Annotated in this window: 43 protein-coding genes, 1 tRNA gene and 1 pseudogene (1 of these 45 running past the window's edge); 22 read left to right on the top strand and 23 right to left on the bottom strand. The window is 45.2% G+C overall.

The window, feature by feature from the left end; genetic code table 11:
- Positions 1 to 39: 39 nt before the first annotated feature.
- From LRP50_RS12425 to folB, 3 genes are read right to left on the bottom strand one after another with little or no spacing between them, the layout of a single operon-like run.
- Positions 40 to 843, bottom strand: a complete 804-nt coding sequence (locus tag LRP50_RS12425) for an undecaprenyl-diphosphate phosphatase (RefSeq protein WP_274164784.1) — start codon at positions 841 to 843, stop codon at positions 40 to 42.
- A 39-nt stretch (positions 844 to 882) separates the two neighbouring features.
- On the bottom strand, positions 883 to 1,368 hold the full coding sequence (gene folK / locus LRP50_RS12420; RefSeq protein WP_274164783.1) for a 2-amino-4-hydroxy-6-hydroxymethyldihydropteridine diphosphokinase: 486 nt from the start codon (positions 1,366 to 1,368) through the stop codon (positions 883 to 885).
- Positions 1,365 to 1,724 (bottom strand): dihydroneopterin aldolase, encoded by a 360-nt coding sequence (gene folB, locus LRP50_RS12415; protein WP_274164782.1) that lies wholly within the window; start codon positions 1,722 to 1,724, stop codon positions 1,365 to 1,367. The genes folK and folB overlap by 4 nt, the downstream gene beginning before the upstream one ends.
- Positions 1,725 to 1,903: 179 nt before the next feature.
- On the opposite strand from folB, the gene plsY reads away from it, so the two are divergent.
- Positions 1,904 to 2,536, top strand: a complete 633-nt coding sequence (gene plsY, locus LRP50_RS12410) for a glycerol-3-phosphate 1-O-acyltransferase PlsY (RefSeq protein ID WP_274164781.1) — start codon at positions 1,904 to 1,906, stop codon at positions 2,534 to 2,536.
- A 145-nt stretch (positions 2,537 to 2,681) separates the two neighbouring features.
- Here the strand turns inward: plsY and tsaD are convergent, their stop codons facing one another.
- Positions 2,682 to 3,701 (bottom strand): tRNA (adenosine(37)-N6)-threonylcarbamoyltransferase complex transferase subunit TsaD, encoded by a 1,020-nt coding sequence (gene tsaD, locus LRP50_RS12405; RefSeq protein WP_274164780.1) that lies wholly within the window; start codon positions 3,699 to 3,701, stop codon positions 2,682 to 2,684.
- 195 nt (positions 3,702 to 3,896) lie between these two features.
- Here tsaD and rpsU point away from each other — a divergent pair, with 195 nt between their 5' ends.
- The 5 genes and pseudogenes from rpsU (at position 3,897) to LRP50_RS12380 (ending at position 8,643) form a co-directional block, all read left to right on the top strand.
- Positions 3,897 to 4,112, top strand: coding sequence for a 30S ribosomal protein S21 (rpsU, locus tag LRP50_RS12400; RefSeq protein WP_002537656.1), 216 nt, complete (start codon positions 3,897 to 3,899; stop codon positions 4,110 to 4,112).
- Positions 4,113 to 4,137: 25 nt separating this feature from the next.
- Positions 4,138 to 4,581 carry a GatB/YqeY domain-containing protein gene (locus LRP50_RS12395; RefSeq protein WP_274164779.1) on the top strand — a complete coding sequence of 148 codons (444 nt, stop codon included), beginning with the start codon at positions 4,138 to 4,140 and terminating at the stop codon, positions 4,579 to 4,581.
- Positions 4,582 to 4,733: 152 nt separating this feature from the next.
- The gene (gene dnaG / locus LRP50_RS12390; RefSeq protein ID WP_274164778.1) at positions 4,734 to 6,488 is read left to right on the top strand and encodes a DNA primase; all 1,755 of its coding nucleotides are present in this window, start codon (positions 4,734 to 4,736) and stop codon (positions 6,486 to 6,488) included.
- A gap of 81 nt (positions 6,489 to 6,569) precedes the next feature.
- A pseudogene (gene rpoD / locus LRP50_RS12385) lies at positions 6,570 to 8,414 on the top strand (RNA polymerase sigma factor RpoD); the annotation flags it as partial.
- Between the two features lie 153 nt (positions 8,415 to 8,567).
- Positions 8,568 to 8,643: transfer RNA gene (locus LRP50_RS12380), tRNA-Ile, on the top strand.
- A 226-nt stretch (positions 8,644 to 8,869) separates the two neighbouring features.
- On the opposite strand, the gene LRP50_RS12375 is transcribed toward LRP50_RS12380, so the two are convergent.
- The 6 genes from LRP50_RS12375 to LRP50_RS12350 form a co-directional block, all read right to left on the bottom strand.
- Positions 8,870 to 9,958: a phospholipase D-like domain-containing protein gene (locus LRP50_RS12375; protein WP_274164777.1), complete on the bottom strand. Its 1,089-nt coding sequence runs from the start codon at positions 9,956 to 9,958 to the stop codon at positions 8,870 to 8,872.
- A gap of 319 nt (positions 9,959 to 10,277) precedes the next feature.
- Complete coding sequence (locus LRP50_RS12370) at positions 10,278 to 10,487, bottom strand: hypothetical protein (RefSeq protein WP_274164776.1); 210 nt, start codon at positions 10,485 to 10,487, stop codon at positions 10,278 to 10,280.
- A 114-nt stretch (positions 10,488 to 10,601) separates the two neighbouring features.
- Complete coding sequence (locus tag LRP50_RS12365) at positions 10,602 to 12,140, bottom strand: replication endonuclease (RefSeq protein ID WP_274164775.1); 1,539 nt, start codon at positions 12,138 to 12,140, stop codon at positions 10,602 to 10,604.
- Positions 12,124 to 12,387, bottom strand: a complete 264-nt coding sequence (locus LRP50_RS12360) for a hypothetical protein (protein ID WP_274164774.1) — start codon at positions 12,385 to 12,387, stop codon at positions 12,124 to 12,126. The genes LRP50_RS12365 and LRP50_RS12360 overlap by 17 nt, the downstream gene beginning before the upstream one ends.
- Positions 12,380 to 12,622, bottom strand: a complete 243-nt coding sequence (locus tag LRP50_RS12355) for a helix-turn-helix transcriptional regulator (protein ID WP_274164773.1) — start codon at positions 12,620 to 12,622, stop codon at positions 12,380 to 12,382. The genes LRP50_RS12360 and LRP50_RS12355 overlap by 8 nt, the downstream gene beginning before the upstream one ends.
- 87 nt (positions 12,623 to 12,709) lie before the next feature.
- Positions 12,710 to 13,618 carry a hypothetical protein gene (locus tag LRP50_RS12350; protein ID WP_274164772.1) on the bottom strand — a complete coding sequence of 303 codons (909 nt, stop codon included), beginning with the start codon at positions 13,616 to 13,618 and terminating at the stop codon, positions 12,710 to 12,712.
- A gap of 320 nt (positions 13,619 to 13,938) precedes the next feature.
- Here LRP50_RS12350 and LRP50_RS12345 point away from each other — a divergent pair, with 320 nt between their 5' ends.
- From LRP50_RS12345 to LRP50_RS12335, 3 genes are all read left to right on the top strand, one after another.
- Positions 13,939 to 14,664, top strand: coding sequence for a hypothetical protein (locus tag LRP50_RS12345; protein ID WP_274164771.1), 726 nt, complete (start codon positions 13,939 to 13,941; stop codon positions 14,662 to 14,664).
- A gap of 95 nt (positions 14,665 to 14,759) precedes the next feature.
- Entirely contained in the window at positions 14,760 to 15,644 is an 885-nt protein-coding gene (locus tag LRP50_RS12340; RefSeq protein WP_274164770.1) for a hypothetical protein, read from the top strand.
- Positions 15,644 to 16,129, top strand: a complete 486-nt coding sequence (locus LRP50_RS12335; RefSeq protein WP_274164769.1) for a Panacea domain-containing protein — start codon at positions 15,644 to 15,646, stop codon at positions 16,127 to 16,129. Before LRP50_RS12340 ends, LRP50_RS12335 begins: the two co-directional genes overlap by 1 nt.
- Before the next feature lie 2 nt (positions 16,130 to 16,131).
- Here LRP50_RS12335 and LRP50_RS12330 read toward each other — a convergent pair whose 3' ends face one another.
- Positions 16,132 to 17,367, bottom strand: a complete 1,236-nt coding sequence (locus LRP50_RS12330) for a site-specific integrase (protein ID WP_274164768.1) — start codon at positions 17,365 to 17,367, stop codon at positions 16,132 to 16,134.
- Between the two features lie 447 nt (positions 17,368 to 17,814).
- Between LRP50_RS12330 and LRP50_RS12325 the strand changes: the two genes are divergently transcribed.
- Genes LRP50_RS12325 through LRP50_RS12315 form a run of 3 tightly spaced genes read left to right on the top strand, consistent with a single transcriptional unit; the run spans position 17,815 to position 18,511 of the window.
- Entirely contained in the window at positions 17,815 to 18,072 is a 258-nt protein-coding gene (locus LRP50_RS12325) for a bacteriocin immunity protein (protein WP_274164767.1), read from the top strand.
- A 24-nt stretch (positions 18,073 to 18,096) separates the two neighbouring features.
- Positions 18,097 to 18,231, top strand: a complete 135-nt coding sequence (locus LRP50_RS12320) for a bacteriocin immunity protein (protein WP_274164766.1) — start codon at positions 18,097 to 18,099, stop codon at positions 18,229 to 18,231.
- Positions 18,232 to 18,289: 58 nt separating this feature from the next.
- Positions 18,290 to 18,511, top strand: a complete 222-nt coding sequence (locus LRP50_RS12315; RefSeq protein ID WP_274164765.1) for a DUF7683 domain-containing protein — start codon at positions 18,290 to 18,292, stop codon at positions 18,509 to 18,511.
- 134 nt (positions 18,512 to 18,645) lie between these two features.
- Here LRP50_RS12315 and LRP50_RS12310 read toward each other — a convergent pair whose 3' ends face one another.
- On the bottom strand, positions 18,646 to 18,969 hold the full coding sequence (locus LRP50_RS12310; RefSeq protein ID WP_274164764.1) for a hypothetical protein: 324 nt from the start codon (positions 18,967 to 18,969) through the stop codon (positions 18,646 to 18,648).
- Positions 18,970 to 18,984: 15 nt separating this feature from the next.
- Complete coding sequence (locus LRP50_RS12305) at positions 18,985 to 19,419, bottom strand: hypothetical protein (RefSeq protein WP_274164763.1); 435 nt, start codon at positions 19,417 to 19,419, stop codon at positions 18,985 to 18,987.
- A 347-nt stretch (positions 19,420 to 19,766) separates the two neighbouring features.
- Between LRP50_RS12305 and LRP50_RS12300 the strand changes: the two genes are divergently transcribed.
- A complete protein-coding gene (locus LRP50_RS12300) occupies positions 19,767 to 20,909 on the top strand; it encodes a hypothetical protein (RefSeq protein WP_274164762.1) in 1,143 nt (380 codons plus the stop codon).
- Between the two features lie 186 nt (positions 20,910 to 21,095).
- Here the strand turns inward: LRP50_RS12300 and LRP50_RS12295 are convergent, their stop codons facing one another.
- Complete coding sequence (locus LRP50_RS12295; RefSeq protein WP_274164761.1) at positions 21,096 to 22,244, bottom strand: Acg family FMN-binding oxidoreductase; 1,149 nt, start codon at positions 22,242 to 22,244, stop codon at positions 21,096 to 21,098.
- 83 nt (positions 22,245 to 22,327) lie between these two features.
- Here LRP50_RS12295 and LRP50_RS12290 point away from each other — a divergent pair, with 83 nt between their 5' ends.
- From LRP50_RS12290 to LRP50_RS12275, 4 genes are all read left to right on the top strand, one after another.
- Entirely contained in the window at positions 22,328 to 22,792 is a 465-nt protein-coding gene (locus LRP50_RS12290; RefSeq protein WP_274164760.1) for a MarR family winged helix-turn-helix transcriptional regulator, read from the top strand.
- A gap of 248 nt (positions 22,793 to 23,040) precedes the next feature.
- Positions 23,041 to 23,925 (top strand): LysR family transcriptional regulator, encoded by an 885-nt coding sequence (locus LRP50_RS12285; protein ID WP_274164759.1) that lies wholly within the window; start codon positions 23,041 to 23,043, stop codon positions 23,923 to 23,925.
- A gap of 260 nt (positions 23,926 to 24,185) precedes the next feature.
- Positions 24,186 to 24,395, top strand: a complete 210-nt coding sequence (locus tag LRP50_RS12280; RefSeq protein ID WP_274164758.1) for a hypothetical protein — start codon at positions 24,186 to 24,188, stop codon at positions 24,393 to 24,395.
- Between the two features lie 58 nt (positions 24,396 to 24,453).
- Positions 24,454 to 24,663 (top strand): hypothetical protein, encoded by a 210-nt coding sequence (locus LRP50_RS12275; RefSeq protein ID WP_274164757.1) that lies wholly within the window; start codon positions 24,454 to 24,456, stop codon positions 24,661 to 24,663.
- 75 nt (positions 24,664 to 24,738) lie between these two features.
- On the opposite strand, the gene LRP50_RS12270 is transcribed toward LRP50_RS12275, so the two are convergent.
- Positions 24,739 to 25,032 carry a hypothetical protein gene (locus tag LRP50_RS12270; RefSeq protein ID WP_274164756.1) on the bottom strand — a complete coding sequence of 98 codons (294 nt, stop codon included), beginning with the start codon at positions 25,030 to 25,032 and terminating at the stop codon, positions 24,739 to 24,741.
- Positions 25,033 to 25,376: 344 nt separating this feature from the next.
- Here LRP50_RS12270 and LRP50_RS12265 point away from each other — a divergent pair, with 344 nt between their 5' ends.
- Complete coding sequence (locus LRP50_RS12265) at positions 25,377 to 25,733, top strand: hypothetical protein (RefSeq protein ID WP_274164755.1); 357 nt, start codon at positions 25,377 to 25,379, stop codon at positions 25,731 to 25,733.
- 62 nt (positions 25,734 to 25,795) lie between these two features.
- Here LRP50_RS12265 and LRP50_RS12260 read toward each other — a convergent pair whose 3' ends face one another.
- Positions 25,796 to 26,482, bottom strand: coding sequence for a hypothetical protein (locus LRP50_RS12260; protein WP_274164754.1), 687 nt, complete (start codon positions 26,480 to 26,482; stop codon positions 25,796 to 25,798).
- Between the two features lie 392 nt (positions 26,483 to 26,874).
- Here LRP50_RS12260 and LRP50_RS12255 point away from each other — a divergent pair, with 392 nt between their 5' ends.
- The gene (locus LRP50_RS12255) at positions 26,875 to 28,581 is read left to right on the top strand and encodes a glycoside hydrolase family 30 protein (protein WP_274164753.1); all 1,707 of its coding nucleotides are present in this window, start codon (positions 26,875 to 26,877) and stop codon (positions 28,579 to 28,581) included.
- Positions 28,582 to 28,749: 168 nt separating this feature from the next.
- Positions 28,750 to 29,385 carry a 3'-5' exonuclease gene (locus tag LRP50_RS12250; protein WP_274164752.1) on the top strand — a complete coding sequence of 212 codons (636 nt, stop codon included), beginning with the start codon at positions 28,750 to 28,752 and terminating at the stop codon, positions 29,383 to 29,385.
- 88 nt (positions 29,386 to 29,473) lie between these two features.
- Here LRP50_RS12250 and LRP50_RS12245 read toward each other — a convergent pair whose 3' ends face one another.
- On the bottom strand, positions 29,474 to 29,683 hold the full coding sequence (locus LRP50_RS12245; protein ID WP_274164751.1) for a hypothetical protein: 210 nt from the start codon (positions 29,681 to 29,683) through the stop codon (positions 29,474 to 29,476).
- 719 nt (positions 29,684 to 30,402) lie between these two features.
- On the opposite strand from LRP50_RS12245, the gene LRP50_RS12240 reads away from it, so the two are divergent.
- Entirely contained in the window at positions 30,403 to 31,305 is a 903-nt protein-coding gene (locus LRP50_RS12240) for a sensor domain-containing diguanylate cyclase (protein ID WP_274164750.1), read from the top strand.
- A 25-nt stretch (positions 31,306 to 31,330) separates the two neighbouring features.
- Here LRP50_RS12240 and LRP50_RS12235 read toward each other — a convergent pair whose 3' ends face one another.
- Positions 31,331 to 32,779, bottom strand: coding sequence for a sensor domain-containing diguanylate cyclase (locus tag LRP50_RS12235; protein ID WP_274164749.1), 1,449 nt, complete (start codon positions 32,777 to 32,779; stop codon positions 31,331 to 31,333).
- A 631-nt stretch (positions 32,780 to 33,410) separates the two neighbouring features.
- Between LRP50_RS12235 and pykF the strand changes: the two genes are divergently transcribed.
- Positions 33,411 to 34,823: a pyruvate kinase PykF gene (gene pykF, locus LRP50_RS12230; RefSeq protein WP_274164748.1), complete on the top strand. Its 1,413-nt coding sequence runs from the start codon at positions 33,411 to 33,413 to the stop codon at positions 34,821 to 34,823.
- Between the two features lie 176 nt (positions 34,824 to 34,999).
- On the opposite strand, the gene ilvN is transcribed toward pykF, so the two are convergent.
- The 5 genes from ilvN to LRP50_RS12205 form a co-directional block, all read right to left on the bottom strand.
- Positions 35,000 to 35,497, bottom strand: a complete 498-nt coding sequence (gene ilvN, locus LRP50_RS12225) for an acetolactate synthase small subunit (protein WP_274164747.1) — start codon at positions 35,495 to 35,497, stop codon at positions 35,000 to 35,002.
- Complete coding sequence (locus LRP50_RS12220; protein WP_274164746.1) at positions 35,497 to 37,215, bottom strand: acetolactate synthase 3 large subunit; 1,719 nt, start codon at positions 37,213 to 37,215, stop codon at positions 35,497 to 35,499. Before LRP50_RS12220 ends, ilvN begins: the two co-directional genes overlap by 1 nt.
- Before the next feature lie 617 nt (positions 37,216 to 37,832).
- Entirely contained in the window at positions 37,833 to 39,629 is a 1,797-nt protein-coding gene (locus LRP50_RS12215) for an AMP-dependent synthetase/ligase (protein WP_274164745.1), read from the bottom strand.
- Positions 39,630 to 39,950: 321 nt separating this feature from the next.
- The gene (gene leuO, locus LRP50_RS12210; RefSeq protein WP_274164744.1) at positions 39,951 to 40,898 is read right to left on the bottom strand and encodes a transcriptional regulator LeuO; all 948 of its coding nucleotides are present in this window, start codon (positions 40,896 to 40,898) and stop codon (positions 39,951 to 39,953) included.
- A 374-nt stretch (positions 40,899 to 41,272) separates the two neighbouring features.
- Positions 41,273 to 42,405 carry the 3' portion of an MJ1255/VC2487 family glycosyltransferase gene (locus LRP50_RS12205; RefSeq protein WP_274164743.1) on the bottom strand. It continues 7 nt past the right edge of the window, so the window shows 1,133 of its 1,140 coding nt (coding positions 8–1,140); the start codon falls outside the window, past its right edge — the gene reads right to left on this strand; the stop codon is at positions 41,273 to 41,275.

The raw sequence follows: 42,405 nt of genomic DNA, 5'->3' as shown, positions 1-42,405 counted from the left end.
ACTAGGCCCTTCTTTTCCTGCTCTATCTGCGCTTAACACTTAGCGCGTAGCAAGAAACGCCATCAAGCCTAGACCCAGCGCAATGCGGTAAATCACAAACGGCTTCATGCCCATGGTGGTCACCAGTTTCAAGAACCAGTGAATACAAATGTAAGCACTGACAAACGACACCGCCACACCCACCATGATAGGTGCCCACATCACAGGCACATCACTTTTCACAAGCCCTAGACCAAGGTAACTACCCGCCAGAACAATGATAGGAATCGACATCAGAAACGAGAAACGCGCCGCTGCTTCACGGGTGTAGCCCAAGTAAAGTGCCATGGTCATGGTTGCGCCAGAGCGTGAAGTGCCAGGAATCATTGCCAATGCTTGCGACAAGCCAATCAACAACGCTGATTTTGGTGTGGTTTTGTATTCATCAATTTCAGATTTTGCATTGTTGTCCACCCACCAAAGCAGAAGGCCAAACACAATACACGTCACCGCAATCACCCACGCCGAGCGCAGATAAATCTCAATGATGTCTTTCATGAACAAGCCAAAGATACAGGCAGGGATCGTCGCCAACGCGATCATCCACGCAAGGGTCGCATCAGATGAACGTTCACCTTTGAAGATCGAACGGAAAAATGCGCCCAGCAATTGAGTGACTTCTTTACGGAAGTAGCCGACAACAGCCAGCAATGTGCCAACGTGAACCGCCACATCAAAAGCAAGGCCTTGGTCTTGCCAGCCGAGAATTTCCGAAGGAAGGATAAGGTGCGCAGAGCTAGAGACAGGAAGGAATTCTGTCAGGCCCTGAATTAAAGCCAGCGCAAAGGCTTCAAACATGCTCATAATGGTTGATCACTTAAGTTATTTATAAATAGGAATTAATCACAAAGAGAAATCAGTTACAGGCCAGAGAGGTTGCTCGTCACTGAAGGTATCCCAAGCTTGCTGATAAGTTTGCGAATCACCGGGGATCACTTGGTCAGGGCAAAGCTCTGCCAACGGCCATAAGGTAAAGGCAAATTTATACACATCTTTTCTTGGTAGCACAGGGCCAGAAGGCTGAGAAAGATCGCCATATGTCAGCAGATCAATATCTAACGTACGATCACGGAACTTCACCGCATTACGCTCACGCCCCCAGCGAGACTCAATCTCTCGCAGCGCAGCCATTATACCTTCAAGGCTTAAATCCGTATGGAGTTCAACGACAAGGTTGTAGAAGTTCGGCCCATCAAAGCCAACCGGCACAGCTTCAAATATGCGAGAGCAACGGCAATTTGGATCGAGCTCCTTTAGCGCAGCGATCCCTTCCGTAATGTGGTGCTCACGTTCAATGTTTGAACCAACACTGACCAAAACCTGAATCACCGCGAGCCTCGCTCAATCACAACACCCACAGAGCGAGCTTGAGGCACAGCCCCCGGCTTAATGACTTTTACACGCACCCAAGGCACAGAGAATTGCGATTGAATCAGCGAGGCAATCTCTTCCGCGACACGCTCAACCAGCAGAAAACGTCCGTTTTCGACAAGGTCAAGAATCGCGCCGCTCACGGCTGAATAATCTAAGGCCAACGCAACGTCATCATTGATGGCTGCAGGTTGGTTGTCATGTGCCATTTCAATATCAAACACCAGTTTCTGTTTGATTTGCTGTTCCCAGTCATACACACCAATGGTGGTGATGACCTCTAGCTGGTCAATAAATACTAAATCCATGTTCACTCAAAAAATTCAGAGGTCGGATACCCATTATGCGCAAAAGCACGTAACATCGCTCCATCATCGCAAAAATTGCTGTGATGCATATACACAAAATTTCTATAAAATTGGATACTTTGTGTCTGGTGCGCGAACTATAGCAAGTTCTCACCGCCCTAGCGAATGTTCAACTGGATGAAAAAATGACCGCACTCGGAATGCTTATGATTGTTGCTGCTTACTTACTGGGTTCTATATCCAGCGCAGTACTGATCTGTCGGCTATACGGTCTTCCCGATCCACGAGAACAAGGCTCAGGAAACCCCGGCGCGACCAATGTGTTTCGTTTAGGCGGGCGATTAGCCGCCGCACTGGTCTTACTCTGTGACATGCTAAAAGGCACAATTCCGGTCTGGGCGAGTTACTTAATGGGCATCAACCCCTTTATGCTCGGTTTGATTGGTATCGCCGCCTGTCTTGGCCACATCTACCCCATATTCTTCCATTTTCGAGGCGGAAAAGGTGTCGCCACCGCCCTTGGTGCCATCGCACCTATCGGCTTAGACCTCACCGGCATGATGTTAGGCACATGGATAGCCACCCTATTGCTAACGGGCTACTCATCGCTTGGCGCACTCATGGCCTCCTTGTTTGCCCCACTCTTTACTTGGTTAGTGAAACCACAATTCACTATGCCAGTTGCCATGTTGTCTTGTCTTATCATCTTCCGTCATCAGGAAAACATTAAGCGACTCCTCAGCGGCTCAGAGCAAAAAGTGTGGAACAAAAAGAAAAGGTCTAACACAGAAGAAGAGCAGGAAGAACAAGAGGGATAGATCCTAGGAAGAGCAGTTCCTAGGGCCTAGAAAAAGAAAAAGCGGCTACTGATAACAGTGCCGCTTTCTACTACTTGGAGCGCCAGTATTGCTCTTGGCTTTTCCTAGGATCTTCTTTTCCTAGCGCCTGCTCTAGCTCTAGCTCTTAACCTTCAACCGGCTTTAGCTGATCAATCGGCCAACGTGGGAATGCTTTCACACCCAAGTCATTATGTTCGCCGTTTTTCAAACGCTGCATACCGGCATATGCGATCATCGCGCCGTTATCCGTACAAAACTCAGTGCGAGGGTAATACACCTCACCGCCGATAGACGCCGCCAACGCTTCCAGTTTCAAACGCAAGAAACGGTTAGCACTTACACCACCAGCAATCACAATACGCTTCATGCCCGTTTGTTTAAGGGCACGTTTCACTTTGATCAAAAGCGTATCTACCACGGCATCTTCAAATGCACGAGCAATGTCCGCGCGGGTCTGATCGTCATTATCGTTCGCAGCAATGGTGTTCGCCGTGAAAGTCTTCAGGCCTGAGAAACTCATGTCCAAGCCCGGCACCGTTGTCATCGGACGAGGGAAGGTAAAGCGCGAGCTATCGCCTTTCTCAGCCAGCTTAGACAGCAGAGGACCACCCGGGTAATCAAGCCCCATCAGTTTCGCTGTTTTATCGAACGCTTCACCAGCAGCATCGTCAATGGATTCACCAAGGATCTGATATTCACCGATCCCTTTCACTTCCACCAACAAAGTGTGTCCGCCAGACACCAACAAAGCGATAAACGGAAACGGAGGTGGGTTATCTTCCAGCATAGGCGCCAGCAAGTGCCCTTCCATATGGTGAACCGCAACCGCAGGCACATTCCACGCATACGCGAGGCTGCGACCAATCGTCGCGCCAACCAACAAAGCACCAACTAGGCCAGGGCCTGCCGTATATGCCACGCCGTCGAGATCTTCAGGGGTTAAACCCGCTTCTTCCAACGTCGCCTTGATCAGTGGAATCGTCTTCTTCACATGATCACGCGAAGCCAGTTCAGGCACTACGCCGCCGTAGTCAGCATGCACCGCTACTTGACTGTACAACTGATGCGCCAGCAGCCCTTTTTCATCATCATAAATCGCCACGCCAGTCTCGTCGCACGATGTCTCGATGCCTAGAATTCGCATAACACCTCAGCTCACTTCGTTGATATTCAATCTGTCGACTCAAAAACAGGCCGCAATATTACATGGGCACGATCAAATTCACCAGTTATGCTTTACAAGCACCCGCTTATCGGATTAGAATTCCGCACCATTTTTAATCAAAGCTGGTCATTTTGTCTCCAGCGATTAACGAACAACCCCTGAGGTGAAAGGCACATGCCAGTAGTTAAAGTACGTGAAAACGAACCATTCGACGTAGCACTGCGTCGCTTCAAGCGCTCTTGTGAAAAAGCAGGTATTCTTTCTGAAGTTCGCCGTCGTGAGCACTTCGAAAAGCCAACTACCGTTCGCAAACGCGCTAAGGCTGCCGCTGTTAAGCGTCACCTGAAGAAGCTGGCTCGCGAGAACGCTCGCCGCGTTCGCCTGTACTAATTACGATTAATACAGGAATTGTGATATGGAATTGATTGCTCGCATTAAGAGTGAACAAATTGTAGCGATGAAGGCGAAAGATAAACCTCGCCTTGGCACAATTCGCTTGATGATCTCTGCAATTAGACAGCAAGAAATCGACGGTCAGAAAACTCTGACTGACGAAGAATCGCTGGCAGTTATCGTTAAGATGGTTAAGCAACGTCGTGACTCTGTATCGCAATACCAGTCAGCGGGTCGTGATGACCTTGCTGATGTGGAACTGGCTGAAATCTCCGTTTTAGAAGAATTCATGCCGCAACCACTCAGCGACGACGAAGTGGACGCAATGGTAAAAGATGCCATTGCAGCCTCTGGTGCGAGCTCCATGCAAGACATGGGCAAAATCATGGCCATCCTGAAACCTCAAGTTCAGGGCCGTGCTGACATGGGTAAGATCAGCCAATTGGTTAAATCCAATCTGGCATAAGGTTTTTACCTAACCCTGCAAACAAGCCGTGCTATCCCGTAGGGAGTGCGCGGCTTGTTCGTATCTTTCCGTTAGTCATTCTTGTTCCTGTCTTCTAATTAGAAGATACTGAATACATTCACGTTTTTTCATTCAAAACACGCACGTAGGTTATGGCAGGAAAAATCCCACGCTCATTCATTGACGATCTGCTTGCCCGACTGGACATTGTCGAGCTCATAGATGCGCGGGTAAAACTTAAAAAGCAAGGCAAGAACTACGGTGCCTGCTGCCCTTTCCATAACGAAAAAACCCCCTCATTCACAGTGAGTCAGGAAAAACAGTTCTACCATTGCTTCGGCTGTGGCGTACACGGCAATGCCATCGATTTTGTGATGGAATTTGACCGGTTAGAATTTGTTGAAGCCATTGAAGAGCTAGCCTCACAGCTAGGTTTAGATGTACCTCGTGAACAGAGTGACGGTGGCGCCCCAAAAGGCCCCTATGCGCGGAGTGACCAAAAACGCGACCTGTACCAGATGATGGGACAGATAGCCCAGTTCTACCAAGGTGGACTGCGCAGCGAAGCGGGAGCAACCGCTATCGATTACCTCAAAGGCCGCGGCCTATCAGGGGAAATCGTGCAAAAATTTGGTATTGGCTTTGTCGCCGACGAATGGGACCAAGTTCGCACACGTTTTGGCAAAGACAATACAAGTCAGCAAGCACTGGTATCAACAGGCATGCTGATCGAAAACGACAATGGGCGTCGCTATGACCGTTTCCGCGGTCGCGTCATGTTCCCCATTCGTGATCGACGAGGCCGAGTGATTGGCTTCGGTGGACGAGTATTAGGTGATGGCACTCCCAAATACCTCAACTCCCCAGAAACGCCTATTTTCCATAAAGGGCGAGAGTTATACGGACTTTACGAAGTGCTTCAAGCACACCGTGAACCCAAACAACTCCTGGTGGTCGAAGGATATATGGACGTGGTGGCGTTGGCACAATTTGATGTCGACTACGCCGTAGCTTCACTAGGTACAGCCACCACCGCAGAGCACATGCAAACCCTGTTTCGACAAACATCGAGCGTGGTTTGTTGCTATGACGGAGACCGTGCAGGGCGAGATGCCGCATGGCGCGCCATGGAACAAGCTCTGCCACATTTAGTTGACGGTCGCCAATTGAAATTCATGTTCTTGCCTGATGGCGAAGACCCGGATTCCATGGTGAGACAAGAAGGCAAAGAAGGGTTCGAACAACGTTTGGCTAGCGCCATGTCCTTGTCAGAATTTCTCTTTTCCACCCTAATGGGACAAGTAGACACCAGCAGTCAAGAAGGCAAAGCCAAATTGACCACGCTAGCGGTCCCCTTGATAGACAAAGTTCCCGGCGGCACATTGCGCCTATATTTACGGAACACCCTAGGGCAAAAGCTTGGCTTACCGGACGAACAGCAACTTGAAAAACTGATCAGCAGACAAGGGCAAGCACAAACACGCAAGCCTCTACCAGAAATGAAACGCACGCCTATGCGTGAAGTCATTACACTGTTATTACAGAATCCTGGGTTTGTTGAATCTGTCCCGCCGCTAGACGGCGTGGAAGAGCTGGGAATGCCCGGTTTAAATTTATTCACTACCATGCTTGAACTTTGCCGTCATCGTCCCAATATTACGACAGGACAGCTGCTCGAACATTGGCGTGGCTCAGATCAAGAAGCATTGTTAGCCAAATTGGCCAGTTGGGAACTTCCCATCAATGAAGACAATGCGTTAGATGTATTTTTAGACTCACTGGACAAAATATTGGCTCAGTGTGTCGCGCAACAAATAGACAAATTACAGGCTCGAGACAGAAGCATCGGCTTATCAGCCGAAGAGAGACGGGAACTATGGCAGTTACTTCAAAGCCGCCCCGACTAGAAAGTAGTCAAAACCTTAGTAATTTGCTAGAATTGGCGGTTTGCGTTTCCGCATACTAAATTCTTCACTCAGACCCGAAGTTGGATATCGTCTATGGATCAAAATCCGCAGTCACAGCTAAAGTTGCTTGTCGCAAAAGGTAAGGAACAAGGCTATCTAACCTATGCAGAAGTTAATGACCACCTACCAGAAGACATTGTCGATTCTGATCAGATAGAAGATATTATTCAGATGATCAACGACATGGGTATTCAGGTAGTGGAAACTGCTCCTGATGCCGATGAGCTGATGATGTCTGAAACTGTAGCTGACGAAGATGCCGTCGAAGCCGCAGCAGCAGCACTGTCTAGCGTTGAATCAGAAATCGGCCGTACAACTGACCCAGTGCGCATGTACATGCGTGAAATGGGTACGGTAGAACTGCTTACCCGTGAAGGCGAAATCGACATCGCCAAACGCATCGAAGATGGTATCAACCAAGTACAGGTTTCGGTTGCCGAATATCCTGGCTCAATTGCATCCCTTCTCGATCAATTCGACAAAGTTGAAGCTGAAGAGCTTCGTCTTACCGACATCATCTCAGGCTTTGTAGACCCAAGCCAAGAAGACATCGCACCAACAGCAACTCATATCGGCTCAGAGCTGACCAATGAGCAGCTAGAGGATGAAGACGATAAAAGCGATGATGACGACGACGAAGAAGAAGAAGACACCGGCATTGACCCGGAGCTAGCGCGTGAGAAGTTCAATGAACTTCGCGTGGCTTACGACACAATGCAAACGGCTATCAACAAAAACGGACGTTTCCACAAAGACACCGCAGAATCAGTTGCAGAACTGTCTGAAGTGTTCAAGCAATTCCGCTTGATACCGAAACAGTTCGATCGTCTGGTTAACGAAATGCGCTCCACCATGGACCGTGTTCGTACACAAGAGCGCCTTGTTATGCGCCTGTGTGTTGACCAAGCAAAAATGCCTAAGAAAACCTTCGTCCAACTCTTTGGCGGAAACGAATCTTCTGACAACTGGCTGGATGCCGCACTAGCGTCAGAAAAACCATTCGTTGACCGTCTAAAACTATACGAAGAAGATCTGCGTCGCTGCGTACAGAAGCTGAAAATCATCGAAGATGAAACCGGCCTGAACGTAGAACGCATCAAAGACATCAGCCGTCGCATGTCAATCGGTGAAGCGAAAGCACGCCGTGCGAAGAAAGAGATGGTTGAAGCGAACTTGCGTCTGGTTATTTCTATCGCGAAGAAATACACCAACCGTGGCCTGCAATTCTTGGATCTAATCCAAGAAGGTAACATCGGCCTAATGAAAGCGGTAGACAAGTTCGAATACCGTCGTGGTTACAAGTTCTCCACGTACGCAACATGGTGGATCCGTCAGGCAATCACCCGTTCAATCGCAGACCAGGCGCGTACAATTCGTATCCCTGTTCACATGATTGAAACCATCAACAAACTGAACCGTATCTCACGTCAGATGCTTCAGGAGATGGGCCGTGAGCCACTGCCAGAAGAATTGGCAGAGCGCATGCAAATGCCAGAAGACAAGATCCGCAAAGTGCTGAAGATCGCCAAAGAGCCAATCTCCATGGAAACACCGATCGGTGATGATGAAGATTCGCATCTAGGTGACTTTATCGAGGATACCACCCTCGAGCTGCCAATGGACTCAGCGACAATGAACAACCTCCGCATGGCAACCAGCGAAGTACTTGCTGGCCTAACGCCACGTGAAGCGAAAGTTCTGCGTATGCGCTTCGGTATCGACATGAATACCGACCACACGCTGGAAGAAGTCGGCAAACAGTTTGACGTAACGCGTGAGCGTATTCGTCAGATTGAAGCGAAAGCACTGCGTAAGTTGCGTCACCCAAGCCGCTCAGAAGTTCTGCGCAGCTTCTTGGACGAATAATCCACACGGGTTAAGCAACAAAAATGAGAAGGCGAGCACAGCTCGCCTTTTTCATATCCAAGAAATGGTTTAAGTGGCTAAAATCCATACTGATTAGGGTATGGTTGCGTCTAGACACCTCGCCCACCATCCCCTATAATCATTCGCCTACATGGCCCCTTAGCTCAGTGGTTAGAGCACTCGACTCATAATCGATTGGTCCCCAGTTCAAGTCTGGGAGGGGCCACCATATACAGCAAGGCCTGAGCGGTTAGTAGCCACTCAGGCCTTTCGCGTTTTTTAGCTCTGTGTAGCACCTGTGTAGCAGATTTTTGCTATAACAGACGCTCGTTATAGCAGGATTGTAGAAGAATCATTGTTACTTTTCTGGATTGCATTCCTGACTGCTATCCAGTCAAAGATCTAACCTTGCGGTTAACCAAGGTAGTGTCATTGCGATTAATGCCCTCCCCTTTTCACTCACACTCTCTAATTTTATGGATCAGAAATTCTCCAAACTCTTTAGTAATTTGCACTTTATCATTGCCAAAGTTGAGCGTCCCAAGAGTGTAATTTCCCGACATAGTCACAGGGGTGGTTGGGTATAGTTTCCTAAATTCCTCCAATGCATCATTTCTTTTAATATCATGTGCCCACCAAGACGCACCGAACTTCTCACTCTGGTTTTGACCTTCCATGTACCATGGCCAACGCTCTTTCCAATGCTCTTGTTGAATCTCTTGCTCTGTTACATGAAGCAAACTGCCAGTGACCTTGAAATAACTTAGTAAAGAGCCACAGCCTACACCAGCGGTAATCACAACATCCCCCTTACTTACACCCTTAGGTTTTTTCTTTGAGAAATGCAGGTTCTGATGAAAAGCAGAAAAGTCTTGTCGTTCTTCTAGCAGAACTGGAATCTCTCTTGTTCCAATAGGTTTTAGAAAGAAAAGAGGCTCTTTATAACTATCGCTATCGGATGAATATACTCTTTGCAGGATATCTATATCGGCTTCTGGCAACGTCATTTCCCATGCTTTCTGTGACCGATATTGATCAACAAACATCTCAGCTTTTGTTAGCTGATTAAGCGTCAATTCTTTAAATTCGATAGCTTCAAAAACTTCATCTATTAGGCTATCTAGTTCTTCACTGTGCTCAGTCAAAATACCCCATTCGTGATTTATACATAGCCCGCTATTAGTGAAATTTGCAGAGGTAATGATCGCACGATGTTTCCCTACGTTAGTAACGACATAGGTTTTTCCATGAAGGCTATTGTCTATATGGACTTTGACTTTCATATTTGGATTTTTGGAACCAAAATAACGCAAAAAATCAATAAGTTGTCTTGGTTTGGTCAATTGCTCAGGGTCATTTGGCTTAAACGTAGTTACCAACTCGACACTACTGACAGATTTAAAGTTAAGTCTAGATAGAAACTTCGTCATATCTGATGCCAAGTAAGGTGAGGTTATCAGTAGTCTTTCGCCTCCTGAATCAATCAGCTTCTGTAGCTCCTCTAAGTGAGAGCCCGCTATATTTGATACGAGTTTCAGTGACATTAGATATCCTTTCTCGGTTTTGTATGATGATTCATTGCCTTAGGGGCTAATAATACAATGCCTCAAAGCGAATAGCATACGACGACAAGTTTAGATCCACCTTAGTATTTAACTGAAAAAGTCAGGTTGCTGAACATTAAGACTTTAGGTGGCTACAGAGGAAGTGATTCGCTTTCAATCGCGAATTATACGTGGATGACCCGCAATATGGAGATGCACTCGCAACGCTTGAGAAAGAAGCTATTTGCCTTTTTGAGAGCAAAGAGGAAGCGAGAAAATTTAGGCTTGGATTACTATTGCAAACTCAAGCCTTGCTCACCTAATCGAGCTTATCTTTATTTTTGTCTATAGCTTGCTTTAGCTCATCATGAGTCAATCTCGTTTTCCCCAAGCTCTTTTTCTGCTGATCTCCTATGCCTTTTAATGCTTTTCGATTTTCTTCTGTTTGTCGCTTTCCTGCATTTTTCAGACGATTATTCAGTTCATAATCTTCACTGAAATTTACAAGCTTTTTGTCTTTTGAGGCCATGACCTATCTCCGTTAATTACATCAACATTATTATGCAAAAAATATCATATTGATTATCCAGTTTGCGTCACAGTACAGTTATTCACAGAACTCCAAGTAAAAGCACATTTGCCACTAGGACAAATGCCACTCGTTGACGCGGGTAATGATGGTTTTCCCGCCTGCTGAGATACCTTTGAGTACCTTTAAAAGCTCCTCGTCGCTGTACATGGAGCTTTTTACCTCTCCCGTCGCGTAATCCACACTGAGTTCGTAATGCGGCGCGATAGCTTGCTCTGTGCGCTTACAGAACACCCCGCCCATTAGTGCCGTGTAGGATTTCCAGCAACCGTTATCCGCCGCTTCGTGAATGTCTGTGACTAACTTACTTTCGCCCATCATTTCTTTCAGGCGGCGCAATTCACGCCACACGGTGACGGAGCAACCGCCGAGTTGTTGAAACTGGCGAATGCTCCAACAGGCCGCCCACGCTTCCACCCTTGCCGCTGCGCATTTTGGGTCTTCACCATAAACGCCCGCTTCTAGGTTTTCGCCGTCGATGTTCTTGGAAATGTATTTGGCGATATAACCCGTTGCTGAACCCTTGTTAGGGTCTATCTTCACTTCTGTGAAACGGTGTCGATCTGCGCCTGCTTCGTCGCCATCTTCGCGTAAGTTGTATTCACGCATGGTATCTATCAACACGTCATAATGCCTTGGCTCAACGAACAACAATAAATGCCAATGCGGTGTACCGTCGTGTTGCGGCTCTACGACGCGAAAACCATAGAAACGCACCTCTTCACGTTGAAGTTTGGCGCGAATGAGCTTCCAAATGTCGTTTAGGTAGGCTTGCGCTTCGGCGGGTGTGTAACCGCCCCACTTCGGGTTTTCATCGCCAGTGGTGGCGTAACTTCGGTGATACTTTGAGGGGCAAGTCAGGGTTAAAAACGTGGCTGAATGGCCGAGTTCGTTAGCAAGGTCTTCAAAGCCACGCGCACGAACCATCAATTCCATTTTGCGGATTTTCGGATCAGACACACCCTTTTGCGAAAGCTCCAACAGGCTAAAGCTTTGGCCTAGTTGATTGGTGGCTATCGTCTTTTCAAGGTATTGCGCTTGATGAAACTTTTGTGCGGTTCTGGCTTCAAGCGTTTCATCTGAACAGTAAATAGCTCTTACACGGGTAACTTGGTTCAAATGACGCATCACGGTTTCAATGTTCTTTCGCAATGCCTTGCGAAGTTTACGCAGCCACCATGATTTATCAGAAAGCCTTCTTAGCCTTCCCTCTAACGTGTATTTGTTTTCATCTGGCGGCTCAAAGCCAAAGCTCAAGCATAGCGCATATAGGGCATTGATAGTTTCATCCTCTGCGCCATACAAAGTGCGACGAATAGATAACGCAGCATCAACCAGCGCTTCCGCTTCTTCGCGCAGTTCATCTTCTGAAATATTGAGGTTGAGCTTTTCGGGGGAAACCGTCAGCTTTGAAACAAGGCTATCAACCGTTTCACGAAGGTCAGTATTGCGGGTGAAAGCGTCTGAAATAGCGATATAACGTTTAAAGAGAATGCGTTGCGCTTTCGGTGGCAAACGGCAAAGCCGTTCCTCCACGAACGGCCTGTCGAATCTATCCAGTGTTTCGTATTCTTCCTCAGTGATTGGAGACATTGAGTGCCCTCCCTTTCTGAGTCAGTTCAAACACATCACGTTTAATGCCATAAGGGAAAATAGTTCGGTAGGTGATCAGCCCTTCTCGATACAGTTTCAGCACGGTACGAGGGTTCAACTTAATATCGAAGCCTTTAGAGCCAACGTAACCCGTATTATTCACGCGGTAATCAGCACAAAGTTCAAACCAATGCCCGTCTTGCATGGCTTTAATGATGCTTGTTAGGTATGGATTTAACTTAAGCATGAACACCCCCATCACAAATGAGTTGGGTGTACTTACGTTGGTTATCGAGCCATTGGTCGAGATCTTCTTTAAGGTAACGGACTGCGCGACCGATTTTGATAAACGGTGGCGCTTCGGTGCGGTTTTCGCGGTGGCCTTCCATGCGTGATTGACGCAGAAAGGAACGGCTCATGCCGATATAGGCGGAGGTTTCTTGCTCTGTGTATGCGCGTTTGTGGGTGTATTCAGTTTGCATTTGGGTATCTCCCTTTGTTGGTTGGGAGATACCGTAAGTGTCCCGATCACGTCGGGAAGATAATCGGGAAGATGGTCGGGAAGGTTTTTAACTTTTCCCTTTTCTTACCTCTGAAAGCAGGTTTTGAAAGGTTTTATATTTGGTAATTCGCACTGTGTCTTGTTGACCAAACCATTCGATTTCATCATTGTTCATCGTGCTAATCAGGCTATCCACATCAATCTGTTTGGCATCGATTTGATGATCCCGTTTGATTAGGTTCCATACGGTTCGCGCATTGGCATCGGCATTGCCAATAATCGCTTTGCTGATCATGATTTTGAGGGGATGAATTTCAACATCACTCGTATCAATAGCTTTTTGGCTTTGAAGCCCGTCTTTAGTGGTTTCCAGACCGAATACTTCGGTCACTAACTCTAAATCAAAACGAAGCTGATCTCTCGAAATCTCCAGTTCATTTGTCGTCAATTCCACATCAGTATCTTTGAACGCCCTCATTAAACCACTAACGCTGAAATCTCCGTGCTCATCTTTGAAAATATTCTTATCCTTAAGCGCATCGATTCCTCTATCGCTAAGCACTGTTTGTGTTCCAATAGACGCAAACGCAAAAAATGGAGCTGTCGGTTTTTCGCATAAACTGACACTGCTAAACCTTACGAGGCTCGCGTCTGGGTGTTCCTTTGATACACTTCTCCAGTTTTTCACAAGATCAGGCTCAAGAATAATCGCTCGGTGCATTTTCGTTTTAGGTGATAAAACAGAGTCAATTGACTGTTGCAGAGAAATACCAACTACTCCTCTGTAATCAAAAAGATTTGCCAACGCTTTACTAGTAGCGCCGTTTTTACCACCGGGGATTGCACCAAGCGCTATCGCATCTATCCACACGCAAAGCTGCATTTCTCCTCTTTCGACCACATCAAGCAAATCGCCTTTGGTTAGAGGTGTTACGTCAGAGATCTCATCTAAGCGGTAAAAGCGTCTTTTCAGCATCCTTGCTTACTTCCTATTCGGTATAACTAACCTATAGGTTAAACAAACCGAACACGGTTGATCAGTATGGATAGTGAGAAGCCAAGTTTTTAGCGGTTTCGTTCGGTTACCTAACCGAGCAAGTGCTAGAACCATGCTCTGTTAGAAGCTAGTGTTTATGCGGCTTCGTCGGTTAGCAGACCGAATATTCTTAGCAATGCTTTTAATTGTTCTAAAGGTTCAAGGCACCAAAGTATAAGACCTTTAAGTTTGGGGGGTGAACTTGTATCCATCTGGAGTATCGACGAATTTTTTCAAAAATCTAAGTTAATCGTAACGTTATGTTAGGGGCTGCAGTTAGAGAAGTGTCGAAGACAAGCATTGCGTTAGCTAATTTTGAGAACTGTATCCATAACCATTATTTTTGTATTGAATTGAAACACTATATATTTAGTATTCAGCACAAAATTCAATCTAAAAATGCAAAAGAAATTTTTGACCCGAGACTAAAGATGCCGACAAGTTTTATGAGTGAACACTCCGCAGAATTTGCGTTGGTTCCGAGCATGCGAACATTGCTGAAGAAGAGCTTTTCAACTGTAATTCCAATTTATCCATGGCTCTCAAGAGAGTTTGGAAGAAAATCTCAAAACTATAATGATATAGGTGAATTTAAAGTTATTGCTTTATTTCCAAGGAGACCCAAATTAATAAAGAAAGATATCCTCTTCACTATCAATCATGAACTCATTGAGTATAGTAATGAAGCAAGCAAGCATGGGGTTTTAACTATAGCTGGACTTCCATTAGTTAGGAGTTTACTTGAACTTGATCAGTATCCAGAGTGTTTATGGTTTGAATTAACTACTGCACGAAGCGGCCTACAAAGTACGTATGATGCAGAAACGTATAGACTATCTGAAAGTGTGATCCTATCGATATTAAAAGACAGCAAAGTTCACACAATGAGCAGTCTTGAAAACTTCGTAAGACATGTTAAGCACATTACCTCAACTGGATTTTTTGGTGCAAAATACAAACCTGTATTTTTTTTAGTCAAAGAATAGAAATACTCCACATTTCATTTCAAGTTCACCTTCGTGGTGACCACTTTATCTGATAGCATCGTGCGAGAAGGCTAGAAAAAAGTACGGACAATCAATTGGATATACCAAAAGCACTACTAACCAAAACACAGCGTTTTTTCTATAAAGCAACCTCTTACAGCTTAGCGCCCGCGATACTTAGTCCCTTTGCCTTTGGCTACATAGGCATCCCTGGGGATATTCAAATAATGATTCGTAGGTTAGTTATCCCCGAGTCACAACGAGCGAAGGCACTTGAGATCTTTTCCTTGGAACAGTGGTTTCTGGGGCTATTTATTATTGCAGTAGTCACGATGCTATGGGGGACTTTCGGCCTTGGTTACAGGCATTACCTTTTAAAGAGAATCATTGCCCTGACAGACAAAGAAAACTTTGAACTGAAACAAAGACTTAATAGTAATACCGTTGATTATTATGAATTTTTTAGTAGATTTATATTCAACAGTTACTACTCAGCACTTCAGCTTACATCGAACGAGCGGATCAGTCTGTACAGGCTCGACATGGATCATTTCCTATGTGTTGGACGATACTCAGATAATGAAATCTATAAACAGAAGCCAAGTCGTTTGTACCCCAAGAATCAAGGTTGCATATCTCGAGCTTGGCAAATTGGTAGTAGTCAGCACGTAAGCAAATTTTGTCCCGAATCAGAAATTGATCAGTGGGTAGCAGAGCATGTTAGTGACTTTGGTTTTGAAGAGTCGACATTAAGAGAGATGACAATGAAAAGTCGTTCTCTAAAGTGCATCCGTATTCAAGATGCAAACAACAACAACATAGCCGTCATAGCTTTTGAGTCTGTAAACCAAGATGGCTTACCAATTGGAAAAATTGAGCGTAAGATGAATGAGCGAGAACGCAAAAGCTTATGCCATTTGTTAGAGGCTCTGGAAAGTCACATACCAAGCTTGCAAAACGCTAGTTCGGAGGGTTTTTAATGGAAAATTTAATCTTAGATATCATCAAGTACATATTAGCTGTTTACCCGCACAAAGATGATCTTTCTGCATCTCGTCTAACAAAAATGTTGTATCTAGCCGACTGGAAATCCGCCATACAAAATGAAAGCCAGTTGACGAATGCAAAATGGTATTTCAACCATTATGGACCATATGTTGATGATTTTGTTGAATTAGCCAAGAAAGACAAAGAAATTGATGTTATAAAAACATGGACTTCTTTTGGGGGGCAAAAGCAGCTTTTCAAACTGAAAAGTGACTATCAAAACAAACATTACGACTTAACTGATCAGTCAAAAGAAATCGTAAACTTCGTAATCCAAAAGACACATGAGAAAAGCTACGAGGACTTTATTAAGCTCGTATATTCAACCTACCCAATCATATCAAGCTCAAGATATGACGAGCTTGATTTGGTACCCAAAGCTTTAGAATATAAACAAAATTTTCATACGCAACACTAATATCATCCGATCAAACTAACAGCCGCTGCCTTATGTTCAGGCGCTAAGTGCGCATACCTTAGCGTCATCTTAAGGTCTGAATGGCCTAACAGCTCTCGGACTGTGTTCAAGTCTACCCCCGCCATCACCAGCCTACTCGCAAAGTGGTGGCGGAGGTCATGAAAGTTAAAGCCTTGAATCTGTGCCAAATCCAGTACCGTCGCCCATGGCTTTTTCACTTCTTTCAGTGGTACGCCGTTTTTCCCTTCAAACACATACCGCGATGTTTGATTTTGCTCCCGCCAGCTTGTTAGCGCGTTGTAAGCTTCGTTGTTCAGCGGAACAATTCTCCCCTTCTTTGATTTGGCATTGCCGCCGCGCACTTGCACATACCTTTCACTAAACGATACGTCTGACCATTCAAGACTTAGCATTTCACCACGGCGGAAGCCTGTGTTCATGGCAAGCAGGATTAACGGCTCGACGTAATCAACGAACGTTACATCATCCAAGCTTGGGTACTTTTCGTAATTGCGTATTTCCCTATGGTTATTGGCAGAGCGGCGAGCAAGACGGATATTCCAATCTCGCTCTTTAATGGCATGACGTAACCGTTTTTCTTCGTTGTCATTGAGGTAACGAACGCGGGTATTGTCGGCTTTAATGGTTTTCACTTTGCTCAATTCGTGGGAATCAATCAGCCCCCACTCCACCGCACGTGATAACGCGCCTTTGAGTGTGTTAACGGAATCATTAATTGTGGCGGCGGCTTTTCCCTTTTGGCGGCGTTCGCTTCGCCACCTCTCAATCTCCCATGCGGTAATTTGATCGAGCTCTTTATCCATCAAAAAAGCAAAATGGCTCTTTAGGTGTTTGATTATGCGATGTGCGGTTTTGGGGTTTCGTGTCAGCAGGAACGGCAAATAGCGTTCATCAAGGTAGGTCGGTAATTTGATGTGTTTTCGGCGTTGGGCTTCTTGGCGGACTTTCTTCTTAATGTCTTGAACGTCGTTACCTTGTGCCACTTCACCCACTTTCGCTTTGGCGAGATCTCGTGCTTGTGTCGGAGTGATATCGTTGGCGTTACCCAACTTATAATTGACTTGTTTACCCTCAAAGCGATAAAACAGGTAGTAGAAGATGCGACCCGTTGAAGAAATCCGCGCATGAAAGCCGAGAATTTCGGTGTCATTGATCCGCTTATCTTCGACTTTAAATTGCTTGATACTGGTCGTGGTGATCTTCTTTTTTATGGGCATATTGATCTGCTTCCTTGCACTTAGCCGCTCGCTCTGTGTAGCACATATGTAGCAGATTCATCATATTCCCATGAATTTCCGTGAACAAGGAAAAACAAAATATATTTCACAAGTAATTGAATATAAATAGATTAATTGTACATTCCGGTTCATTGGCGTTCATGCAAATATCCACCTAAAACCGTCTCATAATCGCATGGTCCCCAGTTCAAGTCTGGGAGGGCCACCTTTCATCTTCATCCGCCGCGTTTGAGCCTAAAGCCTCGTAACAATGAAACTGATAAATTTATACTTTTCGTAATGTGTGTGTCCCACTTAATTCTTATTCGCCGCTTATTCGGCATTAGTCGATACGATGACTACTTTAATCAGAGCCCTCGCTTGAAAAGATCGAGATATAACAAGTACCATCGTGGCACCCAAAAGACCATACAAAGATTCGCGCAAATGAAAAATAGCTTACTGGACTATACAGAGCAGGAGTTTTTAGACCTACTAGTGAACTCATATGATGATGACTTCCCTGATGATGACTTGGATAGGCTGGTTTATTTTTTTAACCAGAGTATCGCGCACCCACGAGGTAGCTCCCTACTCACACACCCAACAATAGTGGGTATTGAAGACTCACCAGAGGCAATTATCGCTGAACTCAAAAGGTGGTATACAGAACAAGGGAAACCTTGTTTCAAGGAAGATATTTAGCAAACATCTGATTACACATAGGAGATGGTTGTGCGACTTCTAGCTAAAATATTCAAATCCGATACTTCAACAGAAAAAGAGGATAGCACTCCAGAAAGCATTGTACGTATCGTTAAAGAGTGGAGAGCATCACAGGGCTTATCTGGATTTACACAATAGTCACCTTCAGGTATTCGCGACAATTTTGGATTAATATCAGGTACGTTGGAAAAGTAATATGTTTGAACTCGATTTTTTTGACAAAAAAACTGAAGCGTTACTCGAAGAATACACCTTAACCACGCTCACCCCTGAAGACGTTCACCGAATATTTGGTTTTCATTTGGAAGGGAACTGCGCTGATGTTGACCTTGAACAACTCGCACAAATAGAGCGCATTGTAGGAAAGTCATTCAACAGTGAAGGAAAAAACATCTTTATCTGTGAAACCCAAGGCTAGAAGCCTTTACGCATTGAAGGTAAAGGGTTACAACTACACGAATCATACCAATTATTAGTAGCTCAGACCTGACAGACTCCCTTTCGAGTTGTTATATTTAAATAGTGAATAATGACAAATTCACTGAGGAAATGTTACTCAAACTCGACTTGGTAAACCACTTGTTCATCGTTGAGTTTCAGACACAATTGTGAAATATATAAACAGCCTTCTTTTACGAAAGGCTTACTTCCTGTGACATCAAGTTTTATAATATCTCTAACTTCGTTGATGCTTTTTCCTACCAGGTTTTCATTCGCGACTATAATCGCCTGATTCAACGCATCGATAGTATACTCGTAACTGGCATTGTGGTAGGTCATCGTCACACCATGATTTATCGCTGAATGGACAAAGACAAATAGCCAGAGGACGTTAGTGATTATAAGAGTGACGATTAAAGCAATGACCTTTTTCATACTAGCCTCCATGAACTATCTTTTTATTCTTGCCTTGCTATTAGAATCAATTATTTTCAACTCACTAATTTTACGGAAGTTAAAATATATGGCGAAGATGCATAGTACGAATGCAAGTGCGAAAAACACATTAGTTTTCAATGGGCCCTCATGCATAAACCATTCATAAATCACAATAATTACCGTAAAAAACCAAAACTGAACGTTTCTTTTCTTTGATTTTATTTTATAAGACAGATATTCAGGGAAAACCTTCAATCGACCGATGGGAGAGTTTTCAAAAACCTCAATATTATGTTGAAAAAAACGCTCTGCCCTATCTATCTGCTCCTGACAATTTTCAGAGCAAACAGCGCCATTCCCAGTATCAATAGCACACTCAAGACATATTCCCTTAAGGCACGCTTTACAAAGCCCTTTTGCTAAAACGTCATGTTGAAAGCATTCCAATGCTGTCTCCCCTTTATCATTGACACAGCGAACCGTTAAACTCTAGATTGAAAGCGATGATTATTTCTACCAAAGGCATAGGTTAATAGTCGCCCCTGTTTTGTCAACATGAAAAAATGGCTATTGTATGAATAGTGATGTTTCGCAATTCCAATCCAAGTATTTCATCCTCCCCTTAACTTAACGCGATTTTCATCCCACCACCCAGTCGCAAAAAAGATAAAAATCCAAAAAATATTTCTCAGATTTAGACTGCTTGCATTCACTCACGTAAAATCTGACGGCGTTATATTCATGTTCAAGCATATTCGAAATACTATCTCATAAAATTTGCAAAGGAATGCAATGTGAACAATCTCGTCAGGAAAATTGTTAAATCTATTATGCCCAAAGATGGGATTTTATATACGCCGGAATACCACACTGATTGGGAACCAGTGGCAGTAGCAAACGAAAGCGGTGAAGTATACAAAACAGAGGCTGCATATGCCGTTATTCAAATGGACGATGGGAATACGTTTTACGTGCCATTTATTGCTCCTGGCTTTTTCGCAGTACCTCCTGAAGAGGTGAAGGAATTCACCGTCCATCCTATTTCTGAAGAGCTACTGAACCAGTTTTCTGCAAAAGAAACCAAAAAGAAAAATACCATCGCATTTGGTCTGGTCTCACTGTTGATCGTGGGTTTGATCGCTCCTTCCATCATCAAATCACATCGCGAAAAGGAATATAATCAAGCTATCAACATCGCAACCAATGCGTTAATAGAGGAAAAAAACCAAGAGATAAGAAAGGATTACCAACGAGAACAAGATCGGGCCGCATTAGAAGATCGCATTGCTGAAGTGACGGCAGCAACAGGTGATGTCTATGTGCTAACCAATGCTCCTGCCCCAATTCAAGCGAGCCTGGGGCCAAACCATATCGGGTTGGGGATTGGTATAACGTCAATTGCTGCTGCAGCGATTTATGACAATAACCCTGCTCGAGACTTTCTCGACAATGAAGATAAATATGGATTCACCTTGATGCTAGCCCTGCCTGAAGACGAGATTCGTTTTCCGCAAAGTCGCATTGCATTTACCAAAGCTGAAAGTCAGGAGATCGATCCCGAAACACCAGTGCTCACTGTCACGGTATCCACCAAATATTCCGACACAGAAATCGATGCCATGATTGCTAACAACCCGAACTTGGGTTCAAGGCAAGAACTCGAAAAATTCGAACCTGCGCTAATAGATGGATACATTCGTCAACAGTACTGGGTTACGCCTAAAGAGCTGGAAACCGGCACGTTGACGTTCTCAAATATCCACCTTCAAAACAGGTCATTTGATATGGAAAACACTCGCTATTTTGTATCAGCCACTAACGGCAGGTTACCCTTAGAAGAACAAAAAGCCTTAATTGACCAATTGCGTGGAAAATTCGGCATTCCCACCGAGGCACTCTCACGCTGTTGCAGTTGGCAGCAAGTAACCTTCCAATAAAGCCGTCCCTTCTGTTGGGCAGACATTGGGCCACGCGCCTTTCAGCGACTTGGCAGAGAGGGAATAGAAAATGAAGGGAGAGGAAAAAACGTGGTTTTTCCTAAACCTCAGATCCCTCTCGAACTGCAGAAATATTCGTCGGCTCACATTGATCTATCGTTCTGCCTTTGTCGTTTATCGCTCCGCTTAAATAAGCAAATCTCGCACTTCTCGCCTTGGTGATTCAGGGGTTGGCTTGGCTTTCCCTAGCCTGAACACCATTTGCACGGTGTCCGTTTCTGGTACGTTAAAATACTGCTTAAATTCCTGCTGCAATGGCAGCATATCTTTATATTCTTGCAAGATTTGGCTCATGGGGTGTTGGGCAATTCCAAGTGAGGCGGTCAGTAGGTTAATACGATTGTATAAGCGCCCGATTTCCACCTGCGTTTTACGCGTGTTGTTTTTACTGACGAGCAACGCAAAGTGCTGAGTGCTTTTGGTCACCGCTTCAGTCAGCTTTATGCCTTCTTTGCCAAAACGGGCAGGGTCGCTCTCTGCTGCGCTTCTAGTAACAAAGAAGGTTTCCGCTAACCAACGCTTTGCGCCAGTTACGCCGTTCTGTGCGAGCCCGAAACCATCACGATGCTGCACATACTCTTTGTCGTTGAAGCGGAACATATTTATTGTTTCCATGCTTCTGTCAGCATTCTGCTCTTCGATAAACATGGCTTGGTTTAAGAAGCCTCGCATCGCGGCTTTATCACTGTCGCTTTGAACCATTTCAATGCTGTAATCACTGCCTGTCGCCGTGTTGATTATCTGGCTCAACTCGATGTCGCTAAGCAGCTCATGGGTATATTCGGTCTTGTTAGATTGTCGCGTGAGCAAATACGGAAATAGAGGATCGGGCGTGATGCTTTCGTCGCGTTGAAGCGTAATAGCCGCGACGGGTTTATCTTCCAGTGCTTGATGACTGTATTCGCCACGAGGGAAGTAGTGAACGTTCGCCCTCACCCCAAAGTGAGTGGCGGCAATAGCAAGGCTTTCGATGAATGTGCCCTGACCTATATGAATTTGTCGGTGGATAGGGTCGGTTTGTGGAAGAAGCCTGTCGCTGTCGACAAACAGTAAGATCGTATCTTTGCCTTCTAAGGCGACTTTCCATGGCTGAATGTTGTGAGGGTTTGGGCATAGCATCGCGTAACTGAGCAGCGTTTTACGAATGTCGGTGTAGGTATGCGTAGGCCGAAGAGCTGCGCTGGCGGCACCTGACATTTGGCTCACCACAACGGGTCCTGCCGCCAAAACAACCGCTCCTGTTCCCATCACTTTAATGAAGTTCCGTCTATTCATCGCTATCCCCTTTTTTGATGCTCTGCTAAAGTACATTCCATGGAATAAATATACATTCCATGGAATATATATCAAGAGGTTTGATGCATATGTTGACAGAAAAACAATCACTTTCTTTTAAGTTAATGATTTCATTGGGTATCGTTCACCAACTTACCGATACTTGGTTGAGTAAGGCACTCGAACCTTGTGGGTTAAACCAATCACAGTTCAATTTACTGAATCACTTTTCTCACCAACCTGAGCGAGAGCAAACGATCAGCCAGCTTGCTCAAGTGATGCAGATGAACCAACCGGGTTTAACGAAAGTTGTTAATAAGCTCGCTGAACAAGGGCTTGTTGATGTTCGAAAAGATGATGAAGACGGAAGGAAGAAGTGGATAAAAATCAACGCGAATGGCCTCGCTCGCGTCCAATCTGCCTTCAAGAGTTTTCTCCCCAATATTGATCAATGTTTTGACCAATGGGACGACGATGAAATGCGCCAAATGCTGCAACACACTGACAAGCTCAAAACGTGGCTAGATAACAATAGAGAGCCGTCTTAAAGCGCGTTTTTCCGTGTAAATAGGCCTTCGCGTAAATAGGTCATTGCCATCTCTAACCTAGCTATCTCAAACCTAGTTATCTCAAACCTAGCCATCTCATGCCTAAACGGTCAGGTCAAAGCGCTGCACTGGTGTGTTATCACAGCACAGCTTATGCGGCGCATATCACTGTATTGTGTATATTTTTCATTGAGGTAACAGCCAGTGATTCTCTATATTCCTAGAAGGTTATTTGACGGTGAGCAACGATGGGACACAACTTAGACATTCAAAGCATGTTTGTTTTGGTGAAGATGTATGAGCTTCGCAATGTGAAGCTGGTCGCTGACGCGTTAGGCAAAACCTCAAGCGCGATCAGTAAGATCCTGTCTAAGCTCAAAGTTCATTTTGAAGATCCGCTGTTTATCCAAGGTAAACATGGCTTTGAACCGACGACCTTCATGGACACCAACCTCGCGCATTTCGAACAAATATTAGAAACCTTCGATGCCATTCAACACACAGAATTCTCCCCACAAACCCTAAAACAAGAAATCGTGCTTTATGGACACGCGCTATTTTGGGACAACTTTGGCGGTCGGCTTTATCTCGCGCTTCGAGAAGAAGCACCATTGGCAAGAATTTCAATGCGCCAATGGAGCCTTGAAGCACGATCTCGTATGGTGGAAGGGGAGAATACGGTGCTGTTCAGCACCTATGACGAAACGCTCCCACAGGTGATACTGCAAAAGCCTCTATGTGAAGTGTCTCCGACGTTTTATGTTCGACATGATCACCCTGCTCAATCCATGGATGAGTTAAAGCATTATCCTTTTGTTATCACTCGTAACCCTGGCTGGAACGATGTTCGCTACCCTTTGCTTGAGCGCTTAGCGGCAGTGGGTTATCAAATCACCCCCACGGTTGAAGTTGAAAATACAAAGGCCATCGAAAGCATTGTGAGAAATTCTGATCACTACTCATTCACCATGTCTCGACTTATTCCAGAAGACTGTCGAGGTATCGCACTGCCAACCTTGTCTGACGATAAAGTTAACTGTGTGATGAGCTATCACCGCGCCAAGCAAAACGACCCTCAGAAAGAATGGCTTTATCGCGTTTGTCATCGTGTTCTTAATCAACTTGAAGATTAACAGCCAATCACATCATACGTTCACCAACCTGCTTGAACGCCAACGGTAGCTCTTTTGCCTCTTGCCTCTTGCCTCTTGCCTCTTGCCTCTTGCCTCTTGCCTCTTGCCTCTTGCCTATAAACCAATGTGAGATATAAATCACACTGGTTTCCATAATGGAAACCTCGGGTTTCCTCTACATGTGACTCACATCTCAGTAATCTTATTCCTGTCGAGAGGGGAAACCCGAACAAACATCTAATGAATAAGGTACTGACATTATGAAAAGCGCACTCATCATCGCACTATCAATCTTCTCTTTCTCTGCATTCGCTGCTGGCGGTGCGGCCTCAAACAATGGCTTAAACGGTGATTTAATCCAGAAAGCAACCGCCGCTGGTCTTTCTAGCGAGCAAGCGACGAAAGGCGTTGCAACTGGCCACATTAGCACTGGTGCGACCGCAGAGCAGATGCGTCAGGCCGAGCGCTAATTCTTAAAAAAGCTTCATATCCAGACAAGAAATAACAACAACTAAATAGGTAAATATGATGAAAAATGTTCTTATTATTGCGCTATCAATCTTCTCTTTCTCTGCATTCGCAGCTAGCGGTGCGGCCTCAAACAATGGCTTAAACGGTGATTTAATCCAGAAAGCAACCGCCGCTGGCCTTTCTAGCGAGCAAGCCACAAAGGGCGTTGCGACTGGTCACATCAATACTGGCGCAACCGCAGAGCAGATGCGTGAATCAGTACGTTAATATTGAATGTGGATCAGGGAAGAACAGGTTCAAAGAAAATGGTGATGCAAGCATATACCCACACTGTGGGGGCCGTTAAAACAAGAACAGCAAGCCTACCCAAGGGATAGCAATGCACGCTATCCCTATTGCGCGAACCAATGATGACGGCTGCCCAGCCACCATGTCAGGAAACAAAAAAGCAAGGAAGCCAATAGACGGCAATGCGAAGTAAAACAAACCCAATCGAGGATGTGTGGGTAGTGCCATACCAAACCACAGATACAACACATACCCAAGGTAAAAACCACTGAGTAAATAGTGCCGATAATCTCGTTCTGACCAAATAAATATAAGTGCCAAATAAGGCACAAGAAGCAACCACTCCATTTCTACACTCCTTTGTATCTAATCAACCCATATACTCGAAATACTCGCATTCAGAGGTCATCAATGCGTTAAATTCGAAGCAATTTGCATCCTGCCCATTCAAGTTATTAGGTATATATGCAGCGGTCGAAAATGGAAGAAGCATACAGCGCTAGTACCCTAAACCGCAAAGATGCCCCCAGCTATTCCTCAATTGACACGCCACTCCACACTTATTGCTTTGCTATTACACCTATTCACACATCTCATTTCGAGTACATCGAATTTCAAACGGTCGTTTTATGTCTATAGTCAAACGGTAAGCTAGGATGTTTTTAGGCTTACTTTTAGTGGGGTTAATGGCAATGTTAGACAGACTTGATTACCTGCAAAATCTCTTGCCCAGTGGGAGTACGAATCGCGTCGTGCCCATTTATATGTTTGCAACCGATGAGGGGCTACCCGTCATTTTACGTGTGAACATGGGCAATGCACGAAGCGATATTCCTGTCGCGTTATTGGCTTTCGATATTGACCCGATAGCCCCAACGTTTCGCTGTGAAATTCAATACCCAACTGAGAATGTGAAGATCTACCTTTTTGGGAAACTGACGGGGAAAATATTTACGCTGGGCGCGGCCGAAATTGATAACTGGTCAACGCTGGAAGCGTTAGTGAAAGCAAATCTTGTTACTCAAGAACCTGAACCGATTTCTGAGTGAGCGATGACTAATAGCCTGTCTTTCCGCTTAAAGACAGTTCGACTCTTACTCTCTGTGCTCGCTCAATACTCCACATACTTTTGTGTTTTCGTATCCCACTTAAATGATCGCAACAGGGTTTTTGTTGCATGCTCAATGTCATCTAAAATTTGATGAATACCTTCATCATTAATCGCTTTAAGCTTAGATATTTGGTGATAAAAAACGGTCCACGATACGGTGGCGTCGTCCCAGTACACTACATCTTTTCCTTGGCTTCCTTCTGTCACAAAGATGTATTCGGGTGGCTCTACATGCCGATTTAAATGTTCTGAATCGATATGATACTTGGCAATTTCAGCTTCGATTTCATCAACAAGCTTTTGCTGACCAGCGCCACACGCAGAAATGCTGATGAGTACTTCCCCATTGTACTGACTCATGTCTTTTAGAATGGGAGAAAGTGCGAGAAATAAACGGTGCCAGTTAATGAAATCACGCCCAAAAGAAATGCCGTTTGCATTGCCATGCGCTGATATATGAACACAAAGCGGAACCCTAGCATGATTGGCTGCAATGTAATTCCCATCTATCGATGAAATGTAATCAAGGTATTTGACTAAGTCTTGCTCACAAAACGCCCTAAGAATGGCAACTTCGTGGCCAATGGCTTTGCAGATTTTCTCTAGCGCTTTCGCTTCCGAACGCTCTTGAAGCAGATCCATGGGATCAACACACTCGATGATAAAAAGGCGAATTTTGTCTATCACTCTTACGTCCGTTTATTCGTCTATCGCTGTCGAAAAACTTATCATACTCAATCAGTAAAGAGAGGATGAAAGTTAAACAATGGGAGGACTACTCAAAAATCCTCGTGCTTAGCTTGACCGTGTTTCGACCTCATTCCCCTCTTTCACATCACACCTCTACTGCTCCACTGTATTGATCCTAAGAAAAACAAGACACTTCATGGAGCGCCTTAGTTACAAACTAAGGCGAACACGCTATATCTGCGTGTGGAATTTAATTTTTTAATTTGTCTTTTGAAGTGAAAAGAAAGCGCTTTCAAAATATCGATAACACAACGTCAATCGGCTATCAAAGGGTGTATTTATATGCTGCTTGGGTAGATCGAGCACGTGCCAGAACACGGAGTAGCAACATGGAAGTAAAAACGCTCTCTGCCGTTTTTATCGCATTGTCATCAGCGATGATGCTGTCCTGTACATCAAAATATGACACGGAGAAGCCTTTGATTCAGAACAACAAACATTTCGGATTATCATCAACGGCTGAGATCCTTCTCACCAGCGAAGCTGGCGACAAAATGTCAGTGATGGCAAACCAAACCTTTACCAGTGAGGCTGCAAGCGGCACGCAGATCGTGATCCAACCTGATGTGGTTAAACAAACCATTTCGGGCATTGGTACCTCGTTCACGGAATCCTCGGCGTTTGTTCTGGCGCATCTTCCGGTTGAAAAGCGCCATGAAGTGATGAATAAGCTCTACGCTGACACGGGCGCGAATTTCTCACTCACGCGCACGCCCATTGGTTCGACTGACTTTTCTGTTGAAGGCAAATTAGGCTACGCCGAGGTTGAAGGTGACAGTGAGCTCAAGCATTTCACCATCGCCCCCGACAGCGACGGATTTTCAAAGGAAAAATACTCCGGAATTCAGGATGAATCTTTTGATGTGTTGCCAATGATCCATGAAGCCATGGCGATAAAAGCGCAGCAAGATGACAGCACCTTGAATATTATTGCCTCGGCATGGACAGCGCCGCCGTGGATGAAAGACATCGATACGTGGTTTATCAAAGGGGCAAAAGAGAACAACTGGGAAGGCACAGGCGGAAAGCTCAAGCCGGAATATGTGTCTACTTATGCCGATTACTTGGTGAAATACCTTGAGCACTATAAAGAAGCAGGCGTTGATATTTGGGGGTTAACACCGGTGAATGAACCGCATGGCAACAGCGGTAACTGGGAAAGCATGCACTTCACCGCGGAAACCCAAAACAGCTTCATCAAGGATTTTCTTGGCCCGAAATTAAAAGAAAGCGCGTTCGCTGATACTCGCGTACTGATCTACGATCAAAACCGCGATCACTTGGAACATTGGACCGATGTGATCTTGGGCGATCCTGAAACCGCACCGTATGTTTATGGATCGGCGGTTCACTGGTATTCCAGCACGGTAGATGTTTATGAAGACGTGATGGATCGCGTTCACAATAAATTCCCTGATTTTGCCATCATTCATACCGAAGGCACGATCGATGATCTCGGTAAACCGGCTCCGAATGGGATTTTAGATCCGGTGAAGTTTCAAGAATCAGGCTGGTTTAACAATGACGAGTTCTGGTGGAATGAAAACGCAACGGATTGGGCGTACACCGCAACGTGGGCACCCAACCCTGAGAACCACCCGATCTACACGCCAGTCCATCGTTATGCCCGTGACATTATTGTTAGCTTGAATCACTGGATGGCAGGTTGGGTTGATTGGAATGCCGTACTCGATAGCCAAGGCGGTCCTAACCATGCCGGAAATTTCTGTGGTGCACCGATCATGATCGACGTTGAAAGCGGTGATGTGTATTACACGCCAATTTACGATGTGCTGGCACAGTTCAGTAAGACAATTCGCCCAGGCGACAAGGCGGTGCAAGCCGATAAGATACTGGATGGGTTAGAGGACGACGCGCTGCATACCAGTGCAACGATCAACAGCGACAACCTCTTGAGTGTTCAACTGCTAAATACCACTAAGGAGCCAATCGAATTGGATTTGGTTATTGGTGCGCAAAACGCGCAAATCACTCTTCCAGCAAACTCAATACAAACGGTTCGCGTGCAGCTGTAGTCACTAATACTCTGCAACCCCAGCGTCCTTGTTTGAAATGACATGATGACCGCTATCGGCCTTCGAGCCGATAGCGGTTTTTGTTTTTCGTCTTACGCTCGCCACAGCATCGTGAGTATCTGTATACTGCCTGCCTTCGGCAATTACGCCCTTATCTAGGTCATTCTCATGTCATCATCTCCTGCGAATAGCGTTATCGTTCTCGACTTCGAAACCACGGGCTTATCACCTAATATGGGCGACAGAGCGATCGAGATTGGTGCGGTGAAATTGGTTAACGGAGAAGTGATTGATACATTTCAAGCGCTGATGAATCCAGGCTTTAGGGTGAGCAGCTTCATTGAAGGTTATACTGGGATCACAAATAACATGCTGCGCACCGCAGCCAGTTGTGACGATGTGATGGCGGAGTTTTGCGATTTTATCGAAGGCAGCAACCTTGTGGCTCACAATGCCTCTTTTGATAAACGCTTTTTAGATGCTGAGCTTGAGCGTCTAAATCTAGGCTATTCCGGTCAATTCGCGTGTTCAATGCTTATCGCCAGACGTCTTATTCAAGACGCGCCAAGCCACAAACTGGGCGAACTCGTGCGTTTCAAACATATCGACAATGATGGTGTCTTTCACCGTGCCTTAGCTGATGCACAGATGACGGCAAAGCTTTGGTTACTCATGTTAGAAGAGCTTGAGCAACAGCACATAGCTAACCCGAACTTTGGGTTCATGCAGACCATTAGCAAAACCAGTAAACAAGCGATGGGTGGGTTGTTTCAAAAAATTCGGGGCAATCAGACGGGGCGATGATGGTATTTCGATAGGTATTTATCTGACGGCAAGATAAATAGTCTATCGGTGTCACTTTCGCGCGAATAGGTTCAGCGCGGTGCAGTCATTAGTAAACGAGAAAGTCTCCCATCACGTTGCCACTCGGCGCAATAATTTTTCCTGCACCAGTTTGGTCACAGTATTCGAAATCGATATCGTGATGGCTTGACGTCATCTTCGGTAAGATGTGTCGCTTCAGAATATCGCTGTTTAACTGATGGATCTCTGCCTGCCATGAGGCCTTTTCTTGGTGTAACTGAAAATCAATTTTTATCATTTTTCACCTTTGGTAATTTGCTGTTTCTTATCGCGAGTTAATTGGTACCAGTGACGCTGTCGGCTTGTTCTACGGGACATAATTTTCCTTATTTCAAATATTCAAATACTCGTGACCACACCCAAAATAATGGGTGCAATATCGCCTACAAAGCGCTCATGAGGCGTATATAAAACGCACAATCACGACTCGCAAATGCAGAGAGTTTGTGATGTTTCTTTTGGACTGATAGTAAAGCTATTGAATGTACGATGAAGATAAAGTTGACGCAGGGAGATTAAACGAAGGTTTTCGAGAAGTCGCTGAGAAGGAACTTATACTTACTGTGGCATTAACAACTCTTGTCTAAGAGATTCTGGGGACTATACACTGAGATGAACAAATAGCGAACATTTTTTTCACCCTCTTCCCTTCTCTTTTATGTAGACATGTCAAAGACCGTATTTATAGTACGGGAAACCAATGACGTTACCCAAACACTAGAACAAGAAAAACATATAAACCGGTTTATAAAACACATATTTACACCGCCACTCAATCACGTTCCTTTCAACATTTTCATCTATGGAAAGTGCTTCATCATCACACTCGAATGTAACACAAGCGTCTCTACATTGATAAAAGCTCGATGATAATCCCAACTTCTTGAAACCCATCGCAGTTTTTACATGAGTAAATGATAAGTTTCACATTCTTTTGACTATTCCTATGTCCACGTGATGCCAGACTTTAAAGACATATTAGATATACACCCTAATCCCTGTGTGATTCACATCGACTTCGTACCTAAGTATGCAAATAATGCGTTTGCGAAGTTTAGTGGCATGTCGAATGCAGAAGAGGTGCTGAACCTAGAAACGATTAAGGTCTTGTTCGAAGAGTCTCACTGGCCAGAAGCGCTGCGACGTTATCAGCACGCCATCGAAACGGGTACACCAACAACACCTCAAGTCATCAACCACACTGACTTAAAAGGTAATCCTATGATTGCCGAGATCACTGATACTGTGATCGATTGGTTCGGGCAAAAAGCCATGTGCACGTTTGTCAGCGTGGTCACTGACCAAGTTTTTCGGGAACGTACTTTAAGAGACATGGCAAATCGCGATGATCTGACCAACCTGTACAATCGCCGCTATTTATTTGATTTATTCAATAATCGCAATACCACTCCTCAACGCCATCAGTATCTTGCCATGGTCGACATTGATCATTTTAAACGGATCAATGATACCTTTGGTCACCCTGTTGGTGATCTTGTGTTGAAGCAGTTGGCACGGATCATTGAGGAATTCACGAGACCCGATGAATGTGCATTTCGCTTAGGCGGAGAAGAGTTTGCGCTCTTGATGTGGGAAGACAACGAAAACGAGTTAACGCTAAGACTCGAGGAGTTACGACAAAGCGTTGAAACGCTTATGGTGCGTGTGAGCTATCCAAACCGGCAACCTTTGGCGATTAATTGCACAATATCGATTGGTGCAACAGAAGTCAGTCAATTAGAAGGCTTTCTTTCGGCCAGCCTTCGTGCAGATAAGTGTTTATATCAGGCTAAAGAGCGTGGTCGTAACCGAGTAGTCACTCACGAAAATCACGATGATAATACACCACCAAACAGCTAATACGCTTCACGCAAAGATTGAGATGTTAGCTTGCTACGCAGAGAGGCTTTGGTTGTGCGGCTTTGCTTGAGAGTGCTTGGGTAACAACGCGATTGCGTCCACCCTCTTTGGCTCTGTACATCAATTGATCAGCGTGATGCATTAAGATGTCTAGCGAACAATCTGTCTTTTGAGTATCGATCAACAACGCTCCTATTGAAGCGGTGACATGCAAACCAACTTCATGTTGGGATGCGCTTGGGATAAGCCGACGATGAATATATTCCATCAACACATCAAGCTGACGCTGGTTCTCTACTTCTAACAGCAAACAAAACTCTTCACCACCTAGACGAGCGATAGCAACACCTTCTGTTAACGTATGTTTGAAAGCCTTGCCTAGACTCACTAGCACTTCATCACCTTTCAGGTGGCCTAGCTTGTCATTTATTTTTTTAAAGTAATCGAGATCTATCATCAATAAAGCCAGTTGCTGATGCTTCATCAATTTCCTGACCTGTTTGCTCTCAAATTTACGCTCTAAACCACGACGATTGAGCAGTCCAGTAAGCGAATCCGTAAATGCATATTCTTCTAATGTCTTGTTTAGCGCTTTTAAGTCCCTCGTTTTACGCCGCACAATCTGACGTAACAGAAAAATGTAACTCAGGGCCACAATCGCGAAGACAGTCAAAACTGATGGAAGTACCCAATTTGGGATTGTGAACACTTGCTTGGTGTTAAGCCATTTTTGCTCGATACGCGCCACTTCAACCTCAGGCATCTTGCCAATGCCTGAGATAATTTCATCATGCAGCGCCTGATCGCCCTCAGAAACCGCGGCATAAATCATATTGGTATATAAAGATTCAATGGGTACAAAGCGATGTAAGTCAGGGTCTTGTGATAAATAGTAGGTGGCCACTTGTGTATCAAGGACCATTCGGGTTATTTCACCATTTAACGCAGATTCAATGAGCTTTGCATTGTTGTTGAAACTGATAACCGAGGCTTCAGGGTAATGATATTTGATGTATTCTTCTTCATAACCGCCGCGCACAACACCGACTTCCATGCCAGGCAAAATCCCTTTAATTTTCAGTTCATCACTGTCATTAAGCACATAGAGAGACGACGAAATTTCAAACAAGGGTAAGGTGTAATCTAAATAATGATCTCGGGATGAGGAGTAGAGCAACCCCGCATGCACTTTTCTCCCTGGCTCAGTCATGTGCTCTAAGGATTGATTCCAGTCCGACAGGACAAACTGAATGGGTACATTATTGACTTCACCGTACACTCGCCAGTAATCGACTAATAAACCTTTGGGCTTACCATTTTCAACAAATGCAAACGGCTTCCAGCTGTGGGAATTAACCACAGTTAGCGTTCTATCGTCGAAGGCAGACATGGCATTGCTGGAAAAAAAAGCAGCGCAAAGCAACGTGATGAAAAGTATTCCAGCGGCGGGTTGATGCAAAAGCATATGTGTCATGAAGCCAAGTCAAAAATTACTTAACTCATTGTGGCAAAGTTGTGTTCACCTCCCTACCTCGATAGCTCGCTGTATCACAATATCGAGAAGTCACTCGATTTGTGAATGAAAACTAATGAGATTCGACAAGCTCAGTACGGATATTGTTGTTAAGTTTCATATAAAAACAGCTCAAATTACGCGTATTGTTACCCATTGTTGCGTTATTTCCCTCTTGAAACGCCGCGATTAAAGGCTCTCCGCTGAATCGATGCCAGATAGTGATCTACCTCTTTTTATGTGGTAAATTTACGGCCGTTGAGATCGGCCTAATACTTGTATCATTTGGTTGGGAAATGGAATGAAGGTGGGAAATACTCTTTATCCATTGCCTGCGATCAAATTTCCGCCACGTAATGCATGTATACTGTGTCCGCTTTCATGGATGAGTTGTGTTGTCCAAGCGATTCCCGCCGTTTGGACAACACAATTATAGTGTCATGAATCTGTATTAACGCTGTAAGAGCAGCGGTGCAATCTGACTGCTCACCACGTCTCTGTTTGTTGTTTTATTACAGACATCAAGCACTAATGAACGTAATTACAGCCAAAATTGTCCCTTGGTTAAAAGCTCGACCGGAGAGAACCCTACATGAAAAAGACCAAAATCGTTTGTACGATTGGACCGAAAACTGAATCAGTAGAAATGCTGACCAAGCTAGCTGACGCTGGCATGAACGTAATGCGTCTAAACTTCTCACACGGTAACTTCGACGAACACGGTACGCGTATCGCAAACCTTCGTGAAGTCATGAAGAACACGGGTAAGCAACTAGCAATCCTACTGGATACTAAAGGCCCTGAGATCCGCACTATCAAACTAGAAGGCGGCAACGACGTTGCTCTAGTAGCGGGCCAAACGTTCACTTTCACTACTGACGCATCAGTAGTCGGTAACTCAGAGCGTGTTGCTGTGACTTACACTGGTCTTTCTCAAGACCTAAACGCTGGCAACATCATCCTTGTTGATGATGGTCTGATCGAAATGGAAGTACTAGAAACCACAGAAACTGAAGTTATCTGTAAAGTACTTAACAATGGCGATCTGGGCGAAAACAAAGGCGTTAACCTACCAGGCGTTTCAGTTAACCTTCCAGCACTGTCTGAAAAAGACAAGAGCGACCTAGTATTTGGTTGTGAGCAAGGCGTTGACTTCGTTGCGGCTTCTTTCATCCGTAAAGCGTCTGACGTTAAAGAAATTCGTGAAATTCTGGCTGCTAACGGCGGCGAGAGCATCCAAATCATCTCGAAGATCGAAAACCAAGAAGGTGTAGATAACTTCGACGAGATCCTTGAACTGTCTGACGGCATCATGGTTGCTCGTGGTGACCTAGGTGTTGAGATCCCTGCAGAAGAAGTTATCTTCGCGCAGAAGATGATGATCGAGAAATGTAACCGTGCACGTAAAGTTGTAATCACTGCAACTCAAATGCTGGATTCAATGATCAAGAACCCACGTCCAACTCGCGCAGAAGCGGGTGACGTTGCGAACGCAATCATGGATGGCACCGATGCAGTAATGCTTTCTGGTGAAACTGCTAAGGGTAAATACCCAATCGAAGCGGTTACCATCATGGCGCAAATCGCTAAGCGTACTGATTCAGTACTGAAAGCTGAGTTGGGTTCACGCCTAGACAGCGCTCGTCTACGCATTACTGAAGCAGTATGTAAAGGCGCAGTAGACACTGCTGAGAAGCTAGGTGCTCCACTGATCGTTGTTGCAACTGAAGCGGGTAAGTCTGCACGTTCTGTACGTAAATACTTCCCAACTGCAAACATCATTGCAGTAACCACCAACGAGAAAACTGCTGCACAACTTTGCCTAAGCAAAGGCATTACGCCAGTAGTTGTTAACCAATTCGAAAGCACTGACGAGTTCTACCGTCAGGGTAAAGAAATCGCGCTAGAATCAGGTCTAGGCACGAAAGGTGACATCGTTGTTATGGTTTCTGGCGCATTGGTTGCTTCAGGTACTACTAACACTTCTTCTGTACACGTTCTGTAATAGACGTTTACTGAAGCTGAAAAAGGAGCCGATAGGCTCCTTTTTTTATGCCTGCGGAAAAAAGAGTGGGAAGAGAGCGGTCCCAGGCTCGCTCTTCAGCCACAAAAAAACCGACAGCGTTTCCACCATCGGTTTCTAATTTAAGTTGCTTGCTGTATCAAGCCGTGGCTACGCGTTTACTGACGCAATGCGCGCTCTCCACGAGCAATACCAACAACACCACTTCGTGCGACTTCAATGATGTCTGTGACGTCTTTCATTGCAGAGATGAAGGCATCAATCTTTTCACTCGTACCCGCTAATTGAACAGTGTAGAGCGAGTTAGTGACATCAACTATCTGTCCACGGAAGATATCAGCAGTACGCTTCACTTCTGCGCGTGCAAAGCCCGATGCCTTCACTTTGACCATCGCCAGTTCACGTTCAATATGCTCTGACTCCGTCACATTGCTGACTTTCAATACGTCGATCAGCTTGTGAAGATGCTTTTCAATTTGCTCACGCTCAGACTCTCTTACCACAGTGGTGGTAATGTTAAGGCGAGATAGCGTTGGATCATCAGTCGGCGAAACCGTCAAAGATTCGATGTTATAGCCGCGCTGAGAAAACAAACCAACAACTCGGGACAATGCGCCTGGTTCGTTCTCCATCAAAACCGATAAAATACTGCGCATTATGTTCTCTCCGTCTTACTCAACCACATTTCATTCATCGCACCGCCTCGAACCAGCATCGGGTATACGTGCTCGGTTTCATCAACGCTGATATCAAAGAAGACTAATTTGTCTTTCATCGCCAATCCACGCGCCAGCTCACTTTCCAGTTCAGCGGGGTCGTTGATACGGATACCTACATGACCATAGGCTTCTGCAATTGCAGCGAAATCAGGCACAGAATCCATGTACGATTGTGAGTGACGACCTTGATAAATCATGTCTTGCCACTGCTTCACCATACCGAGGAAGCGGTTGTTTAGGTTGATAATCTTGACGGGAATGTCGTATTGCAATGCCGTCGACAGCTCCTGAATGTTCATCTGGATACTGCCATCACCGGTGACACAAATGACTTCAGCATCTGGGAGCGCGAACTTCACGCCCATGGCTGCTGGAAGACCAAAGCCCATGGTGCCAAGACCACCGGAGTTGATCCAGCGACGTGGCTTATCAAATGGGTAATACAGCGCCGCAAACATTTGGTGCTGACCAACATCGGATGCGACGTACGCATCGCCATTCGTCAGCTTATAGACGGCTTCAACAGCCTGTTGCGGCTTAATGCGATCATTATTGGTTTCATACGCCAGACATTTGCGATCACGCCAAACGTTGATGTTGCTCCACCACGCTTCAAGCGCCGCAGCATCGTTCGTGCCGCCCTGTTCGGTCAGGATCTTAAGCATGGTGTTAAGTACTGCATCTGCAGAGCCAACAATGGGGATGTCCACCGAGACTGTTTTTGAAATACTCGATGGATCAATATCGATATGCATGATCTTGGCATTCGGACAGTATTTTTCGACGTTATTGGTCGTCCTGTCATCAAAGCGGACACCGATACCAAAAATAAGGTCGGAATTGTGCATGGTCATGTTGGCTTCATAGGTGCCGTGCATGCCAAGCATACCCAGTGCTTTGTCACCCGTACTCGGATAAGCGCCTAGGCCCATCAGCGTACTGATAACGGGAATATTTAACGTGTCTGCCAGTGTTTTGATTTGCTCGCCACACTCAGAGATGATGGCGCCGCCACCCACGTACAGTACCGGCTTTTTCGCTTCAAGCAGCGCTTTCAGGCCACGCTTTATTTGTCCTTTGTGACCCGTCGTTGTCGGGTTGTAAGAACGCATGGACATGCTTTCTGGGTACTCATAAGGGTATTTGTTCGCTGGGTTCAGCATATCCTTTGGCAAATCGACAACCACAGGGCCGGGACGACCAGTCGATGCCAGATAAAAGGCTTTTTTGATGACTGTTGGAATGTCTTCGGTGTTTTTCACCAAAAAACTGTGTTTTACCACTGGGCGGGAGATACCCACCATGTCACATTCTTGGAAAGCGTCATTACCAATCAGGTTACTCATTACCTGACCAGATAAAACCACCATAGGAACGGAATCGTAATACGCGGTAGCAATACCGGTAATGGCGTTAGTTGCGCCAGGACCTGATGTCACCAATACCACGCCGACTTCGCCAGTTGCACGGGCATAACCATCTGCCATGTGAACGGCTGCTTGCTCGTGACGTACGAGCACGTGTTCGATGTCACTTTTCTCATGCAGTGCATCATAGATATCCAACACTGATCCGCCCGGATACCCAAATATATGTTTTACGCCCTGGTCGATCATTGAACGAACGACCATGTCGGCTCCTGATAACATTTCCACTATATGCCTCCATGTATGCATAGTATTAGGACTTATTTGTAGCCTAGTGATGGATGCCAACGTGACGTCTTAACTGCTGCCATCCATGCCAGCTATGCCTTTGATTCCGGTCGTAACAAGAATCAAAACAGCTACACTCGAACCCTCTTAAAAACCATGCTCAAAAGCTATGTTTTTGAGGCTGCTCAAGCACCACCAACTTTAACGCTTTGTTAGCAAATCTGTCTATTGGATAACCTATATTTACATGAAAACTCTATTTGATTACGTTTTCATCACCAAAGACTCTACAAAGGCCCATCAATACAGAATCAAAAACCAAAAAAATCAACCCTCGCGGGATTTACTGTTTAGTAGTCGAGAAAATACAGCGTACTGAAAGGTCTTTTTTTGCTGTGTTGGGACGAAAATATGGCTAGATTGGCCGGAAAGTGAAATTTCTCGATTTTTATATCAGCTTTGAGACACACAAAAGAAGCTGCACATTGCCTATCTATATCGTACCGCATACTCCCTTTACTTTGCGCCCACTCCAACATCAGGACGTAAAAAAAACGCAGAGGAGAAACCTCTGCGTTTTTGTGTTTTCCGCTCAACGCCACGTCGTATTGACGCGATTAAGAATGCTTCTTATACATTGATTCGATTTGTTTTTTATAGCGTTCCAGAATCACTTTGCGACGCAATTTAAGCGTTGGTGTTAGTTCACCGTTTGTCATCGAAAACTCTGACGGCAGCAAGGTGAATTTCTTCACTTGTTCAAACTTCGCGAGCTCTTTTTGTAACTCAGTGATACGTTTTTCAAACATTTCGACGACGTCACTGTGTTTAATCAAATCCATACGGTCATGGTATTTAATATTGAGCTCTTTCGCCCAACCTTCCAGTGTTTCAAAACAAGGAACAACCAACGCAGACACAAAGTGACGAGCATCAGCAACCACGGCGATTTGTTCAATAAAGTGGTCTTTACCCAATTTACCTTCAATCACCTGTGGGGCGATGTATTTACCGCCTGATGTCTTCATCAGTTCTTTGATGCGATCAGTGATAAACAAGTTACCCTTAGCGTCAATATGGCCGGCATCTCCGGTTTTTAGGAAACCATCTTCGGTGAAGGTTTCAGCCGTCTCTTTGGCTTTGTTGTAATACCCGCGCATCACCATTGGGCCACGCACAAGAATTTCATTATTCTTACCTATTTTGACTTCCGCACCCGGCATAGCAATACCGATGGAGTCAGGGTCAAACGTGGCATTATCCCAGCAAGAGACGGTCGCGGTGGTTTCGGTCATGCCGTAACCCAATTTGACATTAATGCCGATAGCGTGGAAAAAACGGCCAATCGCGGGCTCAAGCTTTGCGCCGCCACAAGGCATCATTTTGATCTGACCACCCAATAACTGGCGAAGCTTGCTCAAGACTAGCTTGTCTGCCATTCGGTAAGCCGCTTGAAGCGCAGCTGAAGGCTTCTTGCCCTGCTGAAGAGTTGTCGCCATTTTATTGCCGATAGCGACGGCTGCATGGAACATGCCCTTTTTCACCGGGTTTGCTGTGGCAACTTTCTCATGAACTGCGCTGTAGATTTTCTCGTAGAAACGTGGAACTGCACACATCACTGTCGGTTTCACCTCTTGCAAGGCTTCACGCACCATATGGGTGTTGGACAAGTAGCAGTTGGTCGCGCCGTTGTGCAGCACAAACAAGCTCCAGCAACGCTCAAACACGTGCGAGAGCGGCAGGAACGCCAATGACACTTCGTTTTCTGAAATCGACAACACTTTGTCGTGGCTTTCTAGTTGGGCAGCGAAATTCGCATAATCCAACATCACGCCTTTTGGCTCACCCGTTGTTCCAGAGGTGTAGATCAATGTAGTCAAGTCAGACATCGACGCTTCTGAGATACGCGTTTGAAGCTCATGCTCAACATTGTCATTGCCAAGTTTCATGAAGGCGTCGAAGCTCATTCCCATTGAATGACCTGCAAAGTCCACACTTTCGTTAAAACTAATGATGTGCTCAAGCGACGGACACTGCGCCGCAATCAACATTGCAGCGTCTGCGTGGGCTTGGTCGCCAACAAATAATACGCGCACACCTGCATCTTTCAGAATGTAGGCGGTTTGATCTGCAGTATTGGTTGGGTAGATAGGAACGGGTACACAGCGAATTTGCAGTGCTGCCATGTCCGCGATCGTCCACTCAGGGCAGTTGTTCGCAAAAATACCAATCTTGTCCTGCACAGCGAGTCCAGAAACAAGCATGGCACGCGAAACATCATCGATGCGCTGACCAAACTGACGCCAACTGATATCGCCCCAACCCTTCCCTGTTTGGAAACGCAATGCGGTTTTGTTTCCCTGAGCTTTTACTTGCTCACGAATACGATTAACGATATGAAATTTCAGCGCCATTTAATTCTCTCTCAGCACATCTTTTGCCTCGCTTAAACATTTAGCAAGACATCGAAAATATGAGCTAACACCTGTAAGCTCAAACTAGACCTGCAGTGTAATGACTCCCCCATCAATTACAAGAAAAAGCACCATCAAAACGGCTAAAAATCACTCAATGAGGATTTAGAACAGCGTTCATTTGAGAGTACACCTGTTCTCTCAATTGGCGCATAAGATGTAACAAGACGTATCAAAATAATGAAGGTAAACGGCAGACAATAAAAAAGCCGACTCGACGTCGGCTTTGGCGGATAAACTTGTCACGTCAACAAAGGGACATTAAACCAGAGAGTTGCCACAAATCGACAGCAACTGATCTCGCATCCACAGGTGACCTTTGTCTTTTTCTGCTGAGGCATGCCAGCTCAAGTAACCGCTAATACGGTTAGCCTCAAGCGGTAAAGGAAGCATTTTAAGTTGAGTATTGGTTTGGCCTGACTCCACCATCCAGCGCGGCGCAACGGCAACCAACTCAGACTGACTCACCACATACAAAATGTTGCTCAAACTAACACCTTGGTAGGCTTCACGGTATCGACCGTCGCGATAGAAACCTTCTGCATAACTCAGCATCTGCCCGTTGTGTTTCAATACAGCATGAGATTCGTTGAGCAATGCCTTCGCCGTAATACTCTCACCCAGTCGTGGATGGTTGTTATTAACGACCACGACCAACTCATCGTTGAACATTTCGGTGCTGCAGAAACCTGCTTCACCAAAACGCATGTAATCAATCACGAAATCCACTTCTTGGTAGCGAAGCTTGCGTGAGATATCGCGGTCAAACTCAGTTTCCACCTGTACATTGACAGTCGGTGCAACACGGCGAATTGAATTTAGGATCTGCGGGACAAAGCGCATATCTGAAGGGCTGCAAATCGCCAAACGAAAGCTGCGATTGCTCGTCTCAGGCATAAACACAGAGGTCGGCAGTTCGTTTTTGATCAATTGAATAGCTTGACGGATAGGACCGAATAACTGGCGTGCACGTTGAGTGGGTTTGATGCCGCGTCCATTACGAACAAACAGTTCATCATTAAACATCACTTTCAAGCGAGCAACGGCATTACTTACGGCGGGTTGGGACATGCCTAAACTTTGTGCCGCACGGGTAATATTCTGTTCTTGCATAACCGCATCAAACACTGTGATGAGATTAAGATCGACACTTCTCAGTGTCGTATCTGCACGATTTTCCGAATTATTGGTCGACTCTATATGTGTCATAACTAAACCTTGAACAGGGGAATCTATGTGCAGAACTTTCTTTATCTTTACCAACGCCACTGCCAATAAGGGGAAAACAACATCATGGTGCACCCGTGCATGTCGAGTGCGGCAGTTCGAATCGCTAAGATAAAATGTCAAACACGCGTTCATGCCCTAAATGGTGGAGCATTCACTAACATGAATTGAACACACCGTGAGCAGGACACAAAATTAGTAACATGAGTGACGAAGCAGACCCCAGTAAATTGTTATAAAAACATGTTCAAGAAATACGTGAAAAACATAAAAATCAAAAAAATTAAACCCAAAATAACAAAGCCTTAGATATAAAAATCACACCAAAAGACCTTGTTGTTTACTCATTCACGCAGTCAATGCTGCTTGGCTTTTTTATTTGATATTACAGGAAGGCGCATGTTGAACATGGCATGTTTTCGCTGATGATTTGGCCAGAAATCGGACAATAATTCATTTACATGCTCAGGAAAAACCACCTGAGACCATAACTCCTGATGAAGCAACGGTAACGAACTCATATCTCTTTTAGCTAGCCACTGCGCAAGTGCTTTAGCAACATCTGGGTAAGAAACGCGTTGGCACTCTGAACAACTCAACCATTGTTTTATGACATCAACGTTTAATGTCTCCATGGTGTTGGCCAGCCCAAGCATGTCTAAGGTCGCCACATTGCTTAACTGCTCAAATTGTCCCGCAAGTGGTTTGAGTAAGAGCTTCTTGCCCAGCGATAACGCTTCTGATGGCAGCTCAAATCCGCCGTTAGCAATCACCCCCTCACAGGCCATCAAGGCATCTTGAAATGCCGCTTTACTCAATGGACGAATACTCACATTCTTGGCTCGTGTCACTTGCTGGCAATCCGGATGAAAACAGATGAAAGGTATATTCATGGGTTGCAAGACGCCCAATATCTCTTCTAACCGCTCAAAGGGGAGATACACCAAAATGGCACCATTTGATGATACCGACGCAATCGGCGCGAGATCGATAATGGGAGGTAAAACAGACTGATTGAAGTGATACCAGTGTAGTCCGATACTATGCTGCGTCGGCGCAAAATAGCGCATGATGACCTTGTCCAACATATTCTGGCCTTGCTTAGGCACATCGTACTTAAACGCAGATTGATGGCTAATTGATAGCGAAGGCACGCCTTGGCGTTTTGCTGCATAGGCTGTTATGGGCTCAAAATCTGAAATCACCAAATCATACTGGCAGGCATCTAATGCCTTCACTTCTTGAGTAACATGCCAGATATTGTTGTTGAGCACGGTTTTGACACGGTCAATCTTTCCTGCATAGCTGTAAAAGGTAAAACCTCGACGCACCATGTAGTCACCAAACACTGCCATGTCGAAATATTCAGATTCAGGGCGACCTGAAAACAGAAACTGCACATCGACACTTGGGATTTCAGCCAATGCTTTTGCCATCGCTCGTGCTCTGGAAATATGTCCGTTGCCCGTTCCTTGGACGCCATAAAGAA

The organism is Enterovibrio gelatinilyticus (genome assembly GCF_028683095.1).
Lineage (GTDB): Bacteria > Pseudomonadota > Gammaproteobacteria > Enterobacterales > Vibrionaceae > Enterovibrio > Enterovibrio gelatinilyticus.
Note: the sequence above shows the minus strand (reverse complement) of the source record. Positions and strands in the feature narration are given on the sequence as shown.

What these genes read in the sequence shown, in the direction of transcription:
- LRP50_RS12240 (WP_274164750.1), top strand. Translation starts at nt 30,403, where the DNA reads ATGCCAGACTTTAAAGACATATTAGATATACACCCTAATCCCTGTGTG.
- plsY (WP_274164781.1), top strand. Translation starts at nt 1,904, where the DNA reads ATGACCGCACTCGGAATGCTTATGATTGTTGCTGCTTACTTACTGGGT.
- LRP50_RS12370 (WP_274164776.1), bottom strand. Translation starts at nt 10,487, where the DNA reads ATGGCCTCAAAAGACAAAAAGCTTGTAAATTTCAGTGAAGATTATGAA.
- LRP50_RS12215 (WP_274164745.1), bottom strand. Translation starts at nt 39,629, where the DNA reads ATGGCGCTGAAATTTCATATCGTTAATCGTATTCGTGAGCAAGTAAAA.
- LRP50_RS12275 (WP_274164757.1), top strand. Translation starts at nt 24,454, where the DNA reads ATGAAAAATGTTCTTATTATTGCGCTATCAATCTTCTCTTTCTCTGCA.
- LRP50_RS12280 (WP_274164758.1), top strand. Translation starts at nt 24,186, where the DNA reads ATGAAAAGCGCACTCATCATCGCACTATCAATCTTCTCTTTCTCTGCA.
- LRP50_RS12335 (WP_274164769.1), top strand. Translation starts at nt 15,644, where the DNA reads ATGGAAAATTTAATCTTAGATATCATCAAGTACATATTAGCTGTTTAC.
- LRP50_RS12265 (WP_274164755.1), top strand. Translation starts at nt 25,377, where the DNA reads ATGTTAGACAGACTTGATTACCTGCAAAATCTCTTGCCCAGTGGGAGT.
- LRP50_RS12235 (WP_274164749.1), bottom strand. Translation starts at nt 32,779, where the DNA reads ATGACACATATGCTTTTGCATCAACCCGCCGCTGGAATACTTTTCATC.
- LRP50_RS12255 (WP_274164753.1), top strand. Translation starts at nt 26,875, where the DNA reads ATGGAAGTAAAAACGCTCTCTGCCGTTTTTATCGCATTGTCATCAGCG.
- LRP50_RS12290 (WP_274164760.1), top strand. Translation starts at nt 22,328, where the DNA reads ATGCATATGTTGACAGAAAAACAATCACTTTCTTTTAAGTTAATGATT.
- LRP50_RS12285 (WP_274164759.1), top strand. Translation starts at nt 23,041, where the DNA reads ATGGGACACAACTTAGACATTCAAAGCATGTTTGTTTTGGTGAAGATG.
- LRP50_RS12320 (WP_274164766.1), top strand. Translation starts at nt 18,097, where the DNA reads ATGGTTGTGCGACTTCTAGCTAAAATATTCAAATCCGATACTTCAACA.
- LRP50_RS12365 (WP_274164775.1), bottom strand. Translation starts at nt 12,140, where the DNA reads ATGTCTCCAATCACTGAGGAAGAATACGAAACACTGGATAGATTCGAC.
- LRP50_RS12395 (WP_274164779.1), top strand. Translation starts at nt 4,138, where the DNA reads ATGGAATTGATTGCTCGCATTAAGAGTGAACAAATTGTAGCGATGAAG.
- LRP50_RS12245 (WP_274164751.1), bottom strand. Translation starts at nt 29,683, where the DNA reads ATGATAAAAATTGATTTTCAGTTACACCAAGAAAAGGCCTCATGGCAG.
- LRP50_RS12330 (WP_274164768.1), bottom strand. Translation starts at nt 17,367, where the DNA reads ATGCCCATAAAAAAGAAGATCACCACGACCAGTATCAAGCAATTTAAA.
- pykF (WP_274164748.1), top strand. Translation starts at nt 33,411, where the DNA reads ATGAAAAAGACCAAAATCGTTTGTACGATTGGACCGAAAACTGAATCA.
- LRP50_RS12270 (WP_274164756.1), bottom strand. Translation starts at nt 25,032, where the DNA reads ATGGAGTGGTTGCTTCTTGTGCCTTATTTGGCACTTATATTTATTTGG.
- LRP50_RS12360 (WP_274164774.1), bottom strand. Translation starts at nt 12,387, where the DNA reads ATGCTTAAGTTAAATCCATACCTAACAAGCATCATTAAAGCCATGCAA.
- dnaG (WP_274164778.1), top strand. Translation starts at nt 4,734, where the DNA reads ATGGCAGGAAAAATCCCACGCTCATTCATTGACGATCTGCTTGCCCGA.
- LRP50_RS12355 (WP_274164773.1), bottom strand. Translation starts at nt 12,622, where the DNA reads ATGCAAACTGAATACACCCACAAACGCGCATACACAGAGCAAGAAACC.
- LRP50_RS12375 (WP_274164777.1), bottom strand. Translation starts at nt 9,958, where the DNA reads ATGTCACTGAAACTCGTATCAAATATAGCGGGCTCTCACTTAGAGGAG.
- LRP50_RS12310 (WP_274164764.1), bottom strand. Translation starts at nt 18,969, where the DNA reads ATGAAAAAGGTCATTGCTTTAATCGTCACTCTTATAATCACTAACGTC.
- LRP50_RS12350 (WP_274164772.1), bottom strand. Translation starts at nt 13,618, where the DNA reads ATGCTGAAAAGACGCTTTTACCGCTTAGATGAGATCTCTGACGTAACA.
- rpsU (WP_002537656.1), top strand. Translation starts at nt 3,897, where the DNA reads ATGCCAGTAGTTAAAGTACGTGAAAACGAACCATTCGACGTAGCACTG.
- ilvN (WP_274164747.1), bottom strand. Translation starts at nt 35,497, where the DNA reads ATGCGCAGTATTTTATCGGTTTTGATGGAGAACGAACCAGGCGCATTG.
- LRP50_RS12425 (WP_274164784.1), bottom strand. Translation starts at nt 843, where the DNA reads ATGAGCATGTTTGAAGCCTTTGCGCTGGCTTTAATTCAGGGCCTGACA.
- leuO (WP_274164744.1), bottom strand. Translation starts at nt 40,898, where the DNA reads ATGACACATATAGAGTCGACCAATAATTCGGAAAATCGTGCAGATACG.
- LRP50_RS12325 (WP_274164767.1), top strand. Translation starts at nt 17,815, where the DNA reads ATGAAAAATAGCTTACTGGACTATACAGAGCAGGAGTTTTTAGACCTA.
- LRP50_RS12250 (WP_274164752.1), top strand. Translation starts at nt 28,750, where the DNA reads ATGTCATCATCTCCTGCGAATAGCGTTATCGTTCTCGACTTCGAAACC.
- LRP50_RS12315 (WP_274164765.1), top strand. Translation starts at nt 18,290, where the DNA reads ATGTTTGAACTCGATTTTTTTGACAAAAAAACTGAAGCGTTACTCGAA.
- tsaD (WP_274164780.1), bottom strand. Translation starts at nt 3,701, where the DNA reads ATGCGAATTCTAGGCATCGAGACATCGTGCGACGAGACTGGCGTGGCG.
- LRP50_RS12295 (WP_274164761.1), bottom strand. Translation starts at nt 22,244, where the DNA reads ATGAATAGACGGAACTTCATTAAAGTGATGGGAACAGGAGCGGTTGTT.
- LRP50_RS12345 (WP_274164771.1), top strand. Translation starts at nt 13,939, where the DNA reads ATGTTAGGGGCTGCAGTTAGAGAAGTGTCGAAGACAAGCATTGCGTTA.